Below are 43,360 nucleotides of genomic sequence, written 5' to 3' on the forward strand. Positions count from 1 at the left end.
ATCCCTTGTTTGTAAACCTTCACCGCTGTGGCACTTCCCCCGTAACTGATTGCGTACTCGATGACATCCTTATTCTCGAGCGAGATATCCGTCAGTCCCACGCCGATGTAAAAACCATCCTCACCTGAAATTCTTTCAGCCTCAACGTGAACTTGGTAGTTGGTCCATTCGTCATTCAACAGGTACAATCCGTTCAATCCACTTGTTTGTGCGCTCAAGATGAGCCCTTTCCCAGCGGTTAACGTGTATCCTTCCGATCCGGGAATCTGGCTCCATGCCTCACTAGGCGCTGTACGTTCTCTGAAATCTTCATCAAACATTAAACTTCCATCCACATTGGACGTCACCATAACTCGCTTCACCACGATGTCTGCATGACCTGTTGCAATTTCGATGCCGCCACGCGGAATGAGATTCAACGGTTTGCCTTTGCTATAGGTGGAGAATGAAGTCTGAAGCACCTGATCTCCTACATGTTTTGCAAAAAGCTGCTGTACATAATAATTCGGTGTATACCACACCGTTTCATCATCAAACCAGATGCAGTCTGGCGTCCAACGGTAGGTACCGTCCGTCAGTACTTTGTTGAACAATGGCGCATAGGCAGCCAAACGAACAACGTCCGCATTATTTTCAAATCCGGTCATGATCGCAGCTTCTGCGACCGCACCTGCCAGCGTGTTTTTGTCCGTGGAAGCATATTCTCCCACAAATACTTTGGATGTTTCTTTCCAATCGATACTTCCGTCTTCATGATAAGCCCGGTCATAATAGTTGTACCGATCCGCGTTATTCAGCAAATATTCATTGGATCGGTAGTAGTGCTCATCTGCGATGGTATCCATGTAATTGTCCTGATTCTCATACCAGGTTACGGTCTCTTCAATCACCTCAGCACCATCTGCAAAAGCAACTTGAGCCGATCCGGTCAGATTCCCGCTGAGGAATTTCCATCCTTCCTGGTACGCATCATCATCTGCCTGAGCACCAACCGTCGAGATAATGTGCAGCTCATGATCAGGATAGTTCCGTTTCATGTACTCATCTATCGAACGTTTGAATACTTCAAAGTTGGCAAAAAATTCAGTGCCCCAGTTCTCATTGCCTACGCCGAGATAACGAAGATCGAACGGTTCAGGATGGCCCATCTGGCTTCGTACCGCCGCCCATTCGTTGTGTTCAAAATCCGTGCTGAGCGCAAAGTCGATCAGGTCTGTAAAGTTGCGGATATAATACTCCCTTAAAGCGCCACCCGCAGGGTGAGCATAATCCGAGCGTGCCTGACACAACACACCGCAAGCCATAACTGGAACCGGAGCGGCATTCAGATCTTCCGCCAGTTGGAAGTACTCCATATAACCAAGCCCCATCGTCATCATGTAACCCCAGACATTATAATTCTCTTTGCGGAGCTCAACCGGACCCACAGAATCCTTCCAGTCATATACGTTATCCCAGATGAAAGATCCCTCCGAGATGCATCCTCCCGGAAAACGCAGGAACTTCGGATGAAGATCTGCGAGTGCCTGGATCAGATCTTTTCTCAATCGATAGTTCGGATTACCTGTATAGTTGGCATGTGCTGTAGCCGATATTCCTTCTTCTGTCGGATCAGCTCCCCATACATTTTGAGGCACCAAGGACACCATATCAACGGAGATGTCACCCTCAAACGTAAGTGCCAATTGACCAAGTACAGTCTCCGTTCCAGTCAGAAGCACACCGTATTTCTTCCATGTTTTCCCGCCTTCAACAGGAAGCGTTACCGAATCACTGACGGAAGTGTCAGTCCCATCCTGTAATTGAACGGTGATCGTTCCTGCCGATTCTGCTTTTGCCCATACGGTAAAGTCATATGATTCACCCTGCTTGATGGACATGGCACAATGCTGGTTGGAGTCTGAGAATCCACGATTTCGAATCGTTGCCCCATCCTGGACCGTTACATAATAAGCATTTACTTCAGGGTCTTCCACGTTAAAGTGAACGTTCAGTCCATCCGTATGCTGTACGAGCATTTTATCCGTATCGCCTGACCAGGCAAACAAAGGCTCACGATTTCGACCTGTCGAACAACCACATTCTCCAGAGTCATGCGAGTACGTATCGAATGCAAAGGATTCAAATGATCGATTCTGAACAAGCTCTGCATAGATTCCGCCATCTGCCGCATTGTTAATATCCTCGTAGAAAAGCCCATACATGACTTCACTGATATCCGCCACCTTCTGATCTCCATGGATGGTGACCGTATAAGGCGGAAGATGCGCCGGCACAACAGACACGTCAAAGCTTTGGCTCAACTTACTGTCACCTCTGTTCAGAAGCGCACGGAGCGTAACCTCCTGTGCCGATGTGATTGCCTGAACCTCTCCGTTCTCGGACAAAACTTCCGGCTCACTGGAACTCCACTGAACCGTCACTTTACCACCCAGCAAATCTGCGGGCAGCGACACATCTTTGGTGATAATTCGATTAGGGAAGGACAAGTACTTGTCTGCCGCAAGCTTCACAATCGCTTCATCTGTCAGTGACTCACACATCACTTCAATGACTTCATCCATGGTGAGCGCTGCCCCATAGACCCGAAAGTCGGATAACAAACCTGCAAAATCCACATCCGCTGCATACTGGGAACGTCCGATATAATTCTGACTATAATTCTCAGGATCGGTGAACGAATCAAACCATTCCCGCAATTTGGCATAATTGCCACTGGATGTCTGACTAATCGAACCGTCTGCGGCCTTCTCCCCATTCACATACACAATCGGACCCGCACTGCTCAACGTTCCCCCGTGGCTGCCTGCCACAGAGAGTGCAATATGCAGCCATTCTCCACTTGCAACTCCTCGACTTGGGTGGACAACCAGATTATCACCGGCATATAACGTACCCAGGAGCTGACGTGTCAGAAACATATACGGCCCCTTCTCCCCTTTGCCAAAGTCAAAAATGCGTTCCCACACATTAGACCCCTTACCGAGAAATACCCAAGTTGCAATCGTAATTCCTGTGTTATCGCTTACATCACGAAGCAGATCCGAAGGTAATTGCAGATAAGAAGTTCCATTCTCTCCCCCGTTGAAAGTTACCGCCGATCTTCCTTTTAACTCGGATATGACAGGGGGTAACTCCCCTTTTGCCAAACTATCATGTCCGTTCCCGGAGCTGTCTTTCCCGATCTGAACAGCATCTTCGAACGTGTATTGTGCGATTAATTGGTTTTGATATGTGGTCATGTTCTTACCTCCTATGTAGTTTGGAATTGTTGTTACAGAATGCTCACCTTTAATTCGTATAAGTATAAAATGATTGATAAATAATTAAACACTAATCTAAACGTAATAATATCCCATCATATAACCTAATTTCAATCCTAAATTTGAGAATAACAACTGTTTTATTTGAATGTAATGAGCCTTATCAGCTCTTCTCGGCTCTCTTTATTTATTCATTTTAGTCTTATAAACATTACATTTATGGTTTACAAACATATAAAACAATTGATAATATAACAAATGAAAGCGCTTGATATAATGAAATGCCCAAAGGAGGTCTGCCGAACCTTATATCGTGTGTTGCCAAGTATCGGGTTATTTTTCATTCCGGGGATTAAGAAAGGGGAAACGTATGAAACGTTATTGGGTACGCGCACTTAACATTTCTGTACTAAGCACCACTTTACTTACTGCAACAACTTTGGCGCCGGTCTCGGTGTTCGCAAATGGTTCAGGGGCAACCGTTGGTAACTCGCAAGTGTCCACTGCACCTATCGCAAATCCTGCTCCAACATTTAAAAATGTTTCTGTGCATGATCCTTCCGTCATTAAGGTGGATGATACGTTTTATATTTTTGGTTCACACCTGCAAGTAGCTAAGTCCAAAGACTTTTTGAACTGGGATCTAGTCGCATCGGGTGTTACGGATAACAACCCTGTTGTACCCAATGTAACCCAAGAATTCGCTGAAGCCTTGGAGTGGGCACAGACGGATACGTTATGGGCAGCAGATGTCATTCAATTGGCGGACGGCAAATTTTATATGTACTACAATGCTTGTAAAGGGGACTCTCCGCGATCAGCGCTCGGCATTGCAGTCGCAGACAATATCGAAGGGCCTTATAAGGATCAAGGCATTCTGTTGAAATCCGGCATGTGGGATCAGATCAGTGAGGATGGTACCATTTACGATGCAACGATTCATCCCAATGTGGTCGATCCTGATGTCTTTTATGATAAAAACGGCAAGTTATGGATGGTGTATGGCTCGTATTCCGGAGGGATTTTCATTCTGGAGATGGATGCGACGACAGGCAAACCTCTGCCGAATCAAGGTTATGGCAAGAAGCTGACTGGAGGCAACCACAGTCGTATTGAAGCCCCATACATGCTCTACAGTCCCGAAACCGATTATTATTATCTGTACCTGTCTTACGGTGGACTAGGTGCTGATGGAGGATATAACATTCGTGTAGCTCGCTCCCAAACACCGGATGGACCTTTCCTCGATGCGGAAGGAAACGATATGATCAACGTTAAAGCGGACAAGGATAAACCGTTGTTTGACGATCGTTCTATTGAGCCTTTTGGAGTCAAATTGATGGGGAACTTCCTGTTCGAGAGACAGATCGGTGATCCGGGCACAGGCCTAGGTAGCGGCTATGTATCGCCAGGGCATAACTCTGCTTATGTTGATCCGGAGACTGGCAAACAATTTCTCATCTTCCATACTCGCTTTCCAGGGCGTGGCGAAGAGCATGAAGTTCGCGTACATGAGATGCATATGAATGCAGATGGTTGGCCCGTTGTTTCTCCGTATCGCTATGCGGCTTTGGGAGAAGATACAACGCAACTGACAACTCAGGATATCGCTGGTCAGTACCAATGGGTGAATCATGGTAAGGACATCACGGCGGATATCAAGCCATCACAGACGGTTCAGTTCACGGCAGATGGGCAGATTCATGGTGGCGTGACAGGAACATGGAGTCTTGGCGCAGACAACAAGGTTCAGATCACATCGAATAACATTCTGTACAAAGGCGTTTTCACACATGAATGGAATTCAGAATCTCAAAGTACGGTTCTGACCTTTAGCGCCCTCTCCTCCTCCGGGATTGCCATCTGGGGAAGTCAAGGTGTTGAACGGAGCGCTCAAGACATTGTAGATGCGGTGAAAAAGGATATGAGCATCAGCAATACGGATCACGTGTTCTTCAATCTGTCTCTGCCTACAAAGGGAACAAGTGATGCAGACATTACGTGGAAAAGCTCCAACACTTCGGCTCTATCGGCTACAGGTGTAGTGCAGCGACCACGCGCTGGTAAGGGCGATGCCAAAGTAAAATTAACCGCAACGATTCGTAAAGGAACTGCGGTAAGCTCCAAAACGTTTAACGTTATCATTCCACAGCAAGCGGTAAGCCCATTGCTCGGGGAGTATACTTTTGAACACAAAAAACTTGCCAAAGTCGCACAGGATTCCAGTAAAAATGGATATCACGGACAAGCCTTTAACGTGGTCAGTTCTACTGCTGGTGGCAAAAATCAAGCTGCTACATTCAATGGGACTGACAGTTACATTCAGTTACCTGGACTCATTACAGATACAACGGATTTCACGTTTAGCGCCTGGGTCAAATGGGACGGTGGCGGGTCCTGGCAGCGTATTTTCGACTTTGGAAATGGTTTGACGAGGCACATGTTCCTCACTCCCTCCCAGCATAATGGAGCATTACAATTCACCATTCATAATGAGGGTCGGGATCAGAGTCTGATTGCTGCAAATCCACTGCCTGCTAAAGAGTGGGTTCATGTGGCTGTAACCCTACAGGGTGATGTAGGGACTCTATATGTGAATGGCACATCGGTTGCAAGCAGCTCCGAGATCACTTTTAACCCGAAAGATCTGCAAGTAACGGAAGCTTATGTGGGCAAGAGCCGTTATGCGGCCGATCCATTCTACAAAGGCAGTCTGGATAACGTAAGAGTGTATGATAAAGCATTAACAGCCAAAGAAATCCAGCGTCAGGCCAAAGAAAAGCCATAAGTTAGAGTCCTATCATAGGCGTTGGACTCCATAGCTAACAAACCTATAAAGCAGCCAATGTATTGAACTGGACCCATTTGTTAGAGACGACTAACAGCGGTGTTGCAGTTCATTACATCAGACTGCTTTATTGTCATTCCTTTCATGTATGCATTCATTCATTCGTTCATTCATCGTTCGTTACATTCACAGTTGGATCTTTGCATTTTACTTCGAATAATGAATAACCATGTTTAATTGGTTCGTCTTAGCACCGGAGTTAACATAGGCGTGAGGCTTGTCCGCTCCAAAACGGATCGACTCCCCTGAACTTACCGTATATTCTTCCGACCCTACCCGAATCGTAACTTCACCTTCAAAGACCGTAATAAATTCTTCCGTACCTTCGATATGCGGTTCAGCATTCAACGCAGACTTAGGGTCCATCTCCATCATATATATTTCAAAACGACGACCCTCTTCAAAAGGAAAATGCGGATAAATCCGAACCCTGCCCTCATCCTCCATCAACACTTGAATATCATCTCCCGTTACAACGGTAGTATCTGACTTCGGCTCGTGGATCAAAGCAGTAAAGGAAATTTTCAAGCCGTTGGCAATCTTCCATACGGTTGCAATCGATGGATTGGATTCGCCACGTTCAATCTGACCAAGCATGGTCTTACTAATACCGGACATTTCGGCAACCTTGTCCAGACTTAACTTTCTTTGTTCCCGAAGCTGTTTCAAGTTCTGAGCAAGAATACTATTAATGTTTTTCAAAATCCATCCTCCTCATTTTATAATTGTATTGTGCTATATAACGCACATATTGTACAATGATAAAGACCGTACGCTATAACGTACATTTCAGTTCATTATATCATACAACTAAGAAGACGTGGAGGATGCATGAACATCATACCTTTAGTGACATACGCAATTATCGCTTCATTTACACCTGGACCCAACAACATCATTTCCATGACACACGCAAGAAATCAGGGGTTCAGAAAGACCCTTCCGTTTATTGGTGGAGTTGCAGCCGGCTGCCTGCTTATTATGTTTCTGTCCAGTTATTTCAACCTTATTCTTCATCAATACATCCCTAGGATTACACCCGTCTTAAACGTATTAGGATGTGTGTACATGCTCTATCTGGCAATCAAAATCATGCAAAGTAAACCTGCAGATGCGCAAGAAAACAAGGTCAGTCATTATTCATTTCTATTCGGGTTCACCCTGCAATTCATCAATCCCAAGGTCATTCTGTATGGTCTTACTGCCATATCCGTTTTTGTTTTACCTCTCGGGCAGTCCCATGTTCAACTGATTGCATTCTCCTTGCTGCTCACCGTTATTGGTATTAGTGCCAATATGACCTGGGCGTTCGGTGGTCTGTTATTCCAGAGCTTTCTATTGAGATACGAGCGGCCTATTAATATCGTGATGGGTATGTTGTTAATCTATAGTGCACTATCAATCCTGCTGTAAAAGGCAATAGAAAAAGCGTCCACTCATCTGATGAGCTGAACGCTTTTATTTTATCCTAATTCCGGTCTCCACCACGGATGCCTTGGGTAATCCTCCGTATGAAGCACAACCTTCTCGCCAATTTTGGGTGTTGCAATGTTAACATTCAAGGCATGTGCTGCCTTGGTGATCCGTTCAACGGGTTCATTCCAGGCATGGTAGGCTAGTGTAAATGCGGCCCAATGAATCGGGATGAGCAACTTACCACCTACATCCAAGTGTGCTTGTACCGTTTCTTCCGGCATCATGTGAATGTTGGACCAACGCTCGTCATATTGCCCACATTCCATCAAGGTGAGGTCAAATGGACCGTATTTACTGCCAATCTCCTTGAAATGAGGACCATACCCGCTATCGCCACTAAAGAATACCTTCGTATGTTGTCCAGCGATAACCCACGAACACCATAAGGTAGAATTACGGTCGAATAATCCTCTGCCCGAGAAATGACGCGCTGGCGTGCAAGCGAATGTTAACCCTTTGAACGATAACTCATCCCACCAGTTATGCTCGGTAATCTGTTCTGAAGGCACACCCAGTTGAATCAGTCGCCGACGTACGCCGAGCGGCACGATAAATCGCTTTGTTTTATCCTTCAATCTGCGGATGGAGTCGTAGTCCAGATGATCATAATGGTCATGCGATATAATGATTGCATCCAGAGCCGGGAAATCCTCCGGTTGAATCGGTAGATTCGCGCTGTAACGTTTGGTACCCACCCAGGATACGGGGGATGGACGATTGCCCAGCATCGGATCAAACAGCAACCTGTGCCCCTCGATTTCAAGCAAAAAAGCCGAATGACCGAACCATGTAACCTGTGGATTATCGGATGCACTGAAGGATTTAGCAGGTTCACATATCTCCATGGGCATCGTGCCAGATGGCCTCCGCTCTACATTGCCACGCATGGAATCTCTCAATATACTGATCAGGGACTTGAAGTTCATGCCTGCTGATGTCGGGAGCTGATTTTCATACTTTGTCATTGTGCATACCTTCTGTTCTATATAATCAATCTGTGATTCAACATTTCGATAAGATCTATTCATATCGTAGCTTTATATTAATTCATTGACCGTTAATATTCAATTTTCGGTTAATTAAGATAGAATTAAGACTCTGTTTTCTCTCGTATAAGATTGAGCATATATGATAGAGAAAATACATGGAGAGTATGTGAGAGAACATGAAGAAATGGCGCAAAAGATTAGTTAAGTTTTTGATATTCGACCTGTCGATCGTTCTGTTGCTTCTGGGTACTGGCGTGATCTACCAACAAGTGGGTTTAAGACAGGATACAAAAATGCTCGTACCTCCCGGAAAGCTTTACAAAGTCCACGGAGACAATATGCATTTATATACCGGTGGAGAAGGCAATGTAACCGTTGTGCTCGCCTCGGGCTGGGGTACCGCTAATCCCTATGTAGATTATTATCCATTATATGAAAAGCTTGCTCCCAACACAAAATTCGCTGTATATGACCGATTTGGCTATGGATACAGTGATCGAACCGATAAGAAACGTGATGTCGATACCGTAGCTGATGAATTGCATGAGTTATTAGAGGTGTCCGGACAAAAACCACCTTATGTTCTGGTCGGTCATTCCCTCGGCTCGTTGGAAACCATCCGTTTTGCACAAAAATACCCGGATCTCGTCAAGGGTATCGTCATGATTGATGGCGGAAGCCCTGAATATTATTCGAATGACGATGACTCATTGGCAGACACAATTGGTGGTTTTGCGAATAAATTCCGTATCCAAACCGGACTATTCCGTCTCTCGATGCAATCTGACTTGGTTGTCGAGAATTCCAATGCCAATCGCAACGAACTGAAATTTGTACCCGACGATCTGAAACAGTTGGATACAACTGCCCTATTGTATAACTATGGAAATGCTAACACATTGGATGAATTACGTGAAATAGCTTCTAATGGCAAAATAGTCTTAGACCACAAGCAAACCTTACCGTTTCCGCTCACCATACTGACTGCTGATTACTTAGGTGCCAGTGAACCCGAATGGGATAAAACTCAAGTAGAGTTCAAATCTTGGTCAAATGATTCAAAACAGGTAACCATCAAAGATACCGATCATTACATCCATCAATATCGCCCTGATCTCGTTGCTGATGAGATATTAGCCCTGGTGAAGAAGTAACTTACACTCTAACAAAGTAAAGCAACTCTATATCACGAAAGAAACCCCAAAGATTCTCGAACGCTTTGGGGTTTTGGTTATGGAATTTATTGTGCTATCGCCAGTCTTGGCCGCTGGGATCTGAAATCATTGAAGGCTTGTTCGATCTCAGATGATGTAAGCTGGTGACGGTAAAAGTACTGCTGCATTGCCTCCATCTCGTCATATTCCCCATTGTAGATATTTTCAATTCTCTGAATTACTTCCTTATACAGACTCTCACGCTTGGACCTTACAGGCTCACACAACCAAAAGTCCGTTCTTTTCACATCTCCTGTCTCCGTCCAGAGCAAATTCTCATATCGGATGACATCCCAGTCGCAATATCCAGCATGAATCTGTTGAAGTTCCGTCGTTAATATATCGTATATTAAGTTGTGAGGAATGTGCCCATACTTCGTACGATAATTTTTCAGGCTGAATGCTTCAATCCATTCGGTTAGCGTGTACTCCCCTGGTAAATACGCATACAATTTGGGTGCATACGAATTGCCTTGCAATGACTGGAGAGCTTCACTTTCCATTTCTCCATCCAATTTTGCACGTGAAGCATATACTTTGAGACAGTAATCTTGCAATCTATATACAACCGAGCTATTACTGATAAGTGAAGCCTGTAGAGTCAGGTGGCCATTTTTTTCGTAGTGCAACAGCATCTTTTCGATGTTACTGCCAATGGAATTGATGATTATCATAACGATGTCTCCTTGAGTAAAGATAAAATATAAACCGTTTTCGAAATGGTTAAAAATTGCACTAATACATTCTATATTACCCTTTTATATTAGTATGAACATATACAATCTTGCCGGAACATGAAGTATTTGCTCTGAAATTCATTCGTTGAACCACCATATTCCGGCTATATCCTTACTCTAATGGCTGTAACCCGTCTCACGTCAACACCAAAAAAGATAGATTAAATACGCAAAAAAGCGATGCGTCCTTAAAGTTAAGGGACACATCGCTCTTATACAGTATCTAATTATTATTGTTAGTTAATGGATTAATGCATAGGACCTTGTTGTCCTGGCGTTGATCCTACTTTGACCCGTTTCACAAAGAGTGAAGTAATCAGACCGATAATCGACAGAACTAATGCGAATACAAACGCATTCTGTACACCTGACGTGAAACCTGCCAGTTGATTTTCCGGACTTTCCGGATTCGCCACTCCGCTCAAGAAGCTGGATTGTCCTGCGCTCAATATACTTACAGCAACTGCTGTACCAATGGCTCCAGACACCTGTTGCAGTGTATTCATGATGGCAGTACCGTGTGGATAGTACTCACGTGGCAATTGGTTCAGACCATTCGTCTGTGCAGGCATCATAATCATCGAGATTCCGACCATCATGAACACATGCAGCGTAATAATTTTGGCCAGTGTTGTTGTTGGTGTAATTCCAGTGTACATAAAGAGTACAACCGTTACGATAGCCAGACCAATAATCACAAGCCACTTCGGACCGAACTTGTCAAACAGTCGACCCATAACCGGAGACAGTAAACCATTCAGCAAACTACCCGGCAATAGAACCAGTCCGGCAGTTAACGCTGTTACGGCCATCCCTTGTTGCAGATACATTGGCAGGATCAGCATCGATGACAGCATCATCATCATACAGATGAAGATCAGGATCAAACCAATCGTAAACATTGGATATTTGAACGCTCGCAGATCCATCATTGGCTGTTTCATTCTCAGCTGACGGATACTGAATAACAACAAGGACAGTGCACCAATGACGATCGTGGAGATAACAACCGGACTTGTCCATCCACCGCCAGTTTCTCCATGTCCTCCTGCGCTACTGAAGCCATATACGATACCACCAAAGCCCACTGTAGATAGAATGATGGAAAGTACATCAATTTTGGGCTTGGTCAATTTCGAAATATTCGGCAAGAATAGCAAACCGCATACCAATGAAATCAGGAAGAACGGCAAGGAAATCCAGAAGATCCAATGCCAGCTCAGATTAGCCAGAATCAGACCGGAGATACTCGGTCCGCTTGCTGGTGCAAACATGATAACCAAACCGATCAATCCCATGGCCGCGCCACGTTTTTCAATCGGGAAAATAACCAATATGGTGTTAAACATCAGTGGCAACAATAGTGCTGTACCTATCGCCTGCAATACCCGTGCCACCAACAGAATTTCGAAGCTAGGTGCAAGTGCAGCAACAAATGTTCCTGCAATCGAGAAAATCAAAGAAGTTGTGAACAGCTGTCTCGTTGTAAACCACTGCAACAGCGTACCAGATACCGGTACCAGGATTCCCAATACTAGCAAGTATCCTGTCGTTAACCATTGAATCGTTGTAGGTCCTACTTCAAGCAGAGCCATAAGTGGCGTTAATGCCACATTTAATGCAGTTTCTCCAAACAGGCCAATGAAGCCGCTCAGTAGCATGGCGAACAAAATCGGAAATACCTTGTATTGCTTTGTTTCTTCTTGATTCTGTACAGAATCAGCCTTCATGGAAACCTCCACGATCCCATCCTCCTCAAACGTATCGAACTTTCTTTTTCTCTGTCTCTTGGTATAACTTATTGAATCTGTCTGGCATTCTTCGCCACAACCGACAAATAATCAGCAGCCGTCAGCAGAGGCTGTTTATCCTGATTCGTCAGGCTGATAATCAGTGCTCCCTCCATCAAGGAAATGACCAAAAGTGATGTCTCCCGCGCCTTCTCTTCACCAATACCATCCATAATCAGATGTTTCGTAATGACATCCTGCCAACCTGCAAATACACCTTGACAGGCAATGCGTAGCTGATGGCTGATACAGGATGTCTCCACGGCTGCCCAGAAGCTGAATGGAAGGAATCCGGTAAAGCCAGCTGCTTCCGTTTCATGAGCCATATCGTGTATGAATCGCTGAATTCCATCTGCCGTATTGTCATGAGCTGCGAAGGTTTCTTCAAACTTTTGCAGGATATGTTCATTGGCTTTTTGAATACACTCGTGCGCGAGCTCTTCCTTACCTTGCGGGAAATAATGATACAACGACCCTTTCGGCGTACTACTCTCCTTGATGATCTGATTCAGACCGGTCGCATGATATCCTTGTGAAAAAAACAGTCTCGCTGCTGTGCTGACAATGGACTCTCTAGCATTAGACTTTTCACTCAACGAAAGCCACTTCCTTCAAATAATTATAACAATCGGTCTATATAATTAAACTCGTTCAGATAAGGACTGTCAATCATTTTTATTTCAAATTTTAATGTAAACGCTAACAGTTCAGGAGTGAGAAAATGAACCGAGCGACGGCTCATGGTCAGACCCTCAAAACAGCCGCTAATTTGGAGACAAAGCTCCAGATTAAGCGGCTGTTTGTTAGCACAAGTATATTAAGGACTGCATATTAGTAGATAATGGGGTCATCTCCGTCTCAATGTACCTCCTCATGCAAAGCTTTAGGAGTTTCACCTGTTCGTTTATTACCTGCCCACACGTCTTGCACGTAGCGCCCTTCGGCCTGAAGCTGGATGAGCCATTCTTTCGCTTGCTGCACCGTTGCTCCCTGCACCTCCTGATACGCTTGCCGCAAAGTCTCTTCCACTGCAGGAGCCATCTGGCTTCCATCTCCACATACGTAGAGTTTTCCTTTGTTCATCAGCATATGAAGCAACTGCTCGGAATCCTCCTTCATTAGATGCTGTACATACGTTTTGGGCTTGCCCTCAGTACGAGAAAAAGCAGTGTGTAGCTTAACAATTCCTTCACGTTCGAATTGTTCAAGCTCCTGACGATATATGAAATCTGAATCATTCCTGCATCCAAAGAACAAATGGGCCTCACTCAGTGGCAAACCTCTCTGTTTCATGACAGCTCTTGCCTGGAGGAAACCTCTGAACGGTGCAACCCCCGTCCCCGGTCCCACCATGATCATGGGAACGTCAGCCTCTTCTGACAGATGGAATTCGGATTCAGGTGTACGTACAAACATCAGAACACGTGCTCCAGATGGACAACTAGCGAGGTACGATGAAGCAACTCCCAGATATTCGCCCTTACCACTCCATGCAGGCTCTCTTACTACCGATACGGTTATGCTCGCTTGCTCGGCATTCAGGCTTGGTGAGCTGGATATTGAATAGTATCTAGGCTTAAGCGGAGGCAATAGTTCAAGGAACTTTTCGAAAGGCAACTCACACGCCTCATACTTTTCTAGCAGATCCAACATGGTGATTCGATTGGCAAGAATATAATCCCTGTAGCTATTTTCGTCCAACATGCCTTCCAGTTCACGCTTATGAGGTGGGCATACCGTATGATTAGCTAACTCCTGCAACTGTGTTCTGGTAACAGGCGCCTGCAATTCCACACAGTGAGTGAGCAATTCATGTACCTTGACGGGACGGTTCAGAGGAAGATGCGTAAGGTGTGTCAAGTCCGAAGTTAATTGAATTTGAATGTCTTCATTTAGTCCGAACCGACGGAGTATCCGATCCACATTCTGCTTCTGATTGCTAGGCAACACGCCGAGATGATCGCCTTCTCGATAACTCATGCCTTCAGGCAGTAACACCTCGATGTGACGTGTGCTTCTACCACTTCCCAGGTCCTGAAGCTCTTTATTCACCACAACCGTGGCATAGCTGGCATCATAAGTTCGTGCAAGCGGCATATCCGATTTCTCACGGACAACCTCCATTTGAAGCCTGCTAGTGCTTGGTAGGGAGGACTCCACCATATCAGCGTTAATCCCCAAAGCATTCAACACCTGAGGCCACAACATATGTTGCCAAGCTTCAACTTGTTTCTCCATATCACCTCCGGCATCGGCTTCACCGCGGGATAACAGTCTTTTACCTCCCAATATTTCAAGCTTCTCATCCATCAATCGGGGAATGCTCTGGTACGTCCCTGACCAGCTCCGATCTCCACAGCCCAGAACGGCATAGTTCACCCCCTGTGCTTCCTCTGACTCCGCTCCCTTCAACCAGTCTACAAATGCCGTAGCATTTTGAGGTGGTTTACCGTTATACGAAGCAGTAACGATGAGAACGACACCTTGTTGGGGTAATCGGCCCTTCCACTCATTCAGAGTGGCTGCTTCACTTGGGATTCCATACGAACGCCCTTTCTCCACAAGCTCTCGGGCAATGCCTTCTGCCGTTCCCAGATTGGAACCATATAACACCAGGAGCGAAGGCTTACCATCTGCTTCAACGGCCAGGATTTCTCCCCTCTGGCTGTCAATTGCTATATTTTTATGAACAACAGGAGCAGGTTTCTCTTCCACAGATCTGGTAGACTTATTCATCTTTTGTGACACTTCACGCGCTTTCACCTGGATCCGGAAGTCTCCCGGTTTCAATGTTAGCGTCTGTTTAACATCCAACTCATAATTGCTATAATCGATCAGCTCAAAATGTTTGAGGACCATGGCAAGCACAAGTGTTGCTTCATATAAAGCAAACTGCATGCCTATACACGCTCTTTCCCCATTACCAAAAGGTTTATACGCATGATGAGGCACTTTAGTCGTATCCTCAAATCGCTCTGGACGGAAAAGTTCCGCATCCTCTCCCCATGCCTCTCTGTCACGGTGTAGTTGGGGCAAAAGAATACTGCAACTTTCCCCTTTCTTCAAGGGGTATTTGCCACCTATGACGGTGTCTTCTTTGGCATATACGTCAAATCCCGGAGCGGTTGGCCATAGACGTAGCGATTCACTGAGAATCATACGAATATAGGGAAGCTGAAGAATTTCTTCATATTTTGGTGAGTCACTGACCAATATCTGATCCACCTCGTCATACGCCTTTTGAAGCGATTCTGGATTTTTCAATAAAAAATATAGAGCAAAGGATAACAAACCACTCGTCGTCTCATGTCCGGCAATGAGAAACGTAATAATCTGATAGCGAATGTTCTCATCATCCAGCATTTCGCCAGTCTCCGGATCTTTGCCATTCAGCATACGTGCGAGCAAATCGACCTCTTCGGGTGCTGAACTCGCTTTACGTTCCTCTATAATCTGATCTACCAGAGAGAACATCGTCTGAATATCCTCCTGGAACTGTCGTTTGGTCTTCACCATAAGCAGATTTTGAATTTTCAAACGCGAGCTCTTCTGCATAGCTTCATTTAATGCCCGAACCATGCTTTCAATAAAAGGACTGTGGTCCTGTCTGTAAAAGCTGTTGAATCGATAATTGAATCCACACAGTCCAATGGTATCCAACGTAAGGCGTGTCATATCGTCGGCAACATCAATCGTATCGTTGGAATTGAGGCGTGCCCACTTGTTGATCAGCTGATCGGCAATATCGACCATCATGGGATGATAGCCTTTCATCGCCTGTTTGCTGAAGGTGGGAAGCAGAATGTTATGGGCCTTTTTCCAGTTGGGCTCCGATGTTCTGCTTGTGAATAAACCATCGCCGCCAAATGCACGTACGTTTTCGAGTTCATTGTATACAAACTTGTCAAACCGGGACACATCGCATAACTCCGCGACAAGATCTGGTCCAGATACGATTAAACCGGAATAACCGGGAACGGTAATTCGATATATTGGTCCATACTGCTCAGCCAGAACACCTAGCGACAGCGTGGGTTTATCTTTATCAATTAAGGGCAGATTGCCAAGTGGTCCATACATTTTGGGCTGTGGAATGTAAGTTTCATCACTCATGATGATCACCTCTTATCTGTACGTTGTGGAGCATATTATTCGTTAGCCATTTGATGACTACTCTGCTTTCATTCATAAGTGATCTCTCCTTTGATGATTATATAAATGATAGTAATATGTATCATTTGATAATATAATAAACCGAAATTAATCTAAAATCAAATTTTCTTCTGTCTGAATTACTTTCATTTGAACTGTTCAACGTTTAGCTTGAACAACTACAATTAGAGGATTGCATATGCAATCCCCTAATTTATGAGCCTATGAAGATATAGTTCAATGACACTATTAATTTGATCTACAGATGACTTGGCTCTTCCCACTTCTCGAAATTCAATTCAGTATTCATGCTTACCGCTGACAACGCCCCCAGAGACGCAGCCGTAATTGCCTGATACATCTCGGACGCCGCATCACCGGCACTGAATACACCCGGAACGGACGTTTTGCCAAATTCATCAACGACAACCGTTCCGGAATCTGTAATTTCGCAACCGATAGCCTTCGGCAGATCTGATCCAGTGAACAGTTTCGGTTGGAAGAAGACACCAGTGCATGGGATCGCTGTACCGTCATCCAGTACAACTTGCTTTACCATGCCCTCTTCAGAATCAATAAATTGAACCGCTGCATCGAATACAGTAACTTTATGCTGTTTCAGCTCTTCACGCTGTTCATCAGTTAATGAACCTGATCCATTCGTACAGATCGTATAATGTTCAGTCCAGCCGGATATGACTTTTGCCATATGTAATGCCTTATCACCATTAACGATGATGACCAGTGACTGGTCTCTTAATTCCCAACCATCACAATACGGACACACAAAAGCACTTTTGCCGTACACTTCTGTTAACCCGTTGATATCCAAAGGCAGATCTTTCTTACCTACCGCAAACAAAATCTTTTTCGTACGATAATTTGCTCCCAGAGCAGTCGTGACCCTAAAATCACCATCGCTACCTGTTATCGCCGTTGCCGTATCGGATGCAAATTGAACTGAGGGATACGCTGCAATCTGTTCTTTGGCTGCCTTGCGGAATTCACGAGGACTGGCCCCATCTCTCGTCACAAACCCATGAGTCTCCCTTGTGACCCAGTTTCGCGGTGTCTCATCGTCGATGACGACGACGTTCTTACGGGCCCTCCCGAGCACAAGTGCTGCACTAAGCCCCGCTGGTCCTCCACCAATAATAAGTACATCCAAAAGTTTATTCATATTACTCATATTATCCACCCTTTCAAGACATTTAATATCTCTAATTTAATTCTAAAAATAACCTCCGCTTTCTCTTAAGAAAAGTAATATCGGAGATTTACAAGAACATTTCCAAACAAGACTATTAAAGATATCTTATATCTACAATAAACAAAACCTGAGCATTTTGCAAGACATATCTTCATCTGTTCTCTTCAACCCAGCCGGGATATTGTAGAAATACCCTCCTGTAACACAGAAATAATTATTTAACAATTAAAAAGCACCTTGTTTTTAAATTGTTCACAATCAAATGACATTATTTTAAATACTAAAACGTTAATTAAATCACATAGTGTATTGAATGGTATAATAACGACATAATATACAAGTATAGATATAGGAAGTGAGTTCTTGAAAACATTGAATAATGGTTCACAGACCAATATCAGCCTGGAGTATAGCTCGATTCCGAAAGTATTCTTCGATACGATCAAAATCGGAATCATCAAGTCCAACCTGATCGCCATGTTTGCGGGTTTAAGTTTGGCTTTATATGTATTTGATGCTTCAATCTTAGCTAATATTGTACCGATCATCCTTTCCTTTATTGGGTCTTCTCTCATTATTGGAGCTGCAGGGGTGTTTAACAATCTGTATGATCGTGATATTGATGCGATCATGGAACGTACGAAGAAACGTCCTACAGTTACGGGACGCGTAGATACCAAGTCGGGTCTGATTCTCGGTATTGCAATCACCGTCATCGGTGGCATCATGCTGTACATTGCTTCTCCATCCGCTGCTGTATTTGGTATTTTGGGTCTGTTGCTTTACGTGTTCCCTTACACGATGTGGACCAAACGTACAACGATCTACAACACGGAAGTGGGAAGTCTTTCGGGTGCTGTGCCTCCGCTCATCGGTTGGGCAGCCATTTCACCGGAACTGGGTCATTTCGAGATCTGGGCATTGGTCGTTACGATGCTCTTATGGCAAATGCCTCACTTCTACGGGATTGCGATTCGTCGTTTTGACGAGTACAAGGCTGCTGGCGTTCCTATGCTGCCTGTCGTTAAAGGCATCAGACGGACATACATTCAGACGAATGTGTATCTGGTACTGTTACTGATCTCCAGCTTTTTATTCTGGCCGATGAGTCCATTTGTCGCTATTGTGGCATTTCTGGTTAGCTTGGCCTGGCTCATTCTTAGTGTGGCTACCTTTGATAAGAAAGAAACAGAGAAATGGTCCAAACGGATGTTTATCTTCTCCATTAACCATATCACTATTATCTTCTTGGTCATCATTGCGTATTCCTTGATTGCTCAGATGATGAGATAAAAATATTCCATCGTTTCACTCGTTATAACGATAAAAGCCTTACAGACTGCACTCTTTTAATGAGTCATCTGTAAGGCTTTTTTGCTTTTTTATTGTCTTTTCTAACTTTTTATAGCTATCCAACTTTGGCGGGGGTTTGCTCCCCTTGCCACAGCAACTGCATCTCTTCATTGGTGGCAAGCAATTCGGCTAAACTTCCCTCAGCTTCAATGCGTCCATCTTTCATCACGATAATGTGATCTGCTTTGGAAAGTGCAGCCCTGCGGTGAGAAACCGCGATACAGGTAACATCCGGCTCTTGGAACAAGCCCTCCCATACTAGTTGTTCTGTCTCCACATCCAGTGCACTGGACAGATCGTCAAAGATAAACAAGTCCGCCTCCGTCATTAACATACGTCCTGTGGCTGCACGCTGAATCTGACCGCCTGACAGCATGACCCCTCTCGGACCAACCGGGGTCTCAAGCCCCTGATCCAGATGTTTGATATCCTTATCCATCACAGCCAGACGAATGGCTTTTTCAAGCGCTTGCTCGATATTCCCCTGTTTGCCCTGTACGATATTTTCTTTCAACGTATCGCTGAACAATCTGGGCACTTGAGGGGTATACGCGGCTCTAGGCGGCATCAGGAACGTAGCTGGATCCACAGCTTCTCCATTCCAGTGAATGTCCCCTTTTTGCTTGGGTAATAGTCCAAGAAGTGTTCGTACGAGCGTTGATTTACCTGATCCGATCCGTCCCGTAATGACAAGAAATTGTCCGCGTTTCAGACGGAAACTAATCTCTTGTATGCCATTTGCAGAATTCGGATATTGATAAGTCAGATTATTCACCTCAAGGGATTGCAATTTCTCCTTGGGGTCTCTCTCTTCACTTACAAGCTCCGGCGGATCTTCATACAGATAGATTTCTCTCGAATCCATGATCTGGTCTTCTTCCCCTGGACGGAATAGCTTACGCATACGATCATAGGATACCTTAAGCCTTTTGTGCTGAAACACCATGTAGCCAAACAGTGAAATGCTAAATCCGATATTGGCCAGATAACTGGTGAATAAGGCAAAATCACCTACGGTAAAGTTCCCTGCTTTCATCTCAGCTGCACACATCAGTAGAATCAATCCGGTACAGATACTTAGAACATGCTGATTCATTGATCTCATCCATTGCTTGAACAGATTGTCTCGAAGTGCAGCCTGGCGACGATCTTCATTCAACTGGTTAAAACGTGAAGAGACATTCTCTTCGGCCTGACCCAGTTTCAGGGCTTGCACAGCTCCAAACGTTTCCGCAATAAAACTGGTGATTCGCCCAGTCGATTCGCGATTAACCTGTGCATATTTCCGAGCCCGATTTCCGGACAGATTGTTAAGTAAGGTTACAACTACCAATGGCAGCACCGCAACCAACGTGATCTGCCAATTAATGTTCGCCATAATGAGGATGGACACAATGGCGAATACGAGCCGGCCCCAGAAGTCCACCCATGATTCTACATACTCGACGACTTCATCTACATCATCTCGAAAGCGACTCATCGCCTCCCCTGGTGAAGCCGGAAGATTACGTCCCGGCCAGCGCATGATAGCAGCGAGCATGTTGGTTCGCAAAATCGCCTGAACATGATACAGATACGTAACCCATGCATAGAAGGCTACAAAAAATGTACCCACCCGTGCCATACGGACCAAAGCAATAAAGATGAGCGGCACAGCAAGCCACATGTAGTCATTGGACCCCGCTGTCGTCCGATCAAAAAACCATTGCATTCCAATACCAATGGCTAGCGGTAAGGAGTGAAATATACACCATAACAATCCGTTGATTATAAATAACAAAGACCTGAATCGAAACAAACGGCCTATAAATCCTGCTACAGTCATGCCAATTCCTCCTCTCGGCCTGTAATGAGCAGCCTGGCATAGTGCGATGCCGGGTTACTGGCAAGTTCTTCTCTTGCTCCAAATTCCAGTACTTTTCCATCCCCGAGCACCATAATCCGGTCTACTTTCTCCAGCGTTGCCAGTCGGTGAGCAATGATGACTCCGGTGGATTGTTTCATTAACTGGTCAATCGCAGATTGAAGCATGGCTTCTGTAGCAGCATCCAGACGTGACGAAGGCTCATCCAGAATAACCAGACTCGGTTCGGTCAGGAATACGCGGGTTAAGGCAAATAACTGTGCTTCCCCTGCCGATAATGAAGCTCCACCTGCTGCCAGATACGTATCGAGTCCTGCAGGCTGTGAATCAATCCACTGACTAAGTCCAAGACGATCCGTCGTCTCTCTGATCATCTGATCCGATACATTTCCATTGAACAAGGTCAGATTATCACGCAGCGTACCATCAAACAGTTGTACATCCTGTGTCACCATACCCACTCGGCGATAGAGGGCTTCTAAAGAAAGCTTTGTGATATCCGTTCCACCTACACGAATCATTCCCCGATCCAGATTGTACAATCGAAGAAGAACACGACTAAGACTCGATTTGCCACTACCTGTGCGACCAATGATTCCCAGACGTTCACCAGGTTTAATTGCAAAATTAATGTCCTGTAATACGGGTTTATCCTGGTTATAACTGAAGTGAACCTGACTGAACTCCAGACCAAGTGGTCCTTCAGGCAATTGCTCCTCTGCTCCCTCTTCAATCTCACTCTGCATGGACAACAGCTCTCTGGAGCGCAACATGCCGGATTTTGCTTTTTGGAACTCTTGCACCTGATCTCCAAGCATCTCAATCGGATCATTCAGCATCTGCGTATATTGGTAGATCAGAAATAATGTTCCGATACTAATTAGACCTTCCATATAGTAATGTACACCCAGCAAAAGCACCGCAGTGACCGCCAGAGCGAACAGAACTACCGTCGTATTCCACGGAATAACCCGTAGCAGCCAAGCTTTTCTCCCCTTACGAAATACAGTGCGCATCGTGCGGTAAAAGCGGTTCATCACATAAGGCACATGACCATTCGCTTGCACATCTTCAATCCCGGCAATGCGTTCTTCAATTAATCCGAACAGGGAAGCACTGGCCGCCCGCTCATTTTTGGAAGAGTCGACTCCCAGATTCCGTATAAACACCATGAACAGGATCGATAACAAGGTGAACACGGTCATGACCAAAGCAATAGGTACGTTGACGCTGAACATGAATCCGAGAATTCCGGCCAACAATACAAAACTCCCGATCACTTGCACAATGAACATCGCGAAAAAATTGGAGATGCTCGTTACGTCACCATCCACACGTTCAATCATCTCTCCAGGTGTTTTCACATTATGAAAACGCATATCAAGACGCAGGCAGTGCTTCAGCAAATCTCCGCGCAGTTGATTCGTGGCCCGCCAGGCCACATCGTTACCCAAATAACTGACCGCTACCGTGATGAGTTGATTAAACACGGCGACAACCAGGAATATTCCTGCGAGCTGAATGAGATTGGTAAGCACTCCCCCACTCGCTGCTGTATCGATAAATCGTTTGATAATTTGAGGATTCAAAAGCTGAAGTCCCGTTGATGTCAGCAACATGATCAAAAGCACGGCCAGCCGTCCTTTAACGGGTTTCAGATAACGCAGCAGCCATGACATGGAGCGTTTCTCTGTTTTGGGCACAGGTCCCACCTCTTTATCGGTTTATTTATTTAAAGTGAACGAAAGAACATTACATTGTAACTACGATGACAGAATAACCTTTCGACGCTGTTACCCCCACTAAGATGAGTCATACATAATGACATTAAAATCGGGATTTCCCGCCCATAATTGATATGTAGAACATATGTTGACCATTGTACATTCTCCTTCTTAACTGGTTAGTTTTTTACTGAAATAACGCTTCAAATGCTCCTTTCCATGTGAACGGATTGGTGGAATGCATGCAAAAAAGCCATAGATGAACTAATGTTCATCTACAGCTTATAAGCAAAAGAGACCGGATGAAATGCAAAGCATTTCCCGCATCTCCTCTGCATCGCAATAATGATGAGCGTCCACGACAGGGGTGCACAAACATGACTGTCCCAACGCGATCATTGCAAAAAAATTGGATTAATGTCACTATGCTTATGCGTATTCAGTTATCGATTCGAAATCTGTATAGGCATAAACATAATCATCATCCCACCCGTTTCACATATTTGTTGTTTATTGTATGCGCTGGATTAACATCCGTCAAGATAATTTTAACTGAATTGTTATTTAATTCATGTCATTAATCTTTTCAATTCCCGCTACATACTCATGGATGTGTGCTCTGTTTGCTTCTCTCTGGCGACAAGACGTTTATGTGCTATCAGAAGAAAAGGTACTCCCAGTGCAGTCGTCAGCGCAATCGGTACAAAGACGGCGAGTCCATTCTCTGCTCCAAATTGACTCAACAGTAAACCACCCATTACAGGAGCGATGACACTACCAATATTATTGAAGCCGATCGTCCCGAAATACGTTCCTTTCCATTCCGGCTTCGCAATCCGGTCGATGAGCATATCCATCATCGTGAACAACAGCACTTCCCCAATGGTAAATAGTATGACACTCATCATCATCATGAGTACTCCTTCAGCGATTCCGACCATCATCAGGCTGGTTGCAACCAGCAGGTTACCCAAAATCAGTGGCACCAGCGGTGGAACATTTCGGAATGTTCGTACAAGTGGATACTGAATAATCAGTACCGTCACGGCATTCAGGGAAAGCATGTACGAGAACATCTGACTTCCATTTTCAAAGATCGGGCTTCTCGCCAAGTACTGTGCCAACGTAGAACTAAAGTGCCCGTAACCCAGAACACAAAATGTGGTACCGATCAGTACAGGTAGAAATACCCGGTCGCGACCGGTGGTCATCAGCGCTTCACGTAAACGTGGTGCGGTTGCCTGATGACGCTCTGGCAGATTGGCATGCTGTAGCTTGAATTGCAGAAATAATACAAGTCCATAGACTATGTATACCAAGCCGGAAATCACAAACGGAAATGTCGATTCAGATGATCCCAGCTGAAAACCGATAATTGGCCCAAATACCACACCAAGATTAATCGCAGCATATCTAAGGTTGAACACCAGCAATTTGTTCTGCGGTGAAGTAATATCCGATAACAGCGCTCTGGAGGTGGGCTCAAATACTGCGCGGCATAATCCGTTTAACGTATTGGCAACAAAGAACACCCATAGATGCTCTGCTGCTGAAAAAATAAAAAACACACCTGCCCAGCTAAATACCGAGATTAACATCACGATTTTGCGACCGATCCGGTCCGAGATATAACCTCCATAAAAACTGACCATCACACCTGCCAGCGAGCTGACCGCAACAGTAATACCGGTCTGTGTTGGGCTCGCTTCCAGTACACGTGTCAGATAGATGGACAAAAACGGGATACTCATTGACGTCACAAGACGTCCAAACATGGTTCCGATAATAATGGTCCATGCCAAAGGGTGAATTTGCCTTAAATATTGCTTCATGCGAACTTCTCCTATTCTGACTGCTCCAATGCGTGTTCAAAAAGTCCGGTTTTCAGCACTTTTTGAACAACCTCTACTAATGTATAATTGTAAGGATAAAAGGGGGAAGTAAAAGTGTAAACATAGGATCACACTTTTCACCTTTAATAGAGGAGTCATGACCATGGATACCCTACATACACACTTTATAAGACTCGCCGGGGCCGAACAGCTTTCATTCAAGCTTCATGAACCTGTAGCAGTAACGATTGACAGCCTGTCCGCTGCCTTGTGCTGCACCCCTCGTAATGTAAAATTCATTCTCAGAAAATTGGAGGAGCAAGGCTTCATCCACTGGCAACCCGGTCGTGGACGGGGACATCATTCGGAGCTAACATTGCTACGTAGCATGAATGAAGCGCTGGAAGAGAGTTTTACGGAACTTCTGGGTAAAGGCAAAATGAAAGAAGCCATTGAACTCATCGGAACCATTCAGATGCATGATTCACTGCGAGAACAGCTCATGCTCTCCCTTCATCAACAGATGGGATTTCACAGCCACGATGAAACTGCCTCTGGTCAGGATATTCTACGCATCATGAGGTCACGCCAGTTAGGTGGTTTGGACCCAGCATTTGTTTATACTGCATTTGAAACCTACCTATTAAGTCAGGTATGTAATACTCTGATCACTTATGATGCCAAGACGGAATCATTCCTGCCAGCACTGGCTCACATGTGGGAGTGTAGCGAGGACCATCGCTTATGGACCTTCTATCTCCGAAAAGGTGTACGTTTCCACAACGGCCGTGTCATGACGTCCCGGGATGTGCAAGCGACGTTGCAACGGTTGATAGATGTGCATAGTCCGTCCATTTGGTTGTATCGGGATATTGAACGTGCGGAAGTAGCTGGAGATTACTGCATCAAGTTTGTTCTTCGTCGTCCTAATCGTTTCTTCTTGCATCTGTTCAGTTGTATTCGGATGACAATCCTGCCCTACGATTACAATGTAGGTAATACCTTAATAGGTACCGGTCCTTTTCAGATCTCTGAGTTGAATGAAGATGTGCTGGAGCTTACCGCTTTTGATGCGCACTACGGCATCCGGCCACATCTGGATCAAGTTCATTTCTGGTTTGTGCCTGACCTGAGTCCGAATGATCGCTATTATGAGCTACCCGGTACAGATCGATTGAGTCTCGCAACAGGCTGTGATCAGACCAACAGCATCAATTATCCGGCGCTGGGTTGTCAGTATATGCTGTTCAATTTTCACAAGGAAGGCATACATCATCATCCCCTTTTTCGACAAGCCCTGCGTATCGTATATGATTCGGTCGCGCTTGTCAGAGATCTTGGCGGGAATCGAATCACACCAGCCAGCAGCTTCCTGCCCTGGAGAAGCGCAGCCCAAGACTGGACAGCGGTTTCTCTTGAGCATGCTCGTGACTTGTTGCAGTACTGTGGGTACCAGGGTGAGACGATAACATTATCGTATAAGCATAATAAGGATACAGACGTTGCGGAGTGGTTTCAGAGTCGTGCGCAGTCCATCGGAATGAACATCAGCTTGCAGGCCGTTGTGGATTATTTCAACTCAGAGGAAACCACAAACGCACAATTGATTCTGGCTGAAGAGATACTGGAGGAAGACTGGCAGTACGGCATGATTCATTTTTTCAAAAACCTGTCCAATCATTTTCATATGTGTATGTCCCCTGCTTTCCAGGCCCTGCTGGATGACAAACTGGATCATTTTGCCCAACTGCATCGGGCAGACCGTACAGCGCTCCTGGATGAAGCCGAAGCCTTGTTACGTGAGCACTGCTGGATCTTGCATGGCTGTCACATGAACAAGCAGGCTGAGCTGGATCAGAGCATCTTCGGCATGCAGATAGCAGAATTCGGATATATGGACATCTCCAAACTGTGGATCAAAAATCCATAGGGATTCGTGCATTCCTCACACGAAAGAACCCTCAGGTACCACAATCCATGTGGGTTGAGGGTTCTTATGCGCGGTGCTCGCTTAACGCTCGCGACCAACGAGATAATCCAATAGATGTCTCAAAAAAGGAATAGCTTGCGGCATCGCGTTCAATGCATCTGTGGCAAGACAATAATGCTCCCACATCGCTTTCTTAGCACCTTCATCACCCAAAATGGAAACAAAGGTGGAATTGTTATTCCGCTCATCCTGACCTGCAGGTTTCCCAAGAATGAGGTGATTTCCTTCGAAATCCAGCAAGTCATCCTTGATCTGGAAGGCGATCCCTGCATGATAAGCGAACTTCTTCAGCGTAGCCATCTCCGCTTCCTTCACTTGGGCAAGAATGGCTGGCATGACAAGGGCAGCTTCGAAGGCAATGCCTGTTTTGTAAAAACAGATCATGTTCAACTGCTCCAGCGTCAATGCCTTGCCTTTGGAGTTCAGATCCATCGCCTGCCCCATACACATATCCTCTGCTTTTTCAGCCGAATACTGAATGAGTTTGAGCACGGTTGCCGCATCAAAGCGATCCAATGAGGATTGCTCTCCGATCGCCTTCTGAATGAGAAACAGACCGGTAAGCTCTGCTGTGGCGCTATTGTGCACATGGTGCAACGTAGAACGTCCACGCCTTGTCGAAGCATTATCCTGTGTAGGCAGATCATCGAAGATCAGGGAAGCGGTATGCATGTACTCCAGCGATCTTAACAACGGAACGATGGATGTTTCAGGTAAACCATACTCGCGAACACCCATAACCCAAGTCAATATCGGACGTAGCCTCTTTCCGTCTCCCTGCAAGCTGTAATTGGCTGCATCAATTAACGTTTCTTTCATCTCATGAAGGCCATTTGGTTTCGCAATCTGCAACTCCACATTAATCTGTTCGCGAACCGTTCGAATGGTCTGCTTGAACTCCTCTTTCTCCTGCTTGTCATTTTTCAATTGAAGCACGACCTGATCCCGTAACAATTTATCGAGGAAATCAACGTCATCCGCTTTACGCACCATCTGTTGAACCAGTCGGTTGAATTCAGGCTGCCCAGAGGCAAAAATCATCATCACTTCATCATATTTCTCCTGCCCTAACCGTTCTTTACAACGCTTCAGCCCGTTAATGGCACGATCCAGTATGACCTCACGGGTCTTGGCGTCCGAGTTGTATACATCATGGATCAGATGAGAGATGACTGCCCAATACAACTCATATGGATTAATCAAGTCGGGACGAAGGTCGCGGTACTTCAAGTAGTACGTATAAGGGGTTACTGCCCCTTCTTCCATATCGTCAAACATATCGGCAAAATCATCGGCCAACTGATTGTATATCCCGTAATAGAACGTCCGCAGATCGAATCCTTCATCCACTGGCGCACTGAGAACAGACCGGACAATTAATCGGGAGGAGGAAGATTTGATAATAATCGGAATGTACAGTTCTTCATTGGTATAATTCGCATTGGATAATTTCTTGCTGCGATCCATTTCCTGAGACTGAAAAAAGACATAAGATTGCTCTAAGAACGTGCGCTGTTTCTCTGGACGCTGGTAGTCCTTAATATACTCAAATGCTTCACGAAGCTCGGAATGCACATATTCAATCACTTCAAGATTGCTACCTTTCCACTCTCCCAGATCAGGTACGACCCCAGTAAGAAGTGCATCGCGTATCATCAGTGAATATTGTTCTTTTTCCTGAACAGTCAAAGCCTGAGAATCCAACAGGTCATCCACAAATGGATACGTCAAACCATACGAATAACCGAGTCGAATCGCCGCATCAAATCGCCGGGCACGTTCTTCGGGTGGTGTCTGCTCGTTCATCTCATCGTCTACATGAAGGACCACGCCGAGAATGATCTTGATGAGCTTCCGCTGTGCCTGCTCTGCATCCAGCTCCTTCGGGATGTTGGATGCTACGTTCTTTAATTTGTTCATCACCCAGATAACAGCGGATTCTATGTGCTCCTTCTGTCCCCACCGGTACAACGCAGCCAGACTGATATAATCGGGCTGTCCTTTGCGCCCAGTAGCAGAGTCCATAAAGTACTTTTTGGTATTCTGGACAACGTGCTGAACTCGGGATTGCGTATCTGGAGAATCAAGGGCTTGCCCCAGATCTCGCATATAAATATATGAGATACTCCGATCCAGGTAATCATCCAGCTTACCAGTAGCATTCAGCCAATGGATATATCTATGAACATCCCGGGGATCCGGTTTTCTTTTGCTTGGTGATAAAAGAGAAAGCCAGGCAAAACGATGAATATGTTTTTTTTGCCATACATAAATATCTTGGGTAAGTGCTCTCGTATACGTATTAGCCATAAGTTGTTGCCTAAGAGAAGTAAAATACTGAGATGCTTTCTGCTCAGCTAGCCGATATCCTGCATCAGCCTGGTCTGTAAGTACGTTATTCATAGGGTGGATACCTCAACTTCTATTAATGTTAAACATGTATCCATGAAAGGAGTGTGAGGTGCTCCATGGACGAAAACTGAACTCATTTGATGGTGTATCCAACGCTTCAGCTCATGTTCATAACCTATATACGGCGATCCAACCGTTTGGTTACGAAATCGTCATTGTTCATCCCCACGTAGGTGATTTTACAGAATGGAAGACCAGACTTTAACCGCCGTGATGGCGATAATTGCAATTAATGCATACCGAAGTACGCTCACATTAATCATTGAACTAACTCGTGAACCAAGGGATGCCCCTAGCAGACTTCCGATCACCGTATAGATGATGGGTTCTAGCGGAATGTCCCCACCCGAAATTTTACCTATAACGCCGCCAACTGCGGAGATAAATACAATCGCCAGTGAAGAAGCAATCGTTGTTCGTACGGGGATCTTGAGAATCGTCAGCATGATGGGAATAAGGATAAAGGCACCACCCGCACCAACAATTCCCGAGACAATTCCTACTGCAAAAGCAGTACCCGCCGCAACCCATCGGTTAAACACCAGTGGAGCTGATGTCTCAAGCTTACCTTTTCCGGGAATGAGCATGAGTACAATTGCAATGATCGCCAGAATGCCATAGATCAGATTAATAATTTTTCCGTCCAGATGACCGGATATGAACCCGCCAATCAGACTGCCAGCAAGAATGCTGGAACCCATGTACAGCACCAATCCGCGGTGAACGATCGCCCCACCACTTCTACCCGTTTTTACTTTTCTACGGAATGCAATCACACCGGCAAGTGAAGCAAAAAACACCTGAAACATACTGATTGACGATACCTGATGTGCGGAGAACGGCTCCAATCCCATCCAAGATGGAACATATAACAGTAGCGGATAATTGATAATCGCCCCGCCAATACCCAACAAACCGGAGAAGAATGAACCGACCAGACCCAGTATAAACATGATGACAAAAAGCAGAAGATCCATCGGTTATGCGCTTCCTTTCGTGCAATATAAATCTCATTTCGATATAACGCAAAAGTGCTATACACGGCGAATATTATCCGTTATAATGAAAACCAAGTAAATTAATCCGAAATGAGTGATTAAGCATGTTTAACGTGTTGAAGACTCTTTTTGAAAATAAATGTCCACTGTGCAACGAAAAATTACAAGTTCACAATGATGCGTTATGCTCGACGAAAACGTGTTCTCAATGTCATTACAAAGAAGAGAGCTATGGCTCTCTCGGAGTTCGAATTGTATATGACACACCACAAAATGATAAAAAGATACAACCTTGCTAATTGTATCACGATCTCTGAATTTTCGGGATAATTCGACAAACTTATTTCCGTCTCATATGCCAAGATTACTTTATAATGAAAATACAAAAACGGTGCAAAACGAATAAATCGTTCTGCACCGTTTTTTCTGTTTTTCTGAGATGACTTCCCTTAGATTAAAAGGGTTACTTATTTGGTTTTGAAGCTGAGGAATCCATCATCTACCGCTACGGTTGTACCGTTCACTGCACTTGCTGCATCACTGAACAGGAATGTAACCACACTGGCTACTTTCTCCGGTTGAATAAGCTCCCCACGCATATGTTGAGTAGCAAGCGCATCTTTCATCGCTTTGTCATCGCCGAGAATCGGTGTTTCGATAAAGCCAGGTGCTACACCAACTACACGAATTCCATGCTCAGCCAGTTCAAGTGCACCGGATTTGGACATCATGACAACAGCAGCCTTCGCTGCGTTGTAGTTAAAGCTGCCTACTGCGGCAACACTTCCATAGATCGAAGCTGTATTTACAATGGTACCTTGTACATTCAATTCAACCATCTTTTTCGCACCATAATACATGCCGTAGTACACACTGTGCTGGTCTACATCAATGACTCTATGATAGGATTCCGGGTCCATCTCCAGAAATGGCTTTACAAGTCCTATTCCTGCGTTATTGAAGATACCACTAAGTGTACCATATTGCTCTACTGTCCAGTCGATCAGGGCTTTGATCTCGTCCCCTTTGGATACATCCACTTTGTACGCGCCCGCTGTTCCGCCTGTTGCTTCAATCTCTGCGGCAAGCTTCTTCGCTCCATCTTCATTATAGTCAGCGACAACAATAGTCGCACCTAGATCCGAAAGTTGGAGTGCTGTCTCTTTACCAATACCACTAGCTCCACCTGTAATAATGATTACTTTTCCATTGTGTTCAGTCATGACGCAGTTCTCCTTTGGCAAAATATATTTAGACCCAGCATAAAACTTATAGTAAGTAACTATATTTTATTAACTTATATAATTATCATACGCCTATGTCACAACCTTGTCAAACCATAGATTATCTTCATGGGAATATGAAATAAATGTCATATGCATATCATGATTACTTGATATAGTCTAGCTCCTGTGACATTAAATATGCATCCGTTTTCGGAAAATAAAAAAAGGCGAACATATCGGTAATTCAATCACTCCGATATCCCGCCCTTATAAGATATGAAAATTTCAAACTGTATTGTTGCTCAATATTGAAGATTACTTCACCTTATTCTCCCTGAAGTCCACTTAGCGGATCTCTCAAATTATTGATGTTGGTGATCAGTTCAGGAATGCCCGTCTTCTCCCAATTTTCAGCCGTAAAACCTTGCTCTGCAATCGTATTCTCGAAATTGTCCACGACTTCCGTTAATTGCGTATTGTAGCTCACCAGATTCTCATGAATGCTTTCTCCTATCGCTGGTGCCGTCAGCTGAGAAAATTCGCTTGCTTCTGCTTGGATCAGATCGATTTTCTCCTGAATCTGTGTCGTAATCTCCGGATTATTCACCGCACCCGATGCAAGCTCTTGCAGATCAGCCCCGGCGTTCGATACCTGTTCTATATAATCAGTAGCCCCACTCACATAATTTAGACTTTGATTGGCTTGTTCTACGACAGAACAGGCTGAAATCAGCAGAATACTTGATGCAATAAGGCCTGTCATCATTAACGTGTTTTTTCTTTTTCTTATGAACATGATCATCTCCCCTTCTCCTCATCGGAATCCTTGTTCCATTTTCATGATACCTGTTCAGACTGCTTCATTGCAAATGGGTCTGCAACCAGCGTTATTAACATGTATAATAGTAGAATCACACGGTAAAGGGATGTCATGATTATGCTTCAAGCCTTAAACCAACGCTTGAACCGCATCATGCCACTGATTACCCCAATCAGCATTGTTATTGGCGTGTTATGCGGGAGTTTTCTTTCTTCTTATACCTTTTTATCCCCTTGGCTCTTTGCGTTCATGACGTTCGCTGGAAGTATCAGTCTTGGGATACGGGATTTTGTGAACGTGCTGAAGAAGCCGTTCCCCCTGTTTGTATGTCTGTTTATTTTGCATTTGGCGATGCCTCTCATTGCTCTGGGTATGGGTCATTTGGTCTTTCCTACAGATGCCTACACCATAACGGGCCTTGTTCTGGCAGCCGTGATTCCGACAGGAATAAGCAGCTTCATCTGGGTCAGTATCTATCGGGGCAATATCGCACTTACACTTTCCATCATCCTGATTGATACCATGCTTGCTCCTTTTGTAGTGCCCGGCGTGTTATCCCTGTTAATCGGCACCAGTGTCACATTGGATACGGCAGCCATGATGAGCAGCCTGTTCTGGATGATTGTTGTGCCATCCCTGGTAGGTATGCTCTTGAATGAGTGGACCAAAGGCGCCATAGTCCCGGTCTGGGGCCCCAGATTGAATCCGTTATCCAAATTGTTTATGGCATCTGTTGTCGCGATTAACGGATCTGTCGTTGCACCCTACTTGGCCGATTTCAACTGGAAGTTGGCTGGTCTTGCGGTCATCATTATTTTCCTGGCATCGTTCGGTTATGCGCTGAGTTACTTCATCGCCCGATTGTTGGGCTGGAATGAGGCCGATCAGGTCGCTCTGGTGTTCAACGGAGGGATGCGCAATATTAGCGCAGGTGCGGTACTCGCTGTTTCGTATTTTCCGCCACCTGTTGCTGTCCCTGTCGTGCTTGGTATGGTATTCCAGCAAATGCTCGCATCATTGACAGGTTATCTGCTCGGTCGTCGCTCTCAGCTTCTGCAAAAGTCAGATAAGACATCTGCCGCCTAACAACATACTGGAATAATCAAAAAACGCCGACATGATTGTCGGCGTTTTTCGTCGTCACTTTAACCTCTACTGGAATCTCTTTAATCTAATCCTGCCCATTTTCAGGTCCCTGCTGACAATAGAAAAAAACCATCAACGAGTGATGGTTTTCATTTAATCATTCTTTTCAGAAATCTGTTGCTGCTCATAAATCTTTCATGCTTATTTCGGCTGAATATATCCTTCAGCTTTGAGCAGTTCTGCGATTAGAACCGCACCACCTGCTGCTCCACGCAACGTGTTGTGGGACAATCCCACGAATTTGTAATCATAGAGTGAATCTTCGCGAAGTCGGCCTGTGGAGACACCCATTCCGCATTCGATGTCACGATCCAGTTTCGTCTGTGGTCTGTTTTCTTCTTCAAAATACGTAATGAATTGTTTCGGTGCGCTTGGCAGAGCCAGCTCCTGTGGACGGCCTTTGAACTGCAACCAACGCTCCAGAATTTCGTCTTTGCTTGGTTTTTTTTCGAAGTTTACAAACACGGTAGCCAGATGCCCATCCGTTACAGGAACACGAATACATTGTGTTGTAATTAATGGAGCCGATGCTTTGACGATCTGATTGTTCTCGATGCTACCCCAGATCCGCAGTGGTTCCTGCTCACTCTTCTCTTCTTCGCCACCGATGTATGGAATGACATTATCGAGCATATCAGGCCAGTCCGTAAAGTTTTTACCTGCACCAGAGATTGCTTGATACGTGGAAGCGACAACCTGAGTCGGGTTGAAATCACGCAAGGCGTGCAGTGCTGGCACATAGCTCTGAATCGAGCAGTTAGGTTTCACTGCAATGAATCCGGTTTTCGTACCCAGACGTTTGCGTTGAGCTTCAATCACGTCCAGATGTCCCGGGTTAATCTCAGGGATAACCATAGGTACATCAGCCGTCCAGCGGTGAGCCGAGTTGTTAGACACGACAGGTGTTCCTGTTCTAGCGTAAGCTTCTTCGAGCGCTTGAATCTCATTCTTTTTCATATCAACCGCGCAGAAAATAAAATCAACTTGGCTGGCAAAAGCCTCTACCTGGGAAGCATCCTGAACAACGATTTTCTTCACAGCTTCCGGAATAGGAACTGCCAGTTTCCATCTGCCTTGTACGGATTCTTCATATGTTTTACCTGCCGAATTGGCGCTTGCAGAAATTGCTGTTACTTCAAACCATGGATGTTGATCGAGCAGGTCCACAAAACGCTGACCTACCATTCCCGTTCCTCCGACGATACCGACTTTCAATTTTGCTGACATTCAATCATCATTTCCTTTCGGTTTGAGTGATTCTTCTCTTGAATCAATATCATAACTCACTAAAAAAATATTATGAAATGGACTCCTTAATTAACACTATTCAGGCAATTCCAAAGCGTGTAATCACAGCCTCGGAAAAACCAAAAAATCCCATCCCCAAGACAATAGTCTCAGGGACGAGATTGAATTCTCGTGGTACCACCCAGATTCGCCAATATGTCACCATATCCGCCTCTTCAAGTAAAGGATTACAACCATGTTGCTAGCTGTAGACCGTTCATACTCTAGCTCTGTAACAGGAGCTCCTGTCACACCATCCCTTAATCCTAAGTTCCGATGTGCTGCTCTGAGTCTTTATTCAATAAAAAGTTCTTTACTCCTTTTCAGCTGCCGGAGCTCTCTTTGAAAGAATGATTTTTATCTACTCGTCTCTTCATCGCATTTGATATTGCGATTATAATATCAAAATTACCATCGTGAAGTAAACACATTTTTTAAAATTTGCTGCAAATGGCTATTTCTTTACTGCTTTTTAGCAACAATCGCATATGTTCCCAGTGGACTCCCAGGCCCCGAGACATGATGTGTCCTAAGTAATTTCAGTTCGGAAAGAAGAAGTGTTTTCACTTTGTCCGGGATCGGAAGCATTTGCAGTTCCACAGGCGCTTCTGCCAGTGTCATTTCGGTTTCCCAGCGACCGTCCTGCAGCTCGGGAGAATGGATCGAAGTCTCTTCCTTAATCGTCCAGCCCGCCGCAGAGACAAGCTCTTGGATATCCAACGGTGTAAAGAGCGTGCGCACATTGGAGAAGCTGTTCTCCTTGTAACATTCGACCTGGGATTGAATTAGAACGGATAACCAATGTGAGAGCTGGCTCACATCTGTAACTCGTGCATCCCATTCGGCGAAACATAACTGATGTCCCCACGTCCTAACCTTGCTAAGAATCTGGGCGAGTTCGTCAAACGATTTCAAGTACCAAGAACAATGGGAAAGTACGATAACATCAAACTCATTCTCGGCGAATTGAACCTGATCACTTAGAATATCGAAATCATAATCCATTCGAATTCGGTCACCCAGCGGAGATTTCCGAAGCTTGGTTGCCGCTTCGCCTACTGTCAGCGGTGCACCATAATCCTCTGGTGCAATATCTACACCATGAACGTAACCACTCTCCCCTACCAGATGTGCAAGCACGGCCGTTGTATCTCCCTGACCACATCCGATTTCCAGAACGCGGCTACCTTCCTGTATTCCCCAAAAGAGTCCCAGTTTCATCCGATGCTCGGTCTGGATGTACTGAATGGCGGCGTTGTCCTCCACGTCCATATACTTAATAAGGTCCCTGATGATAGATTCATTCATGATTCCTCACTCCTCAAAGAGCAACTTGAACTTCTTGCTCATTGTAGCGTTACAGGAAGCTACATATCAATCCCTATGCCCACTGGGTTGCAAGCTTCTGAAGATAAGGTGTCAGCATGGGCTGTAATTCCTTGCGCATCAGTCCGATCTCCAAGATCGCCTGAATATATCCGAACTGATCACCAATATCGTAGCGACGCCCCTCCAGTTCAAGGGCCAACAGTTCCTCCGTCTGACTTACTTCTTTCAAAGCGTCCGTTAACTGATATTCCCCTCCAGCCCCTCTCTCGATCTGATTCAGAATGGGAAAGATGGAAGGTTTCAGAATGTATCGTCCCATTACAGCTGTTCGGGATGGCGCTTCTGCAAGAGAAGGTTTTTCGACCAGATTGGTGACCCGGTGAACCCGGTCCTCTGCCCCATTCGAATCAATAATGCCATATTTGCTCACATTTGCCGCGTCTACCTGACGGACACCGATGATCTGGTTGCCTGTCTTTTCATAGAGATGCACCATCTGTGCAAGTGCAGGCGGATCAGACACCATAATGTCATCTCCGAGCAGTACAGCGAAAGCATCATCCCCTACAAATTGCCGTGCACATCCAATGGCATGCCCCAGTCCAAGCGGTTCCTTTTGACGAATAAAATGAATATTTGCCATCTCGCTGATGGCCTGCACCTCTTCCAATAAGGACTGTTTGCCCTTGGCATATAAAGAATGTTCAAGTTCAACCGATTTATCAAAATGATCCTCTATGGATTTTTTGTTGCGTCCGGTCACAATGAGGATATTCTCAATGCCTGACTGCACCGCTTCTTCAACCATGTATTGGATGGCCGGTTTGTCCACAATCGGTAACATCTCTTTTGGCTGTGCTTTTGTCGCTGGCAGGAAACGGGTTCCGAGACCCGCTGCCGGAATAACTGCTTTTTTAATTCGCATCTCATCATACACTCCTTTCATTTGGTAGCTAAACGAAACACCCAATATCTGCTGGCCATATAGTTCAGAACCATTCCCATCAAGGTTGCCAGGATCTTGCTCATCACAAGACTCCAACCCAGCACATCGTGTAATGTCATCAGAATGAGGGCGGATAACGCGAGAACGACGAGGTTGGTGATTAGAAAACGAATAAGTTTCGCTCTATCGCCACCCCCTCGTGCCGCATCTCGAAAAGTCCACCTCCCGTTCAGCCAATAACTGTTCGCAACACCACAGCTGTACGAGATTACCTGGGCAATCAGAACCGGTACACCGATCACTGCAAGCAAAGCAAACATCACTGCATCCACTGCCGTATTCGCGACACCCACAATTCCGAACTTGAAGAGTGTGACCAGACGATTAGTCATGGTGAGCAACTCGGGCTGTCAATCGGGATTGAGCTTGCTGGCCCTCGGCCTGAACCACATCTCTCACAATGTATAGCGGACGCGCTTTGGTCTCATCATAGATTCGGCCAACATACTCGCCCAGAATGCCCAGCATGATCAGGATGAATCCGTTAAACATTAGCATGATACTCACAATGGAGGGCCACCCCTTAATCGTTGAATCCGTAAAGATCGCCGAACCAATCACCATTAGCATATAGATGAACCCGCCTACCGACAGGATCGCACCTACATAACCTGCGAGCTTGAGCGGTTTATGTGAAAATGAAGTAATGCCATCCAGGCTCAGCTTCAGCATGCGTTTCAGCGGATATTTCGTTTCACCCGCCAGACGTTCATAACGTTCGTATTCAATGGCAGTCTGACGGAATCCAACCCAACTGACCAGCCCGCGCACGAACCGGTTTTTCTCCGGAAGACGTTTCATCTCATCACATACTTTGCGGTCAATCAGGCGAAAATCTCCGGTGTCCACCGGAATATCCGTATCCGTCGACGCACGCAGTACACGGTAGAACAGGCTTGCCGACCATTTCTTGAAGCGGGTTTCCCCACTTCGTCTGGTGCGACGGGCATACACCACTTCATAGCCCTCTTTCCATTTCGCGATCATATCCAGTATCAGTTCGGGAGGGTCCTGAAGATCCGCATCAATAATAATGACCGCATCCCCCGCTGCATAATCCATCCCCGCTGTTATCGCAATCTGATGACCGAAGTTACGGGCAAAATCAATCAGTTTCACACTCTCGTCCCAACGGGCGTAGTCACGGATCATCTGTGCACTTCGATCCATGCTGCCATCATTGACGAACAGTAATTCATAGCTCTCTCCTGTGCTGCCCATGACCTTCTTCAGACGTCGATAGGTCTCCTCGATCACCGCTTCTTCGTTATACATGGGAATAATAATGCTGTATCGGTACGTGTGAGCCATGTTCGTCCCCTCCCTTTTCCAATGGACTTCGTTCGTTCGAAATTTTGATTTCAGTTTACAATTTCACTTCATACAAGGTGGTCTGTCCGCCGAATCCGAATCCGGCTCTGTTCCCCGCGCCACCGCTATCCGTAGATCCGCTGTCGGTACCTGTTTGCCATTCTGAGGTTGGAATCTCCGTTCCATGTTCTTTGATCCAATCACTAATGTCCGAGTTTCCGCCTCGGCCACCCATGCCACCAACCATGAAGTACTTCACTTGACCACTCTTGACGAGTTGTTCCAGTTGCTCCGTTGTGTACACCGGGTCTGACCCGGAGAAACCTCCCAGCGTAATTACCGATGCTTTCTCGTCGATAATATAAGGTGCTGCCTGATTATAGTCTGTTGTCGCGAAGAGATAGGTTTCGCCTGTATTGTGCTCTTTCAGATAATTCAGTGTAGCTATATCGACTTCTTCGTTACGGTTGCCCATTCCGCCGCGTCCACCCGTTGAAGGCATTTCTGTTCCTTCTGCACCGTTACCCATCGTCATGCCCATTCCTGCTCCACCAAACATGCTATTGGAACCAGTAGGTCCTGCTGCAGGAATCATACTGTTACCACCATAAGTAATTGGGGTGAATGCCCAATAGATTGGACCAATCAGCATGACCACGAATCCTGCGACAATGAAGCCCTGTTTCCAACGATGTGTACGACGCAGCATAACGACCAGGATGACCGTGACCAGAATGCCTGCGATTAATTCACTAATGGACCAGCCTACACCAATCGTATCGTTATACACCTGCATGATGTACCAGCCGAACAAGGTCGTTAGCAGCACGGACACCGGAAGCAACCAGGCCTGCCAGCCAATTCGTTCACGATATAACTTCCACATAGCTACATATCCTGCGCCAGTCAGCGCCGCAATTGGAGGTGCAAGCATAATCAGATAATATTGATGGAAGAAACCTGCCACACTGAAAAAGGCAGCAACAGGAAGCAGCCAGGCCAGCCAAAATAAAGCCTCCTTGTGCTTGTTCGTAATATTTCTCCGTCTTAACCCTGCAAATATGGCAATGCATCCAAGCAATACAACTGGCAGAAGCCAGCTGGCTTGACCTGACAGTTCAGTCTGGAACAGACGCAGAGGACCTTTCTCCCCCGTACCAAACATTCCTCCCATGCCTCCTCCACCATTGCTACCGAAATTTCTTCCGTTTGGCATTTCCATATCATTCGGGAAATTGCCATTCGGCCCATTCATACCGCCCATGGCATTCATGCCGTTCGAACCATTCATACTATCGTTATCCGGTGCATTGACACCTTGCCCCGTGCCAGGGGCACCACTACCCGTCTGATTAGGAGCAGAAGTCGAATCCCCTCGATTGCCACGATTATTGCCCTGTCCAGCAGCGTTCGGCATCCCTGCGTTACCTGATGTGTTCTGCTGACCCGTTAGACGGGACAGGCCATTGTATCCAAATGCCAGTTCCATGACAGAGTTTGTTTCACTGCTACCGATATAAGGCCGCTCGTCTTCGGGTATAGAATCCACAGTGACCGCCCAGGATAAGGAAACCACCGCCAGAACCGCCGTGCTGCCAATCAGCAGGATGATCTTCCTTCTCCACTTCGCCTGAAATGCGAGCAGATAGAACAAGTAAAACGCCGGCAGAATCATGTAGGCTTGAAGCATTTTCATATTAAAGGCTAAGCCTATTAATCCAAAGGCAACCAGAATACGCCAAGCACTGCCTTGTTTGCTACCTTTGAACAAAAACCACGAACCCAACAACAGCGTAAACACCAGCATGCTATCAATATTGTTGGTCCGACTGACTGCGGCCACAACAGGCACAGTCGCCAATGTCAGTGCGGAGATTCGTGCTGCTGCAAGACCATATGTAGGTTTCACCATGAAATAGATCAGGAGCACCGAACCGATTCCCGCTAATACTTGAGGCAAAATAACGCTCCATCCGTGCAATCCGAATACATAGGCAAAGGCCGTCTGGATCCAGAAGACAACAGGTGGTTTGTCAACAGTTACCGAGCCTGCCGAGTCGAGTGATGCATAGTAAAAGTTATGGAAGTTGCTGAGCATACTGCCGACGGCGGTCGTATAATAGGAATTGGCATATTGATCGTTCCAGATACCGTACCCATTCAGAAATGCCGCCAGTAATACAATCGGTAGAAGGACAAGATCCATCCTTCTTTTGGTGTTATTCAATGTTAATCACTCCTTATTAGTTCTTCATGTCTAGTATTGTGACATGCCAAAATAAAGCTGGGATGAGTGCCCGCTGAATGTTGTCTGAGGATAATTCACAATCCTTTCAGCTAAATTTCAGTTTGGCAAGCGATAATACTACATACAGTCCCTCCGAAGTGAGGGAGAAATCTAGATGGATCAAGCAAGGAGAGAACGTACATTATGAAGCTTAGCAGCGGAATTAAAATACTATTAGCTGATGATGAACCACACATTTTGCAATTTCTGGAGCTTGGATTAAGTAATGAAGGCTTCGATGTGCGTACAGCACCCGATGGAGCAGCTGCACTTGAGTTGGCGCTTGAATTCAGACCACATATGGCTATTCTGGATGTCATGATGCCAGAGATGGATGGTTTCGAAGTGGTCGAGCGTCTGCGTAAGACCGGAGCCCAGGTTGGCGTGATTATGCTGACAGCGAAGGACGAAGTCGAGAATCGGGTTAAAGGCTTGTGGCTAGGTGCTGACGATTACATGATCAAGCCCTTTGCCTTCGACGAGCTGCTCGCCCGGATTCAGGCCAGACTACGTAATCAATTTCCTTTATTAATAGGAGCCGTCACTCATGGCCCATTCCGAATTGATGATCAGCGCAAAGAAATCACCTATCAGGATCAGGTCCTGGAGTTATCTCCTACCGAATACGAACTGTTAAAATTTATTGTGCTTAATCATGGGATTGTACTCAGCAAAGCGACCATTCTGAGCCGTGTGTGGGGGTATGATTTTGGCGGGGAAGAAAATATTGTAGAGGTATACGTCCGCTCCTTGCGTGACAAACTCGGGGATAAAGAGCATAGACTCATTCGCACACTTCGGGGTGTCGGGTACAGGGTAGATCTCTGATGAATTCGCTGCCTAAGAAAAATAAACTTCGTTTAGGACGTCTTCAGCAATGGATTTGGCCGCGTTCCCTGCGTTCGCAATTGCTCTCACGTTCTCTGTTCGTGCTTGCCGGGCTGTTATTGTTAATCGGTATTCTGCAATTCTGGATCATGGAAAGTTTTCTCTACCGGAATCAGGCAAAAACCATGGAAGAACAGCTCATGTCCATGCCCCCGGTTTGGCTCGGAATCCAGTCACGTAGCAGCTCTTCCAACAACCCTTTCGGTGGACAGGCAGGTAACGGGTCTGGCAATCGGGTATTGTTTATTCCTGACCGTTCACTTGCTCTGTTTGATAACCAAGGTACGTTCGAGGATGTTTTTGGGGAAGACGGTCTGAACGCCCCTCATCTCTCAACCGCTGAATATCAGGACATTACAAATGAGTTAAAAGAACAAAAACATATTCCCTACCGGATCGTAACGGATAGCCAAGGGAAGGAGCAATTGATTGTCTTCGCCTCACCAGGTCCGCGCAATCGCGGCTTACCGATGGTCCAGATGGGTACGGCTACGAAACCACTGAGAGATCTGATTATTAAACAACTTCTGATCTTCATCATGTTATCGCTGTTAGCCATGGTAGCCGGTCTTATTCTGTACACCAAGGTATTACGCCGGACGCTCGTTCCCCTGTCTAACATGGTGAATAAAGTACAGCAGATCGATGCAGGAAGTCTCGCAGATCGCCTTCCCGTCGTTCAGGGACAAGAAGAAGTGGACCAGCTCGCACTTTCATTCAATGGCATGCTTGAGAGGCTCGAGAACTCGTTTGAAGCGGAGCGGGAATCGAAAGATCAGATGCAGCGTTTCTTGTCCGATGCTTCTCATGAGCTGCGTACCCCTCTGACCTCCATTCATGGATTTATTGAAGTTTTACAGCGGGGTGCAGCCACCAATCAAGATAAATTGTATAAAGCACTGGACAGCATGCACGGCGAATCTGTACGAATTAACAAGCTGGTTGAAGATTTGTTGTTACTAACCAAGCTGGATCAAGCTCCAAAGCAGGAACAGGAAGTAATTCAGCTGGACAGTCTGTTACTCGAAATGCAACCACAACTGACCATGATGGCTCAGCGGAGGTCCATTCATCTCGACCTGACGGCTGCGGTCCATGTTCTGGCTGATCCTTATAAGCTGAAGCAGGTTGTGCTGAATCTGTTCCATAATGCGGTGCAGCACACCGATCCAGAGCATGGGGCCATCTCCATAACGTTATATGCCACGCACCATAAGGCTGAATTTTCCGTAAAGGATAACGGCACGGGCATTGAACCTGAACATCTGCCCCATATCTTTGAGCGATTTTACCGCACAAGCAGTTCTCGTTCGCGAAAACAAGGGGGCGCAGGTCTCGGTCTCGCCATTACCCGCTCGATTGTGGAGTCTTATGGTGGGAAGATTACGGTACGAAGTCAGTTAGGCTTGGGAACGGATTTTATGATTTTGATGCCGCTGTATAAGGCTGATGTCTAAGTTGAGCGTCGGCTCCTAGTTGGCTATAAGCAGCTCTACGTAAGATCTACTTGATCATTTCGCAAGATATAGGCAAGCTCTCCAAATGCTGCTTTTCTTCCATCTTCATTCCGCCTTTTCATTGCATGACGAAACCCCCTCTCATTTCGGTTGAGAAATGAGAGGGGGATTATTTTTTGCATCCGATTAGTAGAGCGATAGCCCAATTGGTTCAGGCTTTCAGGCTAACAAATCTGAGACGTCTTATTCAAGGACTTGGAGCGTCCGCAGAGATCTAATGAACCTGAGCCCCGTTATATGAGAATAAACAGCCGTTTACTGCGTTTTTCTCAGGGGATTTCGGGAAATAGCGTGTCTAGTGGAGCTAGAATAAAAAGTGGACACCCGTTAACGGACGGAAGGATAATGAGACTAACGGAGGTGTCCACATGGGAGAACAGCGGCAACGATATAACGAAGAATTCAAGAAACAAACGGTCAAATTCATTCAAGAGCAGACGAAGACACTTGGAGATTTGGCAGAAGAACTCAACATTCCAAAAAGTACGTTGCACCAATGGATGAGTAAGTACCGCGAACTAAAAAATGAGCCTGTTGCCAGTGTAGATCGAGTGAAGGAACTGGAAGCAGAACTCCAAGAGATGCGCCGGTTGCTTCAAGAGAAAGAGCACACGCTTGCGGATACACAAGAAGAACTGGCGATTGTAAAAAAAGCAGTGCACATCTTCAGCAAACCAAAGAGCTAAGATTT

General features: G+C 45.6%; 30 protein-coding genes and 1 other annotated feature (1 of these 31 only partly in view). Of the genes, 9 read left to right on the forward strand and 21 right to left on the reverse strand.

Annotated elements, in window-relative coordinates:
- On the reverse strand, positions 1-3,242 hold the 5' portion of the coding sequence (locus HF638_RS07455; protein WP_169479616.1) for an alpha-L-arabinofuranosidase C-terminal domain-containing protein. It extends 499 nt beyond the left edge of the window; the window shows 3,242 of its 3,741 coding nt (coding positions 1-3,242); its start codon is at positions 3,240-3,242; its stop codon lies off the left edge, out of view.
- A gap of 391 nt (positions 3,243-3,633) precedes the next feature.
- On the opposite strand from HF638_RS07455, the gene abnB reads away from it, so the two are divergent.
- Entirely contained in the window at positions 3,634-6,051 is a 2,418-nt protein-coding gene (gene abnB, locus HF638_RS07460; protein ID WP_169479617.1) for an arabinan endo-1,5-alpha-L-arabinosidase AbnB, read from the forward strand.
- Positions 6,052-6,258: 207 nt separating this feature from the next.
- Here abnB and HF638_RS07465 read toward each other — a convergent pair whose 3' ends face one another.
- Positions 6,259-6,813, reverse strand: a complete 555-nt coding sequence (locus HF638_RS07465) for a helix-turn-helix domain-containing protein (protein WP_169479618.1) — start codon at positions 6,811-6,813, stop codon at positions 6,259-6,261.
- A 129-nt stretch (positions 6,814-6,942) separates the two neighbouring features.
- On the opposite strand from HF638_RS07465, the gene HF638_RS07470 reads away from it, so the two are divergent.
- Complete coding sequence (locus HF638_RS07470; RefSeq protein WP_169479619.1) at positions 6,943-7,524, forward strand: LysE family transporter; 582 nt, start codon at positions 6,943-6,945, stop codon at positions 7,522-7,524.
- Positions 7,525-7,574: 50 nt separating this feature from the next.
- Here HF638_RS07470 and HF638_RS07475 read toward each other — a convergent pair whose 3' ends face one another.
- On the reverse strand, positions 7,575-8,552 hold the full coding sequence (locus tag HF638_RS07475; protein ID WP_169479620.1) for an MBL fold metallo-hydrolase: 978 nt from the start codon (positions 8,550-8,552) through the stop codon (positions 7,575-7,577).
- A gap of 200 nt (positions 8,553-8,752) precedes the next feature.
- Here HF638_RS07475 and HF638_RS07480 point away from each other — a divergent pair, with 200 nt between their 5' ends.
- Complete coding sequence (locus HF638_RS07480) at positions 8,753-9,730, forward strand: alpha/beta fold hydrolase (RefSeq protein WP_169479621.1); 978 nt, start codon at positions 8,753-8,755, stop codon at positions 9,728-9,730.
- A gap of 86 nt (positions 9,731-9,816) precedes the next feature.
- Here HF638_RS07480 and HF638_RS07485 read toward each other — a convergent pair whose 3' ends face one another.
- The 5 genes from HF638_RS07485 to HF638_RS07505 all read right to left on the reverse strand — a co-directional run bounded on the left by HF638_RS07485 (position 9,817) and on the right by HF638_RS07505 (position 17,649).
- The gene (locus HF638_RS07485) at positions 9,817-10,464 is read right to left on the reverse strand and encodes a protein kinase family protein (RefSeq protein WP_169479622.1); all 648 of its coding nucleotides are present in this window, start codon (positions 10,462-10,464) and stop codon (positions 9,817-9,819) included.
- Positions 10,465-10,775: 311 nt separating this feature from the next.
- The gene (locus HF638_RS07490) at positions 10,776-12,257 is read right to left on the reverse strand and encodes a DHA2 family efflux MFS transporter permease subunit (protein WP_169479687.1); all 1,482 of its coding nucleotides are present in this window, start codon (positions 12,255-12,257) and stop codon (positions 10,776-10,778) included.
- Between the two features lie 68 nt (positions 12,258-12,325).
- A complete protein-coding gene (locus HF638_RS07495; protein WP_169479623.1) occupies positions 12,326-12,913 on the reverse strand; it encodes a TetR/AcrR family transcriptional regulator in 588 nt (195 codons plus the stop codon).
- 262 nt (positions 12,914-13,175) lie between these two features.
- Positions 13,176-16,430: a bifunctional cytochrome P450/NADPH--P450 reductase gene (locus HF638_RS07500; protein WP_169479624.1), complete on the reverse strand. Its 3,255-nt coding sequence runs from the start codon at positions 16,428-16,430 to the stop codon at positions 13,176-13,178.
- Between the two features lie 298 nt (positions 16,431-16,728).
- Positions 16,729-17,649, reverse strand: coding sequence for an NAD(P)/FAD-dependent oxidoreductase (locus tag HF638_RS07505; RefSeq protein WP_169479688.1), 921 nt, complete (start codon positions 17,647-17,649; stop codon positions 16,729-16,731).
- Between the two features lie 393 nt (positions 17,650-18,042).
- Between HF638_RS07505 and cyoE the strand changes: the two genes are divergently transcribed.
- Positions 18,043-18,972: a heme o synthase gene (gene cyoE, locus HF638_RS07510; protein WP_062834191.1), complete on the forward strand. Its 930-nt coding sequence runs from the start codon at positions 18,043-18,045 to the stop codon at positions 18,970-18,972.
- A 115-nt stretch (positions 18,973-19,087) separates the two neighbouring features.
- Here cyoE and HF638_RS07515 read toward each other — a convergent pair whose 3' ends face one another.
- The 3 genes from HF638_RS07515 to HF638_RS07525 all read right to left on the reverse strand — a co-directional run bounded on the left by HF638_RS07515 (position 19,088) and on the right by HF638_RS07525 (position 24,452).
- Positions 19,088-20,857 (reverse strand): ABC transporter ATP-binding protein, encoded by a 1,770-nt coding sequence (locus HF638_RS07515; protein WP_169479625.1) that lies wholly within the window; start codon positions 20,855-20,857, stop codon positions 19,088-19,090.
- Positions 20,854-22,599 carry an ABC transporter transmembrane domain-containing protein gene (locus HF638_RS07520; protein WP_169479626.1) on the reverse strand — a complete coding sequence of 582 codons (1,746 nt, stop codon included), beginning with the start codon at positions 22,597-22,599 and terminating at the stop codon, positions 20,854-20,856. Before HF638_RS07520 ends, HF638_RS07515 begins: the two co-directional genes overlap by 4 nt.
- Before the next feature lie 617 nt (positions 22,600-23,216).
- A complete protein-coding gene (locus HF638_RS07525) occupies positions 23,217-24,452 on the reverse strand; it encodes an MDR family MFS transporter (RefSeq protein ID WP_169479627.1) in 1,236 nt (411 codons plus the stop codon).
- Between the two features lie 163 nt (positions 24,453-24,615).
- Between HF638_RS07525 and HF638_RS07530 the strand changes: the two genes are divergently transcribed.
- Positions 24,616-26,382 (forward strand): ABC transporter substrate-binding protein, encoded by a 1,767-nt coding sequence (locus tag HF638_RS07530; protein ID WP_169479628.1) that lies wholly within the window; start codon positions 24,616-24,618, stop codon positions 26,380-26,382.
- 81 nt (positions 26,383-26,463) lie between these two features.
- Here HF638_RS07530 and HF638_RS07535 read toward each other — a convergent pair whose 3' ends face one another.
- The 4 genes from HF638_RS07535 to HF638_RS07550 all read right to left on the reverse strand — a co-directional run bounded on the left by HF638_RS07535 (position 26,464) and on the right by HF638_RS07550 (position 31,874).
- On the reverse strand, positions 26,464-28,845 hold the full coding sequence (locus HF638_RS07535) for a polyprenyl synthetase family protein (protein WP_169479629.1): 2,382 nt from the start codon (positions 28,843-28,845) through the stop codon (positions 26,464-26,466).
- Between the two features lie 188 nt (positions 28,846-29,033).
- Positions 29,034-29,831, reverse strand: coding sequence for a sulfite exporter TauE/SafE family protein (locus tag HF638_RS07540; protein ID WP_169479630.1), 798 nt, complete (start codon positions 29,829-29,831; stop codon positions 29,034-29,036).
- 488 nt (positions 29,832-30,319) lie between these two features.
- A complete protein-coding gene (locus HF638_RS07545; RefSeq protein ID WP_169479631.1) occupies positions 30,320-31,075 on the reverse strand; it encodes an SDR family NAD(P)-dependent oxidoreductase in 756 nt (251 codons plus the stop codon).
- A gap of 328 nt (positions 31,076-31,403) precedes the next feature.
- Positions 31,404-31,874 carry a DUF6376 family protein gene (locus tag HF638_RS07550; RefSeq protein WP_169479632.1) on the reverse strand — a complete coding sequence of 157 codons (471 nt, stop codon included), beginning with the start codon at positions 31,872-31,874 and terminating at the stop codon, positions 31,404-31,406.
- A gap of 141 nt (positions 31,875-32,015) precedes the next feature.
- Here HF638_RS07550 and HF638_RS07555 point away from each other — a divergent pair, with 141 nt between their 5' ends.
- The gene (locus tag HF638_RS07555; protein WP_062834182.1) at positions 32,016-32,984 is read left to right on the forward strand and encodes a bile acid:sodium symporter family protein; all 969 of its coding nucleotides are present in this window, start codon (positions 32,016-32,018) and stop codon (positions 32,982-32,984) included.
- A 201-nt stretch (positions 32,985-33,185) separates the two neighbouring features.
- On the opposite strand, the gene asd is transcribed toward HF638_RS07555, so the two are convergent.
- The 6 genes from asd to HF638_RS07585 form a co-directional block, all read right to left on the reverse strand.
- Positions 33,186-34,271, reverse strand: a complete 1,086-nt coding sequence (asd, locus tag HF638_RS07560) for an aspartate-semialdehyde dehydrogenase (protein WP_169479633.1) — start codon at positions 34,269-34,271, stop codon at positions 33,186-33,188.
- Between the two features lie 169 nt (positions 34,272-34,440).
- Positions 34,441-34,717: a binding site (T-box leader), on the reverse strand.
- Positions 34,718-34,793: 76 nt separating this feature from the next.
- Positions 34,794-35,639 (reverse strand): class I SAM-dependent methyltransferase, encoded by an 846-nt coding sequence (locus HF638_RS07565; RefSeq protein WP_169479634.1) that lies wholly within the window; start codon positions 35,637-35,639, stop codon positions 34,794-34,796.
- 73 nt (positions 35,640-35,712) lie between these two features.
- On the reverse strand, positions 35,713-36,585 hold the full coding sequence (gene galU / locus HF638_RS07570) for a UTP--glucose-1-phosphate uridylyltransferase GalU (protein WP_169479635.1): 873 nt from the start codon (positions 36,583-36,585) through the stop codon (positions 35,713-35,715).
- 17 nt (positions 36,586-36,602) lie between these two features.
- On the reverse strand, positions 36,603-36,998 hold the full coding sequence (locus tag HF638_RS07575) for a GtrA family protein (protein WP_169479636.1): 396 nt from the start codon (positions 36,996-36,998) through the stop codon (positions 36,603-36,605).
- The gene (locus HF638_RS07580) at positions 36,991-37,977 is read right to left on the reverse strand and encodes a glycosyltransferase family 2 protein (protein WP_169479637.1); all 987 of its coding nucleotides are present in this window, start codon (positions 37,975-37,977) and stop codon (positions 36,991-36,993) included. Before HF638_RS07580 ends, HF638_RS07575 begins: the two co-directional genes overlap by 8 nt.
- 55 nt (positions 37,978-38,032) lie before the next feature.
- Positions 38,033-40,204 carry an ArnT family glycosyltransferase gene (locus tag HF638_RS07585; protein WP_169479638.1) on the reverse strand — a complete coding sequence of 724 codons (2,172 nt, stop codon included), beginning with the start codon at positions 40,202-40,204 and terminating at the stop codon, positions 38,033-38,035.
- A gap of 204 nt (positions 40,205-40,408) precedes the next feature.
- On the opposite strand from HF638_RS07585, the gene HF638_RS07590 reads away from it, so the two are divergent.
- The 3 genes from HF638_RS07590 (at position 40,409) to HF638_RS07600 (ending at position 43,355) form a co-directional block, all read left to right on the forward strand.
- Positions 40,409-41,092, forward strand: coding sequence for a response regulator transcription factor (locus HF638_RS07590; RefSeq protein WP_062834175.1), 684 nt, complete (start codon positions 40,409-40,411; stop codon positions 41,090-41,092).
- Positions 41,092-42,609 carry a sensor histidine kinase gene (locus HF638_RS07595; protein WP_169479639.1) on the forward strand — a complete coding sequence of 506 codons (1,518 nt, stop codon included), beginning with the start codon at positions 41,092-41,094 and terminating at the stop codon, positions 42,607-42,609. The genes HF638_RS07590 and HF638_RS07595 overlap by 1 nt, the downstream gene beginning before the upstream one ends.
- A gap of 428 nt (positions 42,610-43,037) precedes the next feature.
- Positions 43,038-43,355 carry a transposase gene (locus tag HF638_RS07600; protein ID WP_169479640.1) on the forward strand — a complete coding sequence of 106 codons (318 nt, stop codon included), beginning with the start codon at positions 43,038-43,040 and terminating at the stop codon, positions 43,353-43,355.
- The last annotated feature ends 5 nt before the right edge of the window (positions 43,356-43,360 follow it).

The sequence above is a fragment of the Paenibacillus sp. SZ31 genome (assembly GCF_012912005.1).
In the GTDB taxonomy this organism is placed as follows: domain Bacteria; phylum Bacillota; class Bacilli; order Paenibacillales; family Paenibacillaceae; genus Paenibacillus.

Excerpts from the sequence above, each read along its gene's own strand:
- abnB (WP_169479617.1), top strand. The coding sequence starts at position 3,634 with ATGAAACGTTATTGGGTACGCGCACTTAACATTTCTGTACTAAGCACC.
- HF638_RS07470 (WP_169479619.1), top strand. The coding sequence starts at position 6,943 with ATGAACATCATACCTTTAGTGACATACGCAATTATCGCTTCATTTACA.
- HF638_RS07475 (WP_169479620.1), bottom strand. The coding sequence starts at position 8,552 with ATGACAAAGTATGAAAATCAGCTCCCGACATCAGCAGGCATGAACTTC.
- HF638_RS07480 (WP_169479621.1), top strand. The coding sequence starts at position 8,753 with ATGAAGAAATGGCGCAAAAGATTAGTTAAGTTTTTGATATTCGACCTG.
- HF638_RS07485 (WP_169479622.1), bottom strand. The coding sequence starts at position 10,464 with ATGATAATCATCAATTCCATTGGCAGTAACATCGAAAAGATGCTGTTG.
- HF638_RS07490 (WP_169479687.1), bottom strand. The coding sequence starts at position 12,257 with ATGAAGGCTGATTCTGTACAGAATCAAGAAGAAACAAAGCAATACAAG.
- HF638_RS07500 (WP_169479624.1), bottom strand. The coding sequence starts at position 16,430 with ATGAGTGATGAAACTTACATTCCACAGCCCAAAATGTATGGACCACTT.
- HF638_RS07505 (WP_169479688.1), bottom strand. The coding sequence starts at position 17,649 with ATGAATAAACTTTTGGATGTACTTATTATTGGTGGAGGACCAGCGGGG.
- HF638_RS07515 (WP_169479625.1), bottom strand. The coding sequence starts at position 20,857 with ATGACTGTAGCAGGATTTATAGGCCGTTTGTTTCGATTCAGGTCTTTG.
- HF638_RS07525 (WP_169479627.1), bottom strand. The coding sequence starts at position 24,452 with ATGAAGCAATATTTAAGGCAAATTCACCCTTTGGCATGGACCATTATT.
- HF638_RS07530 (WP_169479628.1), top strand. The coding sequence starts at position 24,616 with ATGGATACCCTACATACACACTTTATAAGACTCGCCGGGGCCGAACAG.
- HF638_RS07535 (WP_169479629.1), bottom strand. The coding sequence starts at position 28,845 with ATGAATAACGTACTTACAGACCAGGCTGATGCAGGATATCGGCTAGCT.
- HF638_RS07540 (WP_169479630.1), bottom strand. The coding sequence starts at position 29,831 with ATGGATCTTCTGCTTTTTGTCATCATGTTTATACTGGGTCTGGTCGGT.
- HF638_RS07545 (WP_169479631.1), bottom strand. The coding sequence starts at position 31,075 with ATGACTGAACACAATGGAAAAGTAATCATTATTACAGGTGGAGCTAGT.
- HF638_RS07550 (WP_169479632.1), bottom strand. The coding sequence starts at position 31,874 with ATGTTCATAAGAAAAAGAAAAAACACGTTAATGATGACAGGCCTTATT.
- HF638_RS07555 (WP_062834182.1), top strand. The coding sequence starts at position 32,016 with ATGCTTCAAGCCTTAAACCAACGCTTGAACCGCATCATGCCACTGATT.
- asd (WP_169479633.1), bottom strand. The coding sequence starts at position 34,271 with ATGTCAGCAAAATTGAAAGTCGGTATCGTCGGAGGAACGGGAATGGTA.
- HF638_RS07565 (WP_169479634.1), bottom strand. The coding sequence starts at position 35,639 with ATGAATGAATCTATCATCAGGGACCTTATTAAGTATATGGACGTGGAG.
- galU (WP_169479635.1), bottom strand. The coding sequence starts at position 36,585 with ATGCGAATTAAAAAAGCAGTTATTCCGGCAGCGGGTCTCGGAACCCGT.
- HF638_RS07575 (WP_169479636.1), bottom strand. The coding sequence starts at position 36,998 with ATGACTAATCGTCTGGTCACACTCTTCAAGTTCGGAATTGTGGGTGTC.
- HF638_RS07580 (WP_169479637.1), bottom strand. The coding sequence starts at position 37,977 with ATGGCTCACACGTACCGATACAGCATTATTATTCCCATGTATAACGAA.
- HF638_RS07590 (WP_062834175.1), top strand. The coding sequence starts at position 40,409 with ATGAAGCTTAGCAGCGGAATTAAAATACTATTAGCTGATGATGAACCA.
- HF638_RS07595 (WP_169479639.1), top strand. The coding sequence starts at position 41,092 with ATGAATTCGCTGCCTAAGAAAAATAAACTTCGTTTAGGACGTCTTCAG.
- HF638_RS07600 (WP_169479640.1), top strand. The coding sequence starts at position 43,038 with ATGGGAGAACAGCGGCAACGATATAACGAAGAATTCAAGAAACAAACG.